The organism is Micromonospora parva (assembly GCF_040649675.1).
Taxonomy (GTDB): domain Bacteria; phylum Actinomycetota; class Actinomycetes; order Mycobacteriales; family Micromonosporaceae; genus Micromonospora; species Micromonospora parva.
Genome location: NZ_JBEZFX010000015.1, coordinates 57,352 through 103,751, shown reverse-complemented (window position 1 = coordinate 103,751; position 46,400 = coordinate 57,352). Strand labels below are relative to the sequence as shown.

The window sequence follows — 46,400 nt, the reverse complement described above, 5'->3', positions numbered from 1 at the left end:
CGGAACCGTGCCCTCCGGCACCACCGGCGACCTCACCAACACCGCCACCCTCACCCCACCCGCCGGCGCGATCGACCCGGACTGCACCCCGAACTGCTCATCGACAGTGGTCACCTCCATCGCCCCCGCGGTCGACCTGGCAGTGGTGAAAACCGCAACCCCGAGCCACTACGTGCCAGGTGAACCGGTGACCTTCACAGTGACAGTGACCAACCGGGGACCGTCCGACGCGGTCGGCGCGACACTGACCGACCCCCTGCCCGCACCACTGGCCGGATTCACCTGGACCTGCGAACCATCCACCGGAAGCACCTGCACAACGTCCGGCACCGGTGACATCAACGACACCATCACCGTCCTCGCTGGCGGCACAGTGACCTACACGATCAGCGGAACCGTGCCGAAGGGCACCGCCGGCGACCTCACCAACACGGCCACCCTCACCCCGCCCACTGGTGTGTCCGACCCGGACTGCACACCGAGCTGCTCCTCGACAGTGGTCCTCACCGGGCCGGTTCCGCCCATGCCCGTCACGGGTGGACGTCTGACAGCCATCGCCACACTTGGAGCTTCTGTGGCTGCCCTCGGTGTTCTCCTGGTCGGCGGCCTGGCCCTGATACGCCTACGCACCCGCCGCGAGCCCTGACCCCTGGCGGCCGGCAGTCACGAACGGTGGCCCCTTCTGAGCCTGGCTACCGCCGCTTCGCGTCGTGAGGCGGCGGTAGCTGTCGCAACCGGCCACGAGACACGCAGTACACGTCGCCGGAGTTCGCGTCGTGCGGCAACGCGGCGAGGTGGGTGGTCATGTCGGTCGCGGAGACCCAGCGTTGGAACGTCATCGACTTGTCGTCGCCCAACGCCACGTCGAAGCCGTCGAAGCCGAGCGCGGTCAGCCGGTCGAGACACCGGGAGGCGACCGGTCGCGCGATCGTGGTGAACTCGAACGAGAGCGCGGGCAGCGGGCGGGTCAGCCCGGCCAGCACCTCGTCCTCGAAACCCTCCACGTCGATCTTCGCGAACGTCGGCTCGCCGTACTCGGTGATGAGCGCGTCGACGGTGACCACCGGGACCTCGATGTCGGTGTCCCACACCTCGCCCTCCCACCCGCCCGCGCCTTCCGCCGCGCGCACGAAGTCGGGCGAGGCGGTGGACACTGTGGGATTGGCGGAGTTGACGTGGAAGCGGGTGCTGCCGGGGGCCGCGCCGCAGACCGCTTCGACGAGCGTCACCTGGTCGTCGTCGGCGTAGATGGTCCGCAGGGCGCGGAGGCACAGCGGCTGCGGCTCCACGGCGACCACCCGCGCCCCGAGGCGCCGGAAGCTGGCGATGTGGTCGCCCACGTGTGAGCCGACGTCGAAGACGAGATCGCCCTCGGTGACGAACCGGGAGTAGAAGGCGTCCATCCGTGCGTCGCGCTCGGCGTCGCCGTAGTAGACATCCAGCGATCGGTGCAGGAGGGACATCCCGGGGTCGGTTCTGAGCGCGGCGATCCTGGTGTCGGTGCCAGCCGTCATCTGTGTGTGTCCAGTCCGTGGGGTTGGCCGGGCCTACGGCCCGAAGGCGGTCAGGAAGCGGTCCCGGAAGGTGTCCATCCGCCAGACCGGCGCCTGCGGACCGGGCTTGAGCCCGTCCTGCCAGCCCCACCCGGAGATCCGGTCCAGTACGGCCCGGTCCCGGGTGATGATGGTGATCGGGACGTCGCGGCTGGCGTTCTCGCCGGTGACCACGGCGGCGGGCTGGTGGTCGCCGAGGAAGATGAACACCAGGTCATCGTCGCCGTAGGTCTGCACGTAGGAGATCAGTGCGCTCAACGTGTACTCGATGGAGTGCCGGTAGTCGGCGCGGATCTGGGTGGCGTTGCGGCGCCGGTCGTCGGACTCCTTGGCGGTCCCCTTGAAGATCGTCCCGTCGCCGATGGCGGCCCAGTCGACCAGGTCGGGGACGGGCGTCCAGGGCGCGTGGCTCGACACCAGCGCGAGTTCCGTCATCGTCGGCTTGCCGTCGCGCTTCGCCTGCTCCAGGCGCCGCCAACTGGCGAGGGTGTACTGGTCGGGCATCGTGCCGAAGCTGAACTTCGGGCCGCGGTACCCGAGGGCTCTGGCGTCGTAGAACCGCTGGTAGCCGAAGAAGGAGCCCTCCGGCCACGCCCTGCTGACGGCGGGCATCACGCCCACGGTCTGCCAGTCGGCCCGGCGGAAGGCGCCGTTGAGGGTCATCCGGTCACTCGCCAGCAGGGTACGGTGCCGCTGGTCGTTGTCGACCCACAGTCCGGAGAGCAGCGTGTCGTGCGCGAGCCAGCTGCCGCCGCCGAACGTCGGCGAGGTGAGGAAGCCGCTCTGCGCGGCGAACCCCGCCGCGTTCAGCCGATTGGTCCCGTCGTCGAGGACCGCACCGACCTGCGGGGCGAACTCCGGGTCCTCGACGGCGTCGCGGCCGTAGCTCTCCACGAAGGAGATGACCACGTTCTTGCCGCGCAGCGCGGTGAGGAGTTGGTCGCCGGGGGTCTGCGCGAACCGGTCGTCCTGCAGCAGCGCGGCGAACTTCTCCCGGTCGTCGAGTCGCATGCGCACCTGGAAGCCGTGGCCGTTGGTCAGCGTGGTCGCGGACGTGTCGGCGACTGTCACGCCTTCGACCACCCGCACGTTGAAAGCGGCGCAGACCACCCAGACGACCACCAGCGCCGCAACGGTCCGGGTGGTCCCGGCGCGGTGCCGGATCACCAGCCCGCGCAACCGCCGCATCGACAGCGTGGCCGCCGTGGGCAGGCCCACCGCCACCACCGCCAGGGCGACCGCCACGCCGATGGCGGCGGGACGGCCGTACGACTCGCTGAGGAACGCGAACCCCTCGTCGAGCAGCGCCCAGTCGAGCACCGGGTCGAAGGCCCGGCTGAGCGAGGCGGTGAACCCCAGGTCGAACAGCTTGAGCAGACCGAGCAGGCCGAGGGCCAGCCCGGCGAGGGTGGCGACCCACCGGCTTCCGCGCGGCGGCAGGGCGAGCAGGAGGGCGACGGCGAGCAGCGCCTCCAGGGGGATCCGCACGAACGCACCGGGGCTGAACCGGCCGAAGTCGTACGGCAGGGTGAGCACGAGCAGCACCAGCAGCACGGCCAGCAGGGTGACCAGTCGGCCCGCGATGGAGCGGCGCGGCCGACCCTCGGGTGCGGTGCCGTCGGTGGCGGTGGCACCCGTGGCGGCGGGGTCCGGCAGTTCGCCCCTCATCGCCCTCCGTCCCTGGCTCGGCAGCTGACGTACGCGCGTCAAGAGCGACAACCCGGGCATCCTTCCATGATCTTCGTTGGGCGCGGCATCCGGGCGGCTCAGACGCGGGCGATCCCGCGTCGGGCCACGGCGACCGGCCGGTGTTCCGGCCAGGGCAGCCCATCCGTCCTGCCGTGGCCCAGACCGGTCAGCCCCGCGCCCGCGCTCACGGCGCTGTGGCTCGGCTGGCTGCCCGCGTGCACCATCGCGTCCGACCCGTGTGCAACGCTCGTCTGTTGGTCGACCGCGTCGTTGGCGACGGCGCGGCGGAGGTGACGGGTCGTCCACAGCCACCTGACGTCCCGCCCGAACGACTCGACCAGCAGCGCCAGTGACGCCACCAGCACGACTGTCGTCAGCGGACCGGGCAGCGCATCGCCCATCGCCACCGTCAGCACCACGCCCTGGACCGCGGCGACGACCTTGCGCCAGTAGCGCGGGGGCAACGAGCCGCGCATCCAGCTCAGCACCCAGCTCGCGGCGACGAAGACGTACCGCATCGCGCCGATCGCGAGCACCCAGGCACCCGTCGAGGGGGCCACGTACAGGCAGAGCACCAGGACGAGGAAGGAGTCGATCTCCATGTCGAAGCGCGCGCCGAGTTCGCTGGACGTCCCGGTGCGGCGGGCCGTGTATCCATCCACCGCGTCGAGGGCCAGCGCCACACTGGTGAGGACGACCATCACCGCGACCGGTGCCGGTCGGGTGAACGAGTCCGCGGCCAGGGCCGTCACGCCGCCGGCGAGGATCGCCCGGCTCAGGGTCACCCGGTCGGCAGGGCTCAGATCAGGAGCGCCCGCGCGGGTCATCCCCCGACTCAGCAGGGCGCACAGGACCACCCCGTAGACCAGCCCGGCCGCCCACCCGGCCGGGCCGAGGCCGACCGTCTGCGCGAGCACCGCCAGCACACCGATCTGCGCGAGCAGCCCGATGACCGGACCCGTTCGAACCGTTGACATCGCGCCTCCGTGACTTTGGGGGGGGACCCTGACCGTCATCACGGAAAACATGACCGATCGGTTCATTCTGAACGAGCCTCACCATGTATACGGACGGACGTGCCCCGTCGGATGCGGATTAGTCGTCGCCGGTGAGTGCAGGCCGTCGCCGCCGACGACGCCCCGGACGCGACGACGTGTTCAGGTCAGGTCACGCCGGTCGCGGACGAGCCGAGGGCGTGGAGCGTGGCGGTGGTGACCGGGTCGGCCGGGAAGAACGCCTCGACGGCCAGCCCGGAGACGGTGACATCCAGCGGGGTGCCGAAGAGGGTGGTCGTGCTGACGAAGGACAAATCCCGGTCGCCGTGGCGGTAGCGAAGGGGGATGACGACACGCGACAGGGTGTCGTCCTCCGGTGCCGCGACATCGTCACCGCCGGGATAGCCACGAAGCTCCTGGAGCAGGGCGGACAGGGCCGCGTCGTCGGTTGCCAGGACCTGCTGGCGCAACCGTCCGAGAAGGTGGCCCCGCCACTGGGAGAGGTTGACGATGCGCGGGGCCAAACCGCCGGGGTGCAGGGTGAGCCGCAGGACGTTGACCGGTGGGACCAGGAGGCGGGGGTCGACGCCGGCGGTGAACAGCGCGACGGCGGGGTTGGCCTCGACGAGGTGCCACTGTCGGTCGACGAGCACCGCGGGGTACGGGCCGTGTCCGTCGAGGATCTGCCGTACGGCTGCCCGCAGCGGGGCCAGTTCCGGGTCGGCCAGCTGGTGGCTGGGGTAGGCGGGGGCGTATCCGGCGGCGAGCAGCATGGTGTTGCGCTCAGCCAGCGGAATGTCGAGCTGCTCCGCCAGCCGCAGGATCAGGTCGGGGCTCGGTCGGGATCGCCCGGTCTCCACGAAGCTCAGATGCCGGGCCGACACCCCCGCCTCGATCGACAGGTCGAGCTGACTCATTCCACGAGTTCGACGCCACTCGCGCAGGAGGTCCCCCAGCGGTCGCTCCGGTCGGGCCACTGTCGTCACACCCTGACCGTAGTGACCTCACCTGTGTGCGCCGCTTTACCTGCGACGTAATCGACAGCGCGTACCGGCGCGCGCGACCATCTCCTGGGATGCGGGGAACCACCCGACCGAAACGAACGGAGAGTCATGACCGCGTACGCGCTTGCTCATCTGCGTAAGGCACCCATGCATGCCGAGGTGCTGGAATACCTGGAGCGCATCCAGGCCACCCTCCTGCCCTTCGATGGCCGGTTCATCGTCCACGGTGGGCCCATCGAGGTGCTGGAGGGCGACTGGTCGGGCGATCTGGTCGTCGTCGAGTTTCCGGACCTGATCCGGGCACGCTCCTGGTACCAGTCCAGCGCGTACCAGGAGATCAAGCCCTTGCGGACGAGGCACCTCGCGGGCGAGCTGGTCCTCGTCGAGGGGGTGGAGGCCGACCACGACTCGTCGAAGATGGCCGCCGCGATCCGCCGGGCCGGTGGTCACTGACGTCGGGGTCAGGACCTCGGCAGGGTGAGCACCTCGACGCCGTCGTCGGTGATGGCGATGGTGTGCTCGCTGTGCGCGGTCCGGCAGCCGGTGGCGCTGCGCAGGGTCCAGCCGTCGGGGTCGGTGACGAGCGTGGCGGTGTCGGCCATGACCCATGGCTCCAGCGCCAGCAGCAGCCCCGGGCGCAGCCGGTATCCGCGCCCGGGGCGCCCGGTGTTGGAGATGTGGGGGTCCTGGTGCATCGTCGACCCGACGCCGTGGCCGCCGAACTCGGTGTTGATCGAGTAGCCCGCCGCGCCGAGGACAGAGCCGATGGCGTACGAGATGTCACCGATGCGTACGCCGGGGCCGGCGGCGGCGATCCCGGCTTGCAACGCGCGTTCGGTCGCGTCGATCAGCGCGACGCTCTCCGGGGGCCGGACGTCGCCGACGATGAAGCTGATGGCCGAATCCGTGACAACTCCCCCCAGTGAGACGGCGAGGTCGAGCGAGAGCAGGTCGCCGTCGGCGAGCGGGTAGTCGTGCGGCAGCCCGTGCAACACCGCGTCGTTGACCGACGTGCAGATGTAGTGGCCGAACGGGCCGCGCCCGAAGGACGGCTCGTAGTCGACGTAGCAGGACTGCGCCCCGGCTTCGGTGATCATGGCCTGGGCCCACCGGTCGATGTCCAGCAGGTTGGTGCCGACCACGCAGCGGCTCTTCAGTGTCTGAAGGATGCCGGCGACCAGCGCGCCGGTCTCCTTCGCGCGCAGCACGTCGGCGGGGCTCAGGATCTCGATCATGCAACGCCTTCCACGAACCAATAAGTATCCCGGCCATATTATCCCGGTACTAGAATCGGAGCATGGTCAGGTTGCCACTCACTCCCGCGGAGGTCGAACGCGGACAGCGCCTCGGCGCCCTGCTGCGTCGCGCCCGCGGAGAGCGTTCGATGCTCCTCACCGCGCTCGACGCGGGCGTCTCGCCGGAGACCCTTCGAAAGATCGAGTCCGGCCGGATAGCCACCCCCGCCTTCCCGACCATCGCGGCGATCGCCGACGTGCTCGGCCTCTCCCTCGACGCCGTCTGGTCGGAGATCAACACGTCGGACGCCGCCGCCGACCTCCCCCGACCGGCACACGTCGCAGGCGAGCGACTGGCCTCGTAGTCTCGGCCCCACCTCAACGGGACGGGTCGACCGGTGACCGACCACACGGCGCTGGTCCCGGTCGATGACCGACCGGGACCAGCGGGTGGTGCGCTCAGGAGGCGGCGATGCCCTCCATGCCGATGCCGTCGGCGAACTTCGGCAGGCCCTCCACTGTGGTGACGAGTGTCAGCGACCCGTCCTTGCCCACCTCGTAGCCCTGCACGTTGCCGGCGACGGCGTTCTGCACGTACAGGAAGCCGTCGCTGGTGGTCATGTCGATCGACCCGCCGCCGGTGTCGGCGGCGACGCCCTTGACGAGTTCGAGCTTGCCGTGGTCGTTGACCCGGTAGGAGCTGATGGTGGAGGTGCCGGCGTTGGCGGCGAAGAAGTAGTCGCCGACGCGCTGGATCCAGCACGTCGCCTGCTGACCGTTGGGCACCGACGGCCCGATCTGGTCGAGCGCCCCGTCGTCCTCCAGCTCGAACCGGCTCACCGCGTTCGCGCCGGACTCGGTGACCAGCAGCGTGTCGTCGGTGTCGAAGGTAAAGCCGAACGGGGTGTTGCCCGCGTCGCTGATGACCGGGGTGCGCGACAGGTTGCCGTGGCGTCCGATCTCGTAGCTGAACATGACGTTGGCGGCCTTGGTCGACACCAACACGAACTCGCTGTCCGGGTCGATCTTGACCTGGGCCGGGGCGGTGCCGAACGCGGGCGGGTTGCCGTTGTGCAACCCGAGTGACCGGTTGGCGTCCTCGATCCGGGACAGCCGACCCTTGTGCAGCTCGAAGCCCTGCACCGAGCCCTCGCCACCGGCGTTGAGGACGTAGACGAGGTCGCCACGGGCCGCGACGCTGGCCGGCAGCAGGCCACCGGACCAGATGACCTGGAGCTTGTGCAGCCTGGTGCCCTCGACGCGGAAGACAGTGACGGTGTTGCTGCCGGCGTTGACGGCGAACAGCAGCCCCTTGTGATAGGTCAGGGAACCCTGCGAGGCCAGCGCGTCGAGCGGCGCGCCGATGGTGAAGCCACCCAGCCCGCCCGTCTCGTACTCACCCGCCTTGGTGAGACGGCCGTCCTCGTCGCGGTCGTACACCTTGATGGTGTTGCCCTCGGCCTTGTTGGTCTGGACGAAGACCGCGCCCTCGTCGCCGTGGTGGTGATCACCCCCCTTGCGGTCGTCGTGGTACCCAGGGCCACCGCCATCGGCGAGGGCGGTCCCGGGGATCGATCCGATGCTGGTCAGACCTGCCAGGAGGGCTGCCGCGAGTGCGACACTGCGCTTCATCACTGACTCCTCATGCATCCGAAGGGAGGAATACGAGTTTTCCTCTCTTTCGAAAGTTATCGGACCAGCTATCGCAGATCGCCATACTTACCCTAAAGCGGTAATTTCGTGCCGTTCCATGGAATGACCAGACGCACCCACCGGGGGTCAGCTACCCCGCCGCGACCTACGCCCGCTGAGGCCGACGCTCAGCTGGCGTCAGGCCACCACGGTTCCAGGACGGCCGGGTCGGCGACGTACTCCCGCACCGGCGTCCGCTGCTCCGCAGGCAGGGGCAGCGCGCGGAGGCGCTCGCCCCACTCCGGCACCCGATCGTCCTTGTCCAACACGGTCGCCAGTTCGATCAGGGCGGCCAGCGCCATCGCCTGCTCGACCACCGGCGCGTCCTCCGCGCGGCGGCGCATCCCCGAGTCGAGCGCCCGGTAGGCCGCCTGATCGTCCAGCTTGAACTCGCGCAGGATCCGCGCGTTGTCGAGCACCCGGGCCAACCCCGCAAGCTCCTTCGAACCGCCGTACTCCACGTCCTTCGGCTCATCCCGCTGGATGAAGGTGATGGTGTTGCCCGACGGGTCGACGATGCTGAACCGCGACGCTCCGGCCCGGTAACGGGTCATCCGCGGCAGGCCCTTGACCAGCACCTTGCCGTAGCTGCGGCGCATCGCCTCGGTGAACACCTCGTGGTACGCGGCGACCGCGTCCACCAACACCAGGCAGCCGCCGGAGTGCTCTCTCGCCGGGTCGAGATCCTTCGGCGCCGGCCCGTAGTGCAGGTCGAAGCCGCTCCACCGAAACGCCAGGTACACGTACGGCCTGGTCTGCTCGTAGGTCACCTCGAACCCGAGCGCCCGCCAGAACGCCAGTGTCTGCTCCGGGTCGGCACAGTGCAGCAGCGGCACTGCGGTCTCGTTCGGTTGGACACGGTCCGCATTGGTGGTCATGGTCGCTCCCCGTCCGGTCGACAGGCCGGCCATTGTGCCAGCACCGTCGGACGGCTTCGACGGGTTTCGTCTCCTACCCGGGGAGGAGACGGGCTCCGACCACCGGCCGCGACCAGGGCTCGGGGTCGGACGCGACCGGCGGGCGCGGCCACGAACATCTACAGGCATGACAACCCTGCTGCGCCGGGCGACGCACTGGAATCGCCCAATGATGGTCTTCGTCTCCGCGATGGCGGTGCTCGCCGTCGTCGCGGCGGTCGGCATCCTTGTCGACCCGCGCGTCCTCACCGGAGCGCCGATCTGGCTCAAGCCGTTCAAGTTCGCGGTGTCCTTCGTGCTGTACGGCGCGACGCTCGCCTGGATGCTCTCCCTGCTGCCGCGTCGCAGCCGGGCCGCCGAGTGGGCCTTCACTGTCATCGTCGCGATGGCGGTGATCGAGATGCTGGTGATCGTCGGTCAGGTGGTACGCGGGCAGACCAGCCACTTCAACGACACCACTCCCCTGAACACCGCGCTGTTCGCGGCGATGGGCGCGGCGATCATGGTGCTCTTCCTCGCGCACCTCGTGGTCGGCATCGTGGTGCTGATCCGGCGGATCCCGGACCGGGCGGCTCTGACGGCCGTCGGGTGGGGGCTCGGCCTGTCCCTGCTGGGCATGCTCGCGGCGGTACCGATGGCGCTGCCCATGCAGGACCCGGGGATCGAGGGAATCGGCGGGGCGCACAGCGTCGGCGTGCTCGACGGCGGGCCGGGGTTGCCGATCGTCGGCTGGAGCACCACCGGCGGTGACCTGCGGATCGGGCACTTCGTGGGGCTGCACGCGCTGCAGGCGTTGCCGATCCTGGCGATCCTGCTGAGCCGGTTCGCCACCCGGTTGGACGAGCGCACCCGCGCCCGGCTGCTGGTCGTCGCGGGCGGCGCGTACGGCGTACTCACTGTGTTGTTGACCTGGCAGGCCCTGCGCGGACAGCCGCTGTTGCGCCCGGACGCCGCCACGCTCGTCGCGGTCGCGGCGCTGGTGCTCGCGACGGCGACCGCGGCCGGCCTGGTGCTGGCCCGCCGCCGCCCTGATGTGGCGCTGGCCGCATGACCGCGACGCTGTTCGCCCTGACCTTCGCGGTGGCCGCGCCGTTCTGGGCGCTGATGATCCTGCTGCCCCGCTGGTCGTGGACCGCCCGGATCATCGCCTCGCCGCTGATCGTGCTGCCGGTCGTGCTGATCTACGCGCTGCTGGTCCTTCCGGCGTTCGGTGACGTGCTGCCGGCCGTGGCGTCGCCGACCCTGACCGGGGTGCGCGACCTGCTCGGCACCTCCGACGGGGCGGCGGCGGGCTGGGCGCACATGATCGCGTTCGATCTGTTCGTCGGGCGGTGGGCGTGGTTGGACAGCAGGGAACGGGGGGTGCCGGCGCTGGTGATGGCTCCAGTGCTGCTGCTGACCATCCTGCTCGGACCGCTCGGCCTGGCCGCCTACCTCGCGGTCCGGACCCGGTGGCGGCGGCCGGCGACCGCCGCCACCGGCCCGCAGCGCCTAGGCTGACCGTCGTGAGCTGGCTGGTGCGACTGTTCGACCTGCGGGACACACTCGTGCGGATGGTGCTGCTCGACCTCACCGGGTTGTGCTACCTGCTCGTCGTCCCGCACTCCACCAGCACGCCCACGACGGCACAGTGGGTCCTCGCGGTGCCAGCGTTCGCGATGGCGCTGGCGGCGCACCGTCGACCGGTTGTCAACATGGTGGCGCAGGCCGCCCTGCTGGCGGTCGCCATCAGCCTGATCGACGACTTCACCATCAACCAGGTCGGCGCCAGTTGGGCGTTGCTCGAGATGACCATGCGGGCGCGCGGCCCCCGGGCCATCTGGCTGGCCACCGCGCTGCTGGTGGTGGTCGACCTGACCGACTCGATCGGCGACCCGCCACGCCGGTTCGCCTCCGGGGTCGTCGGGCTCGCCGTGGAGGTCGGCGTGCCGGTGCTGCTCGGCCTGGTCATCCGCGCCAACCGGGAGCTGGGCCGGCAGGCCGTGGAACGGGCCCTGGCCGAGCAACGCCAGCACGAGTCGGAGAGCCGCGCGGCCCGCGCCGACGAACGCAGCGCCATCGCCCGCGAGCTGCACGACGTCGTCGCGCATCACGTGGCGTCGATGGTCCTGCGGGTCGGCGTGGCCCGGCACGTGCTCACCGACCCGGACCCCCGGGTGGCCGAGGTGTTCGACGACGTGCACGGCACCGGCACCGCGGCCCTCGCGGAGCTGCGCCGGCTGGTCGCGGTGCTGCGCAACCCCGACGGGGTACGCGGCGACGCGGCGCTGACCGCCATCGAGCCCACCGCGCTGCCGGCGGCGCTCGGCGCGTCCATCGACCGGGCCCGCCAGGCCGGTATCACCGTGGAGGCCGACCTCGACCCGGCGATCGGTTCCCTCGACGCGGTGCGCGGCATGGCGGTGCTGCGACTGACCCAGGAGGCGCTGACCAACGTGGCCAAACACGCGGGAACGTCCGCGCTCGCGCACCTCGTGGTCGCCGTCCGGGACGGCGCGGTGCACTGGGAGGTCAGCGACAACGGCCGTGGTGGGGTGCCGGTGGGCGTGCCGGCCGGCGGCGGGCACGGCATCACCGGAATGCGCGAGCGGGTCGAGGTCCTCGGCGGCCGGCTGGATGCCGGCCCGACGGAAACGGGGTGGCGGGTGCGGACCGTGCTCCCGGCCAACGCCACCGAGCCGTCGACCCGGTCGCTGCCCCGGGACCGCGCGGCGTCCGCCGGCTCCCCCGCACCGGAGCCGGCGTGATCCGGGTGCTGCTGGTCGACGACCAGCACCTCATCCGGGCCGGGCTGCGCATGCTCTGCGACGCCCAACCCGACATCGAGGTCGTCGGGGAGGCCGACAACGGCCGCGAGGCGATTGCGCTGGCCGGGCGGCTCGTCCCCGACGTCGTCGTGATGGACCTGCGGATGCCCGGTGTCGACGGGATCACCGCGACCAGCCGGATCCTCGCCGACCGTCCCACCACCCGCATCCTGGTGCTGACCACGTTCGGCGACGACGACCATCTGTACCCCGCGTTGACCGCCGGGGCGTGCGGGTTCCTGCTCAAGGACGCGCCCCCCATCGAGCTGCTGGACGGCATCCGCCGGGCCGCCGTCGGTGACAGCCCGTTCAGCCCGGAGGTGCTGCGTCGCCTCGTCCAGCGCGCGGTGCACGCCCGCCCCGACGCCCCACCGGTCCTGCCGGGTCTGACCGCCCGGGAACGCGACGTGCTCGACCTGGTCGCCGAGGGTCTGTCCAACACCGAGATCGCCGACCGGCTCCACATCGGCGTCACCACGGTCAAGACCCACATCACCAGCCTGATGGCCAAGACCGACAGCCCCAACCGGGTCCGTCTGGCACTGTTCGCTCGCGGCGTCTGACGCGCGGAAGCCGTCCGCTCGCGCCTCTTGACGTGCCGCTGGGAGCGCTCCAAGATCAGCTGGAGCGGAGCCGCACGAACGGCGGGCCGCCCGAGGCGGGTGTGGTGGTCTGTTGCTGGGCGCATTCGGTCTGAGCGAGCTGGAGGAGAAGGTCTACCTGGAGTTGGTCCGTGGCAGTGCCGGGACCGCTGCGGAGCTGGCACCACGGGTCGCGGCCACGGTCGCCGAGCTGGAGCACGCGCTCGACGCCCTCACCCGGGCCGGGCTGGTCCGCGTGGTCGCCGGCCGCGCCGGTGCCGCCCCACCCGACCTGGCCATCGAGTCGCTGCTGAACCAGCGGATGCGCGAGCTTCAGGAGGCGCGGGTCGGCCTGTGGGACTGGCTGCGGCAGCAACGCCCGGCGGACCCGATGGACCAGGACGTCCAGTTGGTGGTCGGCGTTCCCGCGATCATGCAGGCGTTCGACCAGTTCCTGCGCGGGGCGCAGGAGGAGGTGCTCGGCTTCGACCGCCCGCCGTACGCGGCAGTGCTGCAGGACAACCCGACCGAAATCGAGATGCTCGGCCGGGGCGTCGCCTTCCGGGTGGTGTACGACCGGCGGGGGTTGGAACGGCCGGGTGCGGCCGCCCACATCGGCCGGTTCGTCGCCGCCGGTGAACAGGCACGGGTCGCCGCGAACGTGCCCGGCAAGCTCGCCGTCGCCGACCGCCGGGTCGCCCTGATCTCCTTCCCCGCCCGCGCCGACAGCACCGAACCGTGGGCACTGGTGGTGCGGGGCGCCACCTGGGTGGAGGTGCTCGTGGCGCTGTTCACCGAGGTCTGGGACCGGGCCACGCCGCTGCGGCTCGCCCCGGCCAGCGAGGTGGTCGACGACGTCGAGCGGCAGAGCACGCCCACCCTCGTCGACCGGCAGATCCTGTCCCTGCTGATGACCGGGCTGCCGGACAAGGCGGTCGCCTCCCAGTTGGGCATCTCGCTGCGGACGGTGCAGCGGCGGTTGCGGCAGTTGATGGACGCGACCGGGAGCGCCACCCGGATGCAGCTCGGCTGGTTCATCGCCCGCCACGACTGGCTCTGAACCCGGCGGTGGGGGGCCTGCCGACACGGGAGGTGACGGCAGGCCCCGGTGCTCACTTCGTGACCGTCACCGACACGGTGACCGGGGTGGACGCGCCCTTGGCACCGTTGTTGGTGACCAGCAGCGTGGCGACGTACGTGCCCGGTGCCAGGCCGGTGGTGTCCACAGTGACGGCCAGCGTGCCCTTCGCCCCAGCCGGCACCTCGCCGGAGGTGGCGGCGGACAGCCACGGCACGTCGCTGTACGCCGGCAGCGACCCGTCGACGTGATAGACCTTGGCGCCGTACGGCCGGCCGGTCGCGTTACCGAGCACCCACAGGTTGCCCTGCTCGTCCAGGTCCAGCCCGGCCCCGCTGAGCGGGTTCGGGTCCGGGTCGGGCACCGAGGCCAGCGGCTGGCAGGTGGCCGGGTCGAGCGCCCAGATCGACTCCTTGGAGTCCTGGTTGATGCCCCACAACACGTTGTGTTCCTCGTTGAGGGCCAGGCCGGTCATCCACGGGATGGGCGGGGTGCACTCCCCCAGCACCGAGCCGGGCTGCGGGTGCGACAGCCCGGCGAGGTGCCGGATGCGGTTGTCGCCGCTGAGGTAGAAGGTGTCGTCCGAGGCGCGGTAGGCCAGCCCGTAGTAGAGCTTGCCGGCCCACGGCCCGGTGATGGTCTCCTTCACCTCCAGGGTGTCCGGGTCGAAACACACGATCGGCAGGTCCCCGATGAACGACATCTTCGGCGCGCACATCAGGTCCCGGCTCGCCACGTACGCCATGTCCGAGGGCCAGCCGTCGATCGGCAGCACACCCTTGGCCAGTGACCGGCCGTCGGTGCTGAAGCGCTGCAACTGCCCGAACAGGTACGAGTTGGAGACGATCAACTCGCCGTTGCGGTAGCCGACGCCGTAGGCGTTGTAGAGCTCCTTGAGCGGGAACGAGCTGAGCTGCCGGCCGGGGATGCCGGTCGGCGGGGTGGGCGAGTTGATCTCCCGGGCCAGCCAGCTGGCCGGCAGGTCACCCCGGTTGGTCAGTGTCACCGTCGCGGTGCGGGTCGCTCCGGCCCGGGCGGTCACCGAGATCGCGTTCCTGTTGGCCAGCAGCAACGGCGTACGCAGCGCCAGGTCGTGCGTGACGACCGTCGACTCGACCACGTCGACGGTGCTCCCCGGCAGGTCGTAGCCCGGTTGCAGCGCGGTCACCGTGACCGGCCCGGCCGGCGCCTCCAGCTGGTAGAAGCCGTCCGCGTCGGTGGTAGCGGTGACCGGCTGAGGGGCGTCGGCCGACTCGACCCGTACCGTCGCGCCGGCCAGCGGCTGACGGTCGTTCGCGTCGCGCACCGTGCCCCGCAGCAGGCCCCGACCGGCCACCCGGAAGGTGACCGCGTCGCCCGCGTCGAGCGCCTGCTCGTCGCGCGAGTAAATCAGCGCGTCGCGGCCGGTGGCGTCCTCGATGCCGACGGTCGCCGAGCCGCCGGCCCCCGCTGCGGTGGTGGCGAGCTTGCGGTACTGGATGGTGACGGTGCCGTTCTCGCCGAGGCGTACCTGCACGTCGATCCGGTTCTTCGGCGCGCTCTTGAGCGCGGCCCGGTTCCAGCTGACCACGAACTGTCGGGTCGTGCCGGTGCCGGACACCCTGGTACGCACCGTCGAGGCGTGGTCCAGGATCAGGTCGTCCCAGAACGCGTAGACGGCCGGCGCCGAGACCGCCGGGGCGGGCAGCGGACCGTTGTCGCCGACCGAGGTGCTCGTGTCGACGCCGAGGGTCAGGTAACCGTCGGTGTGCACGGTGAGCCGACGGTAGGTGCTGCCGTAGAAGGTCATCGGGAACGGCAGGTCGACGGCCCGGCTCGCGGCGTCACCGGTGAGGGCGAGCACGCTGCCGCCGTCGACCCACTGCGCGGTGGCCGTCCCCGCCTGGTAGCCGTGCCGGTCGGCCTTCGCGGCGAGCGCCACGTCCACCGTCTGCGGCCCGTCGACGCTCAGCGCGACAGTCTTGGGTGCCAGCCACCGGCCGTACTCGACCAGCAGGTCGTAGTCGGCCTCGGGCAGCATCCCGGTGTAGTGACCGTCGGCGTCGGTGACGAATGCCGGGAACGTCTCCCCGGCGAGCGCCAACCGGGCGCCCACGACCGGTTTGCCCGCCGGGTCGGTGACCCGGCCCTGGATCGCCTGCCACGGCGCGGGCTCGGACAGGTCCACGGTCAGGTTGGTGGTGCCGCTGGTCGACACGGTGATGCTCTGCCGTACGGTCCGCCGCGCGAAGAACGACGCGGTCAGGGTGTACTCCCCGGCCGGGACCCGACCCAGTTGGACGGTGCCGCGCGCCTCGGTGCGGGCGGTGCGGGTGACCAGCGCGGAGGTCAGGGTGATCTTCGCACCGGAGAGCACGGTCCCGTTCAGCTTCGCGTGCACCACGACGCCGCCGAGCTGCGCCGTCGAGGCCTGGGTCACCAGGTCGTACGCGTCGAGCCGACCCTCGCCGTAGACGTTGTTGTCGGCCGGGGTGCCACCGCACTGAAGGTCGTTGACGTCGTGCGCGGTGCGGTCCAGCAGTTCCCGGGTGGTCGCCAGGTCGCGGCGCAGGTTCGGCACCGCCGACCACGCCAGGGCGACCGCGCCGGCGACGTGCGGCGCGGCCATGGAGGTGCCGTCGCTCATGCCCCAGTCGCTGCCCGGCACTGAGGAGAGGATGCCCACCCCGGGGGCGGTGATGTCCGGCCGTACCGCGTCCTCGCGGCCCGGCCCACGGCTGGAGAAGTCGGCGATCACACCGGTGGAGTCGGTCGCGCCGACGGCGTACGCCAGCGGGTTGGTGGCCGGGTGCCCCGCCGAGCCGCACGGCTCGGGCAGCTCCTTGGCCTCGTTGCCGACCGCGAAGACCGGGAAGATGCCGGCGGCGACCCAGGAGTCGATGATGGTGTCGTAGAAGGTGGGGTCACCGTCGTGGCCGCCCCAGGAGTTGTTGATGATGTCCGGGGCGAGGTCGGGGCGGGGGTTCTCGCCGTTGTGGTCGGTCGGTGCGAGCATCCACTGACCGGCGGCGAGCAACGCGCTGTTGCTGCAGTAGTTGGCCTCGCACCCCTTGGCCGCGATCCAGCTGGCGCCCGGGGCCACACCGGTGATCCGCCCGTCGCCGTCGTCGCCGACCATCGTGCCGACCGTGTGGGTGCCGTGCCCGAAGTTGTCGCAGGGCGTCGACGGCAGGCAGATCCCGGTCGGGTCGTACCAGTTGTAGTCGTGCGTGAAGGTGCCGTCACCGTCGTTGCCACGGTACTGGCGGACCAGGGCCGGGTGGTCGTACTGCACACCGGAGTCGACGCTGCCGACGACGATGCCCTCGCCGCGGGTGCCGTACTCGCGCCAGACCTTGTCGGCGGCGAGCGACGTGAGGTTCCACGGCAGCTGCGGGTCGTCGGCGGCGGCGCCGGCGGTGCGGACCGGCTCCGCGAGCGCGGTCCCACCGATCGCGGTGATCCGCGCGACGTCCGCCCGGCCGGCCAGCTCGGTCACCAGCTTCAGGTCGCCGGTGACCTCGATGATGTTCGCGATCCAGTACGGGGTGAAGTCGGCGTGCCGCTCGCGCAGCAGGGCACGCAGCCCACGCTGGGTCTTCTCGGCATGGGCCAGCTTGGTCTGGTAGACCCGGGTGGTGCGGGCGACCCGCCCGGCCCGGCCACCGGCGGCCCGCGCGACCCGGTCCAGGTCGCTCTGGTTCAGCGTGGCCTCGTCGGTCAGCTCGACGAAGAAGCTGGCGTTGGTGCCGGCGCGGGCCGAGCCGAGCACCAGCGGGTCCACCTTGCGCAGTGGGTCGGCAGCGCCGTTGCCCGGTGCGGGCGCGGCCACGGCGGCGCCGGTCGGCAGTGCGAGCACGATGGCCAGCGCCGCGCCGACGGCGCCCATGGCTCGACGTGTCAGCGGTCTGGGTCTGAGCATGACGTACGTCCCTCCCTCGGGCGGTCGCCCGGGAGGGCCGACACCGCCGTCGCCGATTCTCGGGCGACGGGCATCCGGTTGACCCGCAAGATCACTGGCGGAGCACGGACATGGCGGGTCTCCGCCATCCCGCGTTGGCCCCACCGACACCGGCGGGCCACCACCACGGTCAGCCCCGCATCCGCGCGGACACGACGATGACGAGCACCAGCGGCACCAGCGGCAGGGCCGGGGCGACGACCGGCAGGTGCAGGGCGACCAGGGCGCCGACCGCCGCGCCGACCATCAGGGCCAGCAGCACCTGCGCCTTGGGCCGCAGGCCGGCCCACGGGCTGCGGGCGGCGACCCCGGCGATCAGGCTGGTGAGCGTGCCGGTCAGGTACGTGGAGGACAGGCCGGAGACGCCGAAGCGTTGGATGGCGCTGCTCTGCACGCCCAACGCGACAGCGGACAGCATCAGCAGCGCCAGGTGCACGCGCGCGTCGGGGGCGTGCAGCGTGACCTCCCAGACGACGGCGAACACCACGAACACCGACAGCTCCAGGACCAGCGCCCAGGTGACCCGTCGAGGCCAGACCGGGTCGTCAGGCTGCGCCGAGCCGACGACGCGGGCGCCCGCGAGGACACCGACGATGAAGCTGACGATGGCGCAGCCCGACGTCAGGGCCAAATCGGCCTCGCCCCGGCCCGCCGAGAGCCCGAGCAGGACCATGTTGCCGGTCATCACGCTGGCGAACGCGCCGCCGAGGGCGAGGAACCCGAGAGCGTCGGCGGTTCCGGTCAGGAAGGTGAGGACGACGACGAGCGCGTGCCGTCGGCGCAGCAGTCGATCGTCTGGGTGTGCGGCGACGTGGGGGCGGGTGACGCGGGGCGCTGTGCTCGACACTGTCGGCCACCTTCCGGTGATTGTTCTTCGTATACACTTTGTCCGGACACGTTCACGGAGAGGCGACCAGGTGGCTGAAGACCTACGGGACAAGCTCGGCGCGCAACACCTGCCGCTCCGCGATCAGGTCCTCGCCGCGCTGCGGACCGCCATCATCGACGGCGACTACCTTCCCGGGGAACGGCTCACCGAGGACCGGCTCGCCGAGGACTTCGGCGTCTCCCGCAACCCCGTCCGGGAGGCGCTGCGGGTCGCCGAGGCGGAGGGGTTCGTGGTGATCCTCCCCCGCCGGGGAGCTGTCGTCGCCTCACCGAGCAGCGGGACCATCGCCGACATGTTCGCCGTACGCGAGCGGCTGGAGGCGTTGGCCGCCCGGCTGGCCGCCGAGCGGGCCACCGCCGCCGACGTGGCGTCCCTGCGCGCCCTGCTCGACCAGGGTCGCGAGGCGACGCAGCGGCAGGACCTGGCCCGCGTCGCCGAGCTCAACAGCACGCTGCACCTGCGCATCCTGCAGATCAGCGGAAACCCCTGGCTGTCGTCGATCGCCAAGTCGCTCTACCTCCATGTGCAGTGGATCTTCCGGCTCGGGGCGGCCGAACGGGCCCCCCACTCGTGGGCCGAGCACATCCAGCTCGTCGACGCCATCGAGTCGGGCGACGGCGACCGCGCCGAGCGGGCCGCGCTCAACCACCTCGACGCGGCCTCCGCCGCGGCCTACGAGAACGCCGAAGGCGGCTACGCCGCCCGCTGACGCTCAGGTGGCCGCGGCACCCGCTACCGGCCGCACGCGTAACCCTGCATCCCCCGGGGGTTCGCACCGGCGGCCAGCAGCCCGGTGGCCGGGTCGCGGGTCACCGCACAGAGCCGGCCCAGGCTCCACCCGTCGGTGACCCGCACCTCGTGCCCGTACGCCCGCAGCGCCGCCAGCACGCCCTCGTCGAGCCGGTCCTCCACCACCAGGACACCCGGCTGCATGTCGCGTGGATAGAACGACCCCGGCAGGCTGACCGTGTGCCACGCCGGCGCGTCGATGGCCTCCTGCAGACTCTGACCACCCACGAGGTGCCGCAGCAGGAACGGCAACTGCCACTGGTCCTGCTGGTCGCCACCGGGGGTGCCGCACGCCAGCACCGGCTCACCGTCGCGGTGCACCATCGTCGGGCTCAACGTCGTCCGCGGGCGACGGCCCGGTGCCAGCGACGAGGCCAGCCCCTCCTCCAGCCAGAACATCTGCAACCTGCTGCCCAACGGGAAACCGAGCTCCGGAATCGTCGGGGAGCTCTGCAACCAGCCGCCGCTGGGCGTCGCGGAGATCATGTTGCCCCAGCGGTCGACCACGTCCACGTGACACGTGTCGCCCCGGGTCACCCCGTCCGACTGCACCGTCGGCTCCCCCGTCGCGGCATCCGTCGACCCGGTACGCCGGACGGCACCGGGTCGGACGTGGGCCGGCAGGCGCGGCTGCGCACCGTCCGGACGCCCCGGCCGCAGCTCCGCCGACGCGCGGTCGCCGATCAGGGCGGCCCGCTCCCGCGCGTACTGCGGGGAGAGCAGCGCCTTGGCGGGCACGTCGACACCGTCGCCGTACCAGGCCTCCCGGTCGGCGAAGGCGAGCTTGAGCGCCTCGACCTGGGCGTGGACGCCGGCTGCGGCCCCCGGGTCGTACGCGCCCGGGTCGTCGAGCGCGTCCAGTGTGGCCAGTGACTCCAGCAGCACCGGGCCCTGACCCCAGAACCCGGTCTTCGCCACCGAGTAGCCGTGCCAGTCGAGGGTGGCGGGTGCCTCCCAGCTCGCCGAGTACGCCGCCAGGTCGTCGCCGGTGACCAGCCCGGCGTGCGGGCGTCCGCTGGAGTCCTGGAACGGTCGCCGGCTGAACGCGTCGATCGCCTCGGCGACGAAACCCGTGCTCCAGGCCCGGCGCGCCGCCTCGATCTGGGCCTCCCGGTCGACGCCGGCAGCCTGTCCCGCCTCGACGAGCCGACGCAGCGTGTCCGCGTACGCCGGGTTGGTGACCAACTCCCCCGCGGCCGGTGGCCGGCCGTCGCGCAGCCAGAGCGCGGCGGACGTGGGCCAGTGTTCCTCGAACAACGACCGGACGGCGGCCACCGTGTCACCGACCCGGCCCACCACCGGGTGCCCGGCGCCGGCGTAGCCGATGGCCGGTTCCAGCACCTCGGCGAGGGTGAGCGTGCCGTGCTCACGCAGCAGCAGGAGCCAGGCGTCCACGGCGCCGGGCACGGCCGCCGCGAGCGGGCCGGCGCCCGGGATGAGGTCCATCCCGAGGGACCGGAAGTGCGCGATGGTGGCGCCGGCCGGTGCCGGCCCCTGCCCGCACAGCACCTTCGGCCGGGGGTCCTGTGCGGTGGCCACGATGGCCGGCACCTCGCCGCCCGGCCCGTTCAGGTGCGGCTCAACGACGTGCAGGACGAACCCGGCGGTGACCGCGGCGTCGAACGCGTTGCCCCCGCGTTCGAGGATGCCCATCGCCGCCTGGCTGGCGAGCCAGTGGGTGGAGGACACCATGCCGAAGGTGCCCTGCAACGTGGGTCGGGTGGTGAACGTCATGACAACACCTCACTGGGATCTGCGGTGCGAACGTCGGGGCCGGTGCCGTCCGGCTGGACCAGGTGGCACGCGGCCATGCCGTCGCCGATCGCGGTCTGCGCCGGCACCTCGGTCGCGCACCTGTCGAAGGCGAGCGGGCACCGGGTCCGGAACCGGCAGCCCGACGGCGGGTCGAGCGCGGACGGCAGGTCGTCGCCGAGCAGCACCGGCTGACGGTGGCGCTGACGCACCGGATCAGCCACCGGCGCGGCGGACAGCAGCGCCTGCGTGTACGGGTGGGCGGGCCGGGCGAAGATCCGCTCGCGGCTGCCCCGCTCGACGAGTTGCCCCAGGTACATGACCGCGATCTCGTCGGCCAGGTACTCGACGGCGGAGAGGTCGTGGGTGATGAAGAGGCAGGCGAACCCGATGTCGCGTTGCAGGTCGGCGAGGAGGTTGAGCACCGACGCCTGCACCGACACGTCGAGCGCGCTGGTCGGTTCGTCGGCGATGAGCAGCATCGGTTCGGAGATCAGTGCCCGTGCGATGCTGACCCGCTGGCGTTGCCCGCCGGACAGTTCGTGGGGATAGCGACGGGCCACCTCGGCGCGCAGGCCCACCCGTTCCAGTTGGGGAGCGACGCGGGCCTCCCGCTCGCGCCGGGACATCCGTTTGCCGGAAAGCCGCAGCGGCTCGGCCACGATCTCACCCACCAGCATGCGCGGGTCCAGGGACGCGGCCGGGTCCTGGAAGACGATCGACACCGCGCCGCGATGGGGGCGCAGGTGCCGTCGGGACAGGTGGGTGACGTCAGTGCCGGCGATCCGCACCGTTCCCGCTGTCGGCTCGACGAGGCGCACCACGCAGCGGCCCACCGTCGACTTTCCGGAGCCGCTCTCCCCCACCAGGGCGGTGACCCGGCCGCGCGGGATGGTCAGCGACACCCCGTCCACGGCACGCACCGGGCCGAAGTGCATCACCAGGTCCGTGATCTCCAGGGCGTTCGGCTGCGGCGTCATCGGTTCGCCTCCTGAGGGGCCGTCTCGCACGGGTGCCAGCAGGCCGCGACGTGGTCGGTGCCACCGACCCCCGCCAGCGGCGGGGCGGCCGTGCGGCACCGCTCGTCGGCGGCCGGGCAGCGATCCGCGAAGGTGCAGGCGTCGGGTTGGCTGGCCAGGACGGGCACCAGCCCGGGGATCTCGGTCAACCGGTCCGTCCCGGCGTGCCGGCCCGGCTGCGGCGACGCCGACAGCAGACCGGCGGTGTACCGGTGTCGGGGGTGGGCGAACAGGTCGTCCACCGGTGCCCGTTCCGCCACCCGTCCCGCGTACATGACGACGACGCGGTCCGCGATGTCGGCGATCACGCCGAGGTCGTGGGTGATGATGAGGACACTCGTGCCGAGCTGGTCGCGCAGGTTCCGCAGCACCTGCAGGATGCCGGCCTGCACTGTGACGTCCAGTGCGGTGGTCGGCTCGTCGGCCACCAGCACCTTCGGGCCGCAGGCCACCGCCATCGCGATCATCACGCGCTGGCGCATGCCGCCGGAGAGCTGGTGCGGATAGGTGTCGACGCGTTGGGCCGCGGACGGGATCCCGACGAGCGTCAGCAACTCGACGGCGCGCGCCCGCGCCGCCCGCCGGGACATCCGCTCGTGGACCTGGAGCACCTCGCCGATCTGCCTCCCGACGGTGAGCACCGGGTTCAACGACGTCATCGGTTCCTGAAAGATGTAGGCGATCTCCCGGCCCCGGACCCGGCGAAGCGCCGCCTCGCGGGCCCCGATCAGCTGGGTGCCGTCCAGGCGCACCGAGCCGGTGACCCGGGCGCTGCCCGGTAGCAGCCCGGCGATGCTCATCGCGGTGACGCTCTTTCCGCACCCCGACTCGCCCACCATCCCAACGATCTCGCCGGGCGCGAGGTCAAGGCTGACACCGTCGACCGCCGAGACGGTGCCGGTCTCGGTGGGGAACGACACCGACAGGTCGCGGATCTCCAGCACGGGCGCTCCGGCCGTGGTCATCGTCGGTCTCCCTTCGGGTCGAGGGCGTCGCGCAGGGCGTCACCGAAGACGTTGAACGCCAGCGCCAGCCCCATGATGACGACGCCGGGCAGGACGGCGGCCCACGGTGCGCGGGCGGCGAACTGCTGGGCGGTGGCCAACATGGTGCCGAGGCTGGGAGCCGGGGGCTGGATGCCGAGGCCGAGGAACGACAGCACCGCCTCGCCGAGGATCGCGGCCGGGATGGCGACGGTGGCCTGCACCAGGATCACCGACGTCGCGTTTGGCAGGATGTGCCGGGCCAGCACCCACAGGTCGCTCGCGCCGTCGACGACGGCCGCCGCCACGAAGTCGAGTGACTTGAGGCGCAGGGTGTCCGAGCGGACCACCCGGATCACCCCGGGGATCTGGGCGATGCCGATGGCCACCGCGGCGTTGCCGAGGCTGGCGCCCCGGATGGCCGCCAGCCCCACCGCCATGATCAGGAACGGGAACGCCAGCAGCAGGTCGGTGAAGCGGGAGATCACCGCGTCCCAGGCCCGGAAGTAGCCGGCCGCGAGCCCGAGTGGCACCCCGATGACCAGGGACGTGGCCACCGCGAGGAGCCCCACCTGCAACGACGCCCGGGCACCGAGCATGATGCGGGAGAGGACGTCGCGGCCGAGGTCGTCGGTGCCCAGCAGGTGCCCGGCGGTGCCGGGCGGTGCGAACGTACGGGCGAAGTCGGTCTGGTCGACCGAGTAGGGCGCGAGCCAGGGCGACAGCACGGCGATGACGCCCGCCAGCGCGAGCACGACGAAACTCACGACGGCGAGCGGGTTTCGGCGCAGCCGCCGCAGCACGCGGGTACGCCGGGTGACGCTGGCGGTGCCGGTCTCCGCCATCGGTACGGTGAGGACGGTCATGCCGGATCTCCCGTCACCCGGATGCGGGGATCGATGACCGAGTAGAGCAGATCCACGAAGAGGTTGATCACGATGTAGGCCGCCGCGGTGAGCAGGACGACGGCCTGGATCACCGGGTAGTCCCGTTGGAACACCGCGTCGATGGTCATCTTGCCGAAGCCCGGCAGCCCGAAGATCTGTTCGGTGACGACCGCGCCGGAGATCAGCCCGCCGAGTTGCAGGCCCACGACGGTCACCACCACGATGAGGCTGTTGCGCAGGGCGTGCCGGGTGATGACGGCGCGCGGTCGCAGCCCCTTCGCCTTCGCCGTCCGCACGTAGTCGGAGGAGAGCGAGTCGAGCATCGCCGAGCGGGTCTGCCGCATGATGATGGCGGCGAGGCCGGTGCCGAGGATCACCGCGGGCAGGACGATGTGGTGCAGGTTGTCCACCGGGTCCTCCAGGATCGGCACGAAGCCGGAGGCGGGGAAGAGTCCGGTCGCCACGGACAGGTAGAGGATCGCCAGCAGCCCCAGCCAGAAGTGCGGCACCGACAGGCCGATCAGGGCCAGGCCGTTGGCGAGCCACTCCGCCGGCCGTCCACGACGGACCGCCGCGAGCACCCCGGCGCCGACGCCGAGGGCCGACGCGATGAGGATCGCCAGGACGGACAGCTCGACGGTCACCGGCAGCGCGGTCGTGAGCATCGACGAGACCGGCGTGCCCGTGCGGATCGACACGCCGAAGTCGCCCTGCGCCATCCGCTCCACGTACTGGGCGAACTGCACCGGCAGCGGCTGGTCCAGCCCGTAGTGCCGACGGATGGCCTCCAGGGCCTCCGGCGACCGGTCCTCGCCGGCCAGCGCGAGGGCCGGGTCGCCGGGGAGCGCCCGTACGCCGACGAAGACCACGATCGTCGACAACAGCAGGGTCACTGCCGACTGCCAGGCACGGGTGAGCAGATATCGGGCCACGACGACCTACTTGCCGAAGCCGGCGAAGGCCGCCCGGATGACGCCGTCCGGGTAGACCTGCAAACCCTGAACCTGCTTGCTGACGGCGGTCAGGTTGCGCTGCCGGTAGAGGTAGATCAGGGCGTCGTCCTGCTGCAGCAGGGTGACCGCCTGGCCATACAGCTTGCGGCGCTGCTCGACGTCACCGGCCTGGCGGGCCTGGGTCAGCAGCGTGTCGAGCTGCGGGTTGCGGTAGCCGGCGACGTTCTGGCTGCCGCCGGTGCCGACGAAGTTGGTGATGTTGGCGTCCGGGTCGATCCGTCCGCTCCACCCCAGTTGCAGCAGCTCGAAGTTGCCGCGGTCCTGCTCGTCGAGGAGCGAGGAATACTCCACCGGGTTGATCTTCAGGTCGAATCCGCCGTCCTTGACCATGGACTGCAACGCCTGGGCCAGGCGCAGCGTGTCAGGGGTGTTCGAGGCGAGCATCGTCACCTCGTACGGCGTCTGCACTCCGGCCTCGGCGAGCAACTGCTTGGCCTTGGCGGGGTCGTGCGCCGGGCAGGTCTGCGCCTCGGGGGACGAGAACGTGCTCGCTGGCGAGATCGGGGAGCAGGCGACGGCGTGTTCGCCGTTGAAGACCGCGTCGACCAGGGCCTTGCGGTCGATGGCGTGCTCGAAGGCCTGCCGCACCTTGGCGTTCTGGGCGAGCGGGCGGTTGATGGGCTTGGGGGTGGTGCCGACACCGTCGACGTTGCCGACGTTGATGGTCAGGCCCTGGTATCCGAGGGACTGCGACTGGAGGACGGAGACCGCGGCGTCCTGCCGGAGCGAGGCGACGTCCTGGGTGGAGACGGAGTCGGCCACCTGCGCGTCACCGGAGCGCAGGTTGGCAGCCCGGATGCTCGCGTCGGTGAGGATCCGCCACGAGATGCCATCCAGGTGCACCTTGCTGGCGTCGTAGTAGTTCGGGTCCCGCACGACCTCGATCGAGTTCTGGGGCACCCGCTTGGCGAACTTGAAGGGACCGACGCAGACCGGCGCCGAGGCGAAGTCGTCCCCCCGGGCCTGCAGTGCCTGCGCGCTCATGATCATGCCGGCCCGGTCGGCGAGGGCGCCGAGCAGCGGCGCGAACGGCTGCTTCAGCCGGAGGACGACGGTCTGCGCGTCCGGGGTGTCGACGCCGTCGATGGGGCCGAGTTCGCTCTTGCGCGCCGACCGGGCGTTGGTGAGGTGGCGTTGCAGGGTGGCCTTCACCGCGGCCGAGTCGAACGCCGTCCCGTCCGCGAAGCGCACGCCGGGCCGCAGCGGGATGGTCACCGTCCGGCCGTCGTCGCTCGTGGTGGGCAGGGCCGTCGCGAGCTGCGGTACGACCTGCGCCTGCTCGTTGACGTCGTAGAGCTTCTCGCACATCGCCTGGAAGACGTAGCGGGAGTAGAGGCTTCTCGACAGTGTCGGGTCCAGCGCGTCGGGTTCGGCGGAGAGGGCGATGACCAGGTTGCCGCCCTGCTTCACGGAGGCGGGGTCCGCGGGCGTGCCGAAGGCGTCCTGGCCGGCCGACTGGTCGCCGCCGGACGGGTTGCCGCCATCGCTGTTCGACACCGGTGAGCAGGCGACGGCCGTGCAGACGACGGCAACCGCCGCCACCGCGGCCCGGAGCACCCGACGGCGGGGCAGTGTCGTTTCGCGGACGGAGAGGTTCGTCATGGAGAGCTCCTCAAGTGGGCGATTCGGGGAGCGTATGTTGTATACGATGACCGCCGCAAGACCTCCGTGACGGGGCTTCTCAGGCCGGGGTGCGGCCGTACAGGGCCGCGCGCAGCGCCGGCCGGAAGACCCGCCGGACATCGGCCGGGGACAGCGCACCGACCGAGCGGATCGGGTTCAGGTACCGCGTGAAGATCAGCCCACCCAGCACAGCGACCGCTGCGGTGGCCCGTCGCGTCGCGTCCGGCCCGCCGATAAATTCAGCGATGCGGAGGCGCAGCTCACCGTCCAGGTAGTCCCTCAGGGCGCGCATGGTGGCGTCATCCTGCACCACCATCCGGCTCTGCGCGGGCCCGGCGGCGTCCCACAAGCCGGTGACCGAGTCCAGCAGACGGTCGGCCAACTGCTCCCGGTTGCCCCGCAACGCCTGGTCGAGAGCGGTGGGATCAACGCAGAGCAGGTTCAGTGACTGACTGAAGAGGCCCTGCTTGGAGCCGAAGTGGTAGCTGATCAGCGCCACGTCGACGCCAGCGGCGGCGGCGACGGCCCGCAGGGTGGTGCCCGGATAACCGTGCGTCAGGAACAGCTCGCGGGCGGCCCGCGCGATGCGGGCCTTGGTGTCGGGGTTGCCGCGGGGCCGGCCCCGAGTTTTATTCAACACGGTTGAATACTGCGCTTCCCCGCTGGCACGGTCAACGCCGTCAACCCCAGCGAGGAGCGAACACATGCGCACTGTCGTCTTCGGCGCCACCGGCCCCACCGGCCGTCAGATCACCGAACAGGCTCTGGCCGCCGGCCACGAGGTCGTCGCTGTCACCCGCCGCCCGCCCGCCGGGCCACCGCGCCCCGGCCTCACCGTGGTCAGCGCCGACGTCGCCGACCTCGACGCCGTCGACCGGGCGGTGGCCGGCGGCGACGCCGTCCTGTCCAGCCTGGGCGTCCCGCTCACCCCGAAGCCGATCACCGTCTACTCGACGGGCAACGCGAACATCCTGGCCGCCATGCACCGCCACGGGGTCAAGCGCCTGATCACCGTCAGCTCCAGCGTGCTCGACCCCACCTGGCGACCGACCGGCGAGTTCTTCTTCAACAACGTGCTGGACCCGCTGTTCAACCGCAGGGCGGGCCGCACCGCGCACGAGGACATGCGGCGGATGGAGTCCCTCGTCCGCGAGAGCGACCTGGACTGGACCATCGCCCGACCGTCCGGGCTGTTCGACCACCCGACCGTCACCCGCTACCAGGTGGCCGAGGACGTCGCCGACGGCCTCTTCACGGCACGCGCGGACCTGGCGGCGAGCATGCTGGCGCAGCTGACCGACGAGCGGTACGTCCGGCGGGCGATGGCGGTGGTCACCACCGAGGTCAGGCCGAGCATCGCGGGTCTGATCTGGCGCGAGGCCGTGCTGAAGAAGAAGTGACCCGACGGCCGGGCCCCGGTGGGAAGCGGCCCGCTCAGCGCCGCTTCCCACCGTCCTCCTAGGAGTTGTACGCCTGCGCGGTCACCGTGACCTGACGGGCCACGCCCGGCCGCGCCGGCCAGGAGACCCGTACCTCCCGGGTCTCCCCCGGCAGCAGCCAGAAGTAGTTGTCGTCGTAGCGGGCCGGCAGAACCCGGTTGCCGTCCTTGTCGCGCACGGCGAGCCGGACCAGCGCGGCGACCGTACGGCCCTGGTTGCGGACGGTCGTGGTGACGGTGTTGCGCCCGTCCACGACGCGTACGGTGCTCGACGACGTCGACAGTCGGGTGCGCGGCACGTCGTTGAGCGCCCGCATCTGCTCGGCCTTGTCGTAGCGCCAGTAGGTGTTCTCCGCGAGCAGCCGGTCCCGGCTGTCGCGCAGCTCCAGTCGCACCAGGTGCAGCCCGCCGCCGTCCGGCGCGGCGAGGGGGAAGACCGTCCTCGTGGCCGAGCGGGCCACGTCCACCCGCTGACGCTGCGCCGGACCCAACGACCGGCCGCTCAGGTCGTAGCGTCGGGCGCTCACGGTGACCCCGCTCAGCGGCGCGGCGGTGTGGTTGACCACCCGCACCTGCCAGGTGCCCGGGTCGGCCTGGACGTGCACCGGCTCGCATCCCTTGCGGGCTCCGTAGTAGGCGCCGTTCACGTCGAGGTCGTAGTCGTAGGTCTGCCAGACCGTGCTGTGCCACGCCGGGTGCGACATCCACAGCAGCAGACCGGTGGCGTCCTGCCACAGGTTGGCGTTCCACGCCTCGAACATGGCGCGGTGGCTCTCGTAGTTGACGAACTGCGCCCGGGTGGCGAACTCGTCGAGCGAGCCGGACTCACCGAGGCGCGCGTCGATCGCCGCCTGGTACGTGCCGACGCGCTGGTTACCGACCGTCGACCAGTCGTGGTAGTTCCACACCTCACCGATCGGCCACTCCGGAGCGTCCCCGACGAGGTTGCGCATGCTCTCGGTCACCGACACCACCGGCATGCCGATCTCGGTGTGGAAGCCGAACGAGTCCGCCTCGTAGATCGTCTTGTCGGTGTAGGTCGTCGGGTCGACCCAGCCGTACGGTCCACGCCCGCTCACGATGCCGCTGGCCGAGTTGGGGATGTAGAGGATCTCCGGGTGCTCGGTGGCGACGGCCTGCTTGAGCCCGGCGTCGACGATCGGCGGCGGGTCCCCCTCGTTGGCGCCGCACCAGACGACGATGCTCGGGTGGTGGCGGAAGCGCCGGATGGTGTCGGCGGCGATGTCGACGTAGCCGGGCGGGTTGGGCAGGAACGCGCCGGCCTGCCAGAAGTCGTTCCACACCAGGATGCCCTGCTCGTCGCAGGCCTGGTACAGCTCCTCGCGGTTGCTGCTGCCGAGCCAGTTGCGGATCATCGTGAAGTTCATGTCGCGGTGCATCTCGACCGTGTCGGCCAGCCGGTCGGGCAGCACCCGGCGCAGCAGCTCGTCCCAGCCCCAGTTGCCGCCACGGGCGAACACCGGCACGCCGTTCACCGTGATCTTCAGTTCGGTGATCTTGTTGCTGACCGTCTTGACGTCGGTCCAGCGCTGCCCGTCGGCGGAGACCTGGATGACGAAGTCGCGGGCGTACGCCTGCTCCCAGACGATGGTGACCTGGTCGAACGCGACGGGAGCGCCGAGGTCGACCTGGATCCACTGGTTGTCCTCGAACTTCGACGACCACCGGGTCCGCGGGTTGCCGTCGACGGCCCGCTCCGGGCCGTTGGAGTCGCCGTCGGACGACGACGCGGTGGCGGTGCGGCGCAGCGCCAGGTCGACGTCCGGCTCGGCCTGGCGCTGCACCGAGAGCGCCCACATGGACACACCCCACGACGTCGCCCGCGCACCGGTCTGGATGCGCAGGTGCTGGGCGGTCTGGCTGGGGAACGTCTCGACCTGGGTGGCGCGGCTGCCCAGCGGGGTGTCGTTGCTGACGGCCTTCACGTCGGTCCACGCGTTCCCGTCGGCGGAGACCTGGACGCGGTAGTCCAGCGCGTACGCCTGCTCCCACACGATGGTGACCCGGTCGAAGTCGACCGCCGCGCCGAGGTCGACCTGGATCCACTGGTCGTCCTCGGCCCGGGAGGCCCACCGGGTCGCCGGATCGCCGTCGACGGCCCTTCCGGGACCGTTGCCGTCGTTCTCCGAGGACGACGCGATGGCGTCGCGGCGCAGGGCGAGATCCGGGCCGGTGCCGTCGGCGACCGACAGCGAGAACATCGAGATGCCCCAACCGGTGGCGCGCTGGCCGGCCTGGATGCGTACGTGCTGGGCGTGCTGACGGTCGAACGTGACCGTCTGGGTCGCGGCGCCGTCGACGAACTCCAGCGCCGGCTTGCCGGGGGGCGAGATGACGACCGGCTGGTGCCAGTCGTAGGCGAACTCGCGGATGCCGAAGCGCAGCGCGCGCCGGTCGCTGACCGAGCGGTTGACGGTGGCGGTGAGGGTGAGGTCGTACAGGTGCGGGTCGCCGTAGCCGTTGGGCCACCAGAGCCGGGGCTTGCGCAGCCGCAACGCGGGGAAGCGCTGCGGGCTGAAGGTGACTGTGGTGTTCGCGCCGGCGGGGACGGTCACCGTGGACTCGACGCGTACCTTGTCGAACTCGGCGCGGACGGTGACAGTGGTGGCGCTGGCCGCCGCGTTGCGGACCGGCACCCGGATGGTGACCTCGGCGGTGTCGGTGCCGGGCAGGTCGGGCAGCGTGGTCTGCACGTGCGGGTCGCCGATGACCACGGCGCCGGTGCTGCGCAGGCGGACGTGGTCCCAGAGGCCGGTGACCCGGTCGCGGACGGCGGGCATCCAGTCCCACCCGGACACCGCCAGGTAGGTCGGCGCGTCCAGGTAGTGGCGGGCCGACTGGAGGAAGGTACGGCCGTCGGGGCCCTTGTCGCCGGGGGTGCCCGGGTGCGGCATCGGGGTCACCCGGACGGCGAGGACGTGCTCGCCACGGTGACCGGCCAACGCGTCGGTGATGTCGAAGGCCGCCCGCGCGAACGGGTGCGTGACGGTGCCGACCTGGACGCCGTTGACCCAGGCGGTCGCCTCGTGGTTGATCCCGTCGAACTCCAGCCAGATCCGTCGGCCTGCCGAGGTGTCCAGCTCGCGTGGCAGTCGCAGCGCGCGCCGGTACCACCAGGCGTGCCGTGACAGCGCCTCCGGGATGCGCATGTTGTTGAAGCCGGCCACGGGGTCGGGCAGGTGACCCTGCTCGACCAGGGTGCCCAGCACGGTGCCGGGCACCGTCGCCGGCAGCCAGGACCGGACGTCGACACCGGCGCGGGAGAGTTCGGCGCCGTCGGCGGTGCCGGCGAAGTCGTCCATCGTCAACGACCAGCCCGACTCCAGCGGGACCGTACCGTCGGCGGCGACTCTCAGCTCGGGGGCCGGGCCGGTGTTGCCGCCCTCCCAGCTGGTCCAACCAGCGGCCTTCGGCCGGCCGGCCAGCGGTACGCCGTAGACCTGGAAGCCGTTGAGGCCCACCGGGTTGCTGTTCGAGCGCTTCGTGACGGTCATCCGGATCCACCGGGCGGTGACGGGCTCCGGCAGCTTGATGGTCTGTACGCCGCCCTGCCCCTCGCTGGTCTCGTACACCGACCGCCAGGAACGGCCGTCGGTGGAGACCTCGATCCGGTACGCCGTCGCGGCGCTGGACAGGATCTCGTCGCCGTCGGTGTCGGTGTAGTTGCCGTCGAACGGCGCGTCGGTGAGCGTGGCCTCGAAGACCAGGCAGACGGCCTCGACCCGGCACGGCGCCTCGAGGTCCACCGAGATCCACTGTGGATCGCCGTTGGCGGCCCGCCATCCGCTCCCCCGCACGCCCACCAGCGGCAGACCGTCCACGGCGAAGGTGGCGGGGGTCGGGGCGTAGTCGGTCGAGGAGACCGCCACCGGGCGGTACCGGGCGAGGTCGGTGGTGGTCGGGGTGGTGCTCGGCGTCGGCCCGGCGGCGGACGCGAGGGCGTCCGGCAGGACCGCTGTCACCCCGACCGAGGCGAGCAGCGTCGCACCGGCGGAGAGGAAGGTACGCCGCGAAATCGGCGATGGCTCGGACATCGTGCCTCCAGAAGTGACAACGTTGTCAGACGGCGGGGATCCGTGACAACGTTGTCAGATGGTGGCCTGATGTTTCCCGGGAGTCAAGAGCCGGCGTCCATCGTGATTCCGCCACCACGTTCCGCAGCTGTTCCACTCCGGACATCGACCGTGGCCGTCTTTCCTGCTGGCTCGGCCGCCCGCACACGGCGAGGGCTGTAAGCCCATCGGATCGCGAGGGCGTGGGGCTCCGGGGTGTCACGGGTTCGGCGGCTCGGCGGCTCGGCGGCTCGGCGGCTCGGCGGCTCGGCGGCTCGGCGTGGCAGGCTTAGCGGATTGCCTTTGGAGCTGATGTCACAAACGAATCAGCCGTCCACTCCGCCGGGCCGACGATGCCACAAACGATCACACCGCCCACCGCCAGGCCGGCGATCCCGCAAACGATCAGACCACCCACACCGACAAGCGGGCGATGCCGCAAACGATTCAGCTCCAAAGGCAGCGACCGCCACCTACGGATCCGCCCCGAAGATGCCCACCCCCGCGGCAACACCCGCTCGGCCGCCGATCACACCCGGAGGCCCGGCGACCCAGCCGCCGACCCAGCCGCCGATCCGGTGGTGCCGCGAGTACCGGCGCTGGGCTAGGTGCTCGCCCACCCGTACCCGTCAATCACCTGGCTGGAGGCGACCAGCGCCCGCGCGGTCACCTCGCCGGCCCGCCCTCGCGGCGATCGGGATCCCGGGGGCGGTACTCGGGGCGCAGCTTCGCGCTCGCGAACGCCGCCTTCACCGCCGCCGAGAGTGCGGCGATGTCGTACGCGCCGTGGTGTCGACGGCCGTTGATGAAGAAGGTCGGGGTGCCGGTGACGCCGCTGAGGTCGGCGGAGTCGACGTCCTCGGCGATCCGGTCCACGCCCATCCGCTTCACCATGTGCTCCCGGAACCCGTCCAGATCCAGGCCGAGCTGCTCGGCGTAGCCGAGCACGTCGGTGGGGCTGAGCGCGTCCTGGTGGGCGAGCAGCAGGTCGTGCATCTCCCAGAACGCGCCCTGTTCCCCCGCCGCCTCGGCGGCCTCGGCGGCGAGTTGGGCATGCGGGTGGACGTCGGTGAGCGGCAGGTGCCGCCAGACGTACCGGACGTTGGCGAAGTCCGCCAACAGCTCTCGGACCACCGGCTCGGCCTGCCCGCAGTAGGGGCACTCGAAGTCGCCGTACTCCACCACCGTCACCGGCGCTTCGAGCGACCCGCGCATGTGGTCGCGGTCCGGGTCGACCGGCAACATCAGGTCGACGATCCCCTCGGTGACGCCCAGCAGCGCGCGTGACCGCCGCGCCGGCGAGAGCCGGCCGACGGAGCGGAACACCAGCCAGGTGACGAGGGACGCGCCGAACGTGGCCACGAGGATGCCGAACTTCGCCTCGTCCAGGGCCGGGCCGTCCAGGGCATGGGTGGCGATCAGCAGCGCGACGGTGAACCCGATGCCGGAGACCGTGCCGACCCCGAGGACGGCGATCCACCCGACGGGCGGCCGGAACCGGTTACCGCTCAGCCGGGCCACCAGCCACGCGGTGAGCACGATCCCGGCCGGCTTGCCGACGACGTACGCCACCACGACGCCGAGCGTGACCGGGGAGGTCACGGCCCTGGCCAGCAGGTCGCCGTCGATCACGATCCCGACGTTGGCCAGCGCGAACAGTGGCACCACCAGGTAACTGGCCCACGGGTGGTAGAGCGTCTGCAGCCGCTCGTTCGGCGACAGCGCGGCGGTGAGCCCGGCTCGCGCCATGCGGGCCAGTTGCGGGGTGGGCTGTTCCCGGAAGAGGCGGAACTGGTCGCTGGCGTGTTGCAGGTCGCTGCGGCCGGGGGCGTACGCGTAGGTCAGCAACCCCATCACCAGGCCCACCGCCACCGGATCGACACCGGACATCGAGACCGCCAGCCAGGCCGCCACCCCCAACAGGCCGTAGATCGGCCCGAACTGCACACCCCACGCCCGGATGAGCAGGACGACGCCGAAGATCACCGTCGCGACGACCAGCGCCGTCACCGAGGGATGGTGCGGGTACGCGATGGCCAGCACCGCGATCGCCACCACGTCGTCGACGACGGCGACGGTCAGCAGGAAACCCCGCAACCGTTCCGAGAACCGCGGCCCGAAGACGGCCAGCGCCCCGAGCGCGAGCGCCGTGTCCGTGGCCATCACCGCGCCCCACCCCGCGGCGGTGGTCCGCCCGGCGTTGATCGCGAGATAGATCGCGACCGGCACGAGCATGCCACCGATCCCGACCAGCATGGGCAACGCCAGGCGACGCCGCTCCCGCAACTCGCCGATGTCGAACTCGCGGCGCAACTCCAGCCCCGCGACCAGGAAGAAGAACGTCATCAGGCCGCTGTTGATCCAGGTACGCAGGTCGTGCGACACGGTCCATCCGCCGAGCTGGATCGACAGGGAGGTACCCCAGACCGACTCGTACGACGACACATGCAGGTTCGCCCAGCCGAGAGCGGCCACCGCGGCGATGAGCACCACCCGCGCGCCGCCGGTCTCGGTGCGCAGGAACCGGCGCAGCGGAGCGTTGATCCGCCCCTGCCAGGCCGTTCGGCTGGTCCAGCCCCGGCGCATGTTGTCGCTCGTCACGGGGACAATCTTCGCCGACCCGACCGTCACACGGCCCCGATTGCCACTCCTCCCCGCCGAAGACGACCGCGCGCGCTCATCCCTCCCCCACTGCGCCGATCTTGCGCTTTCGGTGGTCGGGTTGCGGGCTTCCGTGTCATTTGTCGCGACAGAAAGTGCAAGATCGCGCGGGGAGGGCGGCGACCTTGGCGGGCATGCACGCAGCGGCACCGGTTGGTAACGTGTCGTGGGGTCGCCGGTTGCCGTCGGCGGCGCTCCCCTGGGGAGGGTCGACATGTGGGCGGACGACGCCGCGCTCGACGCGGCGGCGCGCCGGCTCGACGAGTGGGAATCATCGCTCGCCGAACGGGCGGAACGCGCCAGGGCGCTGTCGACGACGATGCGGGACCTGACCGGCACCGCCCGCAACGCCGACCGGACGGTCGAGGTCACCGTCGACTCGACCGGCATCCTGATCGACCTCAGGCTCGACGAGCGCATCCGGCAACAATCAGCTACCCACACCGCCCGGCAGATCCTGGAAACCACCGCCGCCGCCCGCGCCGACCTGCTCCGACAGGTCACCACCGCAGCAGGGGAAACGCTCGGCGACGACGCGAGCACCCAGGCCATCATCGACTCGTACCGCAGCCGGCTTCTCCCCGACCAGAGGTCGAACGATGCCCGCCGGTGACGGCATCCAGGTCGACCCGGACGACCTGACCGCCCACGCCGCGCGCCTCGACCGCTGCGCCGGCAGTCTCGATACCGCCCACCAGGCAGGCCAGCACGTCCGGTTGGGCGCTGACGCCTACGGGCAGCTCTGCGCGATGATGCCGGTGCTGCTCGGCGGCCTCCAGCAGGCAGTGGTCGACGGCATCGGCGCCGCCGCCACGTCGGTCCGCGACACCGCCGGCAGGCTGCGGGTCGGCGCGGACCGCTACCGCAGCTCCGACGCCCATGCCCAACACCTGTTCGACAGCGTGCGGCAGCACCGGCCCGATGAGGTGCGGCAGCACCCGCTCGACGGGGTGCGGCAGCACCGGTGACGTCGAACCCGCTCGTCGCCACCGCTGCGGACACCCCGCCCAGCGCCTGGGCGGGCGTGTGGATCTGCGAGGACATCGACCTCATCGCGCAGGGCATCCGCAACGGCAGCTGGATCGACGGCAGCCTCGGCGTCGTGAGCGCCGGGCTGGACGCCCTCGCCCTCGTCTCCGACCCGGTCGGTGCGCTGCTCCAGTACGGGATCGCCTGGCTCATCGAACACGTCAAGCCGCTCAGCGAGGCGCTGGACTGGCTCGCCGGCGACCCCGCGCAGATCACCGCACACGCCCAGACCTGGCGTACCGTCGCCGGGTCACTGCGCGACGACGCCGCCGAACTGGCCCGCGCGGTGCGCAACGACGTCGCCGGCTGGGGCGGCAGCGCCGGCCCCGCCTACCGGGCCTGGGCCGCCGAACAACACCAGGCCATCACCGGCCTCGCCCAGGGCGCCGACACCCTGGCCGCGATCACCGAAGGCGCCGCCGGCCTGGTCGCCGCCGTCCGGCTCCTCGTCCGCGACGCCATCGCCACCTGCGTGTCCCGCATCATCGTGTACGCGGGCGAACTCCTCATCACCGGCGGACTGGCCGCGCCCCTGGTCGTGGAGCAGGTGACGACCTTGGTCGCGTCGTGGGGTGCGCGGATCGCGCGGCTGCTGCGCGGGTTGCTGGCCAGCCTGCGGCGGCTGATCCCGGAGGTACGCCGACTCGCCGACCTCATCGAGAAGCTCAAGCAGGTGTTGGGGCGGCTACGGAGAGGTGAATCGCCATCGGGCCGGAACACGCCGGAACCTGAGCCACCTCGCGAGACAACATCCCATTCCCTGACGGAGCAGCAACGAGTCCACGACCTTGGCATGGATCCGGCCACAGGAAGGTTCCGTCCGGGTGAGGCGGAGACGGCGCTTCGTCTGGAGCAGGAACTGGGCGTGCGGCTGCATCGCGCTCCTGCGGATTCCTCAGCCGACTGGGTTGACGATGCCGGCCGGACCTACGATGCGGTGGGCAACTTTCCGGGGCAGTACTTTGACCGTCAGTGGCCGCAATTGCAGTATCAGATCGAGCGACACTTAGATAAAGCAGACCTGGTGCCGGTAGACGTCTCGCGGTTCGCTCCGGAACAGGTCGCCCGGATCGAGCAGTTCATTGGGGACCGACGCCTCGGTCCACGAGTATTCGTTGTGGGGAAGTAATGGCTGGCCTCATCGTCCTGAAACCAGGCGTCGACTGGACCGCAACCGGAGGGTTGTTCGACTGGACGCTGGAGTTCCTGATTTCCCGCCTCTCGGACAGGCAGACCGCCAACCACCTGCAGGAGATCGTCGACAACAACCTTGGGTCGGTGTGGATCGACGACTTGCCCGCCGCAGCGCAGGAGGAGATCGTCAGTCACTGGCGCGACGGCCTGGTGGCGGCTGGCGAGCGACAACTTCCGGAAACTGAACACAAGGTCGATGTCATCCGCCACCTTCAGGAACTGGTCGACGCCACCTATTCGGCTGGGTTCCCCGGATCAAGCAACCCTGGTGGTCGCTGACGCCGTGCGGTCCCATCGTCGCAGGAGTTGGACTGCGAACCGGTACTATGCGCCCATGAGCTCAGAGGCGGTTGGCAGGTACATGCCCCCGGTCGTGACGCTCGATGACCTGACGGCGATGATGGCCGCAGACGAGAACCACCGGTACGAAATCAGCCCCGAGGGAGTCGTCTCGATCATGCCGCCGCCGGGCTACACCCACGCGATCATCGCGACCCGGCTCATGGTGTGGCTCGCCCAGGGCGGTGTTCCAGCGGAACACATCGCTCAAGCAGTCGGCTTACGCATCCCGGGCCGTGACGGTGGTGTCGGTGGGCGCATTCCGGACCTGGTTGTATGGAGCAAGGCTCAGGTAGATGGCGTGTGGCTGCCGGTGGCCGACGTGCTCCTCGTGGTCGAGATCGTTTCGCCCGGCTCCGAGGGCGTCGACACGGTGACCAAGCGCAGCGAATACGCTGCCGCCGGCATCCCCCAGTACTGGGTAGTGGATCAGGATTCGGCGCAGACCGTGACCATGCACCGCCTGGACGGCGACCAGTACGTCACCCAGGCGACCATGCCGCTCGCGTGGGTTCTCAACACCGGCCTGGATGAGCACGGCCTAGGCTGACGCGGCCAGTGCCGGGCCCATCCGCCATCCCGGCCTGGGCAGCTCAGTTGAAGGCGAGCGCCTGAGTCAAGATCGGTAGGTCGAACGGAACCACCAGGCGCAACGGCTTGTCGGTCCGCCTCCCGTTCTGAGTGATGATGAGCGCCATACTCTGTTGCCCGGCAAGACAACTCTGGCTGAGCAGGTCGATCGCCTCCACCACGGTGATCGCCCTGGGGACCAGAACCGCACCCTCCCCTGGTTCGGCGAAACGAAGCACCTGCCGAACCGGTTCCTCCTCGGCCATCCCCGTGTTCCTGGTCATCTGATCGGCGAGCCAGCGCGCGATGGCGTTGGTGGTCAGCACGCCGACGTAGCCGTCGTCGTAAACCGGCAACTGTGAGTACCCGAATGCGCGGACGTGCTCCAGCGCGATGCTGATGGGGTCGTCCGGGCGCACCGCGCAGACCTTGCCGGATTTGAGGACCGTCAGCGCCAACGGCGGTTCGATGATCTGCTGTCGAAGATGCTCGATTTCCTGCACGACGGTTTCAACCGGGTCGGCGATCGGCCGGCCGCCGTAGTAGGTGCCGTGGCTGATCGCGTTGCGCAGCGAGGCGAACGCGACCAGGGCGTTCCGCTGCTGCTGCGACAGCGTCCGCCGTTGCCCATAGTCCCGGATCAGTTGGGCGAAGCCGACCGCCACATCGGCCCGCAGGGTGGAGCGGAAGTGGTTTTCGATGTCATTGAAGGCGGCGAGAAATCGCGCGCCTGCCGTCGTGATCGTCACCGGCGGAGCCTGACACACCCCGAATCATCACCGTGATGCCGAGCGAACGCTGTTCACCAGCTCACACGACGACGGCAGTCATTGTGACCGAGCCGGACATTTTGGAAGCTGACCGGCGCATACCGTGTCATGGCCCTGCTCATTCAGCCGTGTCATGGCGGTCCGTCGCCGGCAGCGCTCCGTCAGCGGCGTAGGCGGCGGGAGCAGTCGCCGTCGTGGCCGTCGCGCAGGAGGCAACGCCTACCGCCGGGCAGTCGCAGGTCGCAGAAGACCCGGTGACGGAGGAACTGCTGGTCCTCCGCGGAAACGGTGGTCTCCCCCGGCTCTGCCATGGGCAGCACCAGCATCCATCGGCCGATGACCCGGGCCAGGCGTTGCGCGGCAGGCAGATCGTTGGCAACGACGGGCAGATGGATGACGTACCGCTGGCTCATCTGGTCTGGTCCCGCTCGTTGCGGGCGCGGGCCTGATCGGTCTGCCAGCGACGCAGACCGGCCTTGATCCGGGCGGTCTCGCGGCGACTCTCGGCGAGCGCGGCGTAGACGGCGGCCATGTCGCCGGCGACCCGGTCGAGGAAGGCGTACACGTCGTCGGGGTTCAGGCCGCGACGTCCGAGCCCGACCGGCGGGAAGCGGCGCTCACGCACCTGCCACGGCAGCAGACCGGTGTACGCGGCCGAGCGGTAGGTCGCGCCGCCGCGCGGCGGCTCTGGTCGCTGATTGCTGGCGTTCATGTCTGCCTGCCTTCCCGCCGCGCAGGGATCTTCGGAGATGCACGGCGGCCGTTCGGGGGGACCGGCCGGCCGCCGTGCTGTGATCAGCCTGCGACAGTCCGCAGTGGAAACGCAACGTTCTAAACCGCAATTTCGCTGCTGTGCATTGACTTTCTTTGCTGAAACCCGTAGGAGTTGCAGGAGCAGGTCACGCAGTGTTGCGAGACGGAACCAGGGAGTGTGCGGATGCCCGAAGACATCGGATCGACAGTGCCGCGCCGGCAACTCGGCCGGCTGCTGCGACAGTTCCGCAACGAGGCCGGGGTGACCCTCGACGCCGCCGCCGAGGCCCTCGAATACAGCCGGCAGAAGATCTGGCGCCTCGAATGCGGCCAGGGTTCCGTCCGGGTGCTCGACGTCAAGGCGATGTGCGAGCTGTACGGGGTGTCGCCGGAGATGACCGAGGCGATGCGCGGGCTGGCCGTGGAGACGAAGTCGAAGGGCTGGTGGCACGCGTACGGCGATGCGGTGCCGAACTGGTTCGAGCTGTACGTCGGCCTGGAATCCGCCGCTTCGCGGCTCAGAGGCTTCGACGAGTCTCTGATCCCCGGCATCCTGCAGACCAAGGGCTACGCCGACGCGCTGATCCGGCGCGGCAGGATCCTCAGCGACGAGGAGAGGGAGCGCGCCGTCCAAGTAAGGCTTCAGCGGCAGGCGCTACTCGTCCGGCGGCTTCCTCCGGCGCCACGGCTGGAGTCGGTGTTGTCAGAGGCAGTGCTTCGACGCACGGTCGGCGGTCCCAACGTCATGACCGCGCAATTCGACCGCCTACTCAGGGTGTCAGAGCTACCGAATGTGTCCGTCCGAGTGCTACCACTGGCTGCGGGGCCACACCCCGGCGCGGTCGCCGGTACCGTCATGATCCTCGACTTCCCACCCACCAAGGGCGGCAGAGCAGCCCCGGAACCATCGGTCGTCTACAGCGAGTCGCTGACCGGGGCGCTCTACCTCGACAAACCCGACGAGCTAGCCGCGTACGAACGCGTCTGGGGAGGGCTGGATGCGATGGCCCTCGGCGAGGCAGAATCGAAAGACATGATCAAGAGGATCTCCGGGGAGTTGCGGCATGACTGACCTGACCGGCGCCGTCTGGCGCAAGAGCACCCGTAGCGGCGACAACGGCGGCGCGTGCGTCGAGGTCGCCATCAACCTCCCCAACGCTGTCGCCGTGCGCGACTCGAAGGATTCCGCGGGACCGCTACTCACCTTCACCGCCCAGGCCTGGACGGACTTCATCGCGGCGGCCAAACATGAGGGCCGCGCCAGCTGAAGGTCGGGCGTCGCCGACGGTGTGCGGGCGCCGCCTTAACCAGTCGGTCACCAGTCACCTGCCCACTTCGACGGCGGTGTGACGGCGAGGTGCGGCTCCGCACTGATCGGTTCGAGGGCGTGCACCACCCGCAGGTGCCCGTCGGCCGCCGCGTCCTCGTCGATGATGACGCGGCCACTGCTGCCGTCGGTGCTGACCAGCAGCCACCGGCTGGGGTAGATGCTGCCGTCGTCGACCAGCGCCCGCACCCCGAAGGCGCGGGCCAAGGTAATCGCCGACTCTCGTTCACCCTGACCGGTGGCATCGGCTGGGTCGGTGTCACCGGTCAGGATCCAGCCGAACTCCTCGTCGTGCGGTGGAGGGCTGAGCATGGCGACCGGCCGAGGGTCATCGACTGCTCGATCCTCGACGCGTCCCACGTAGACGGCGTCCGGCGAGATGCCGTAGCTCTCGTCCAGAAATCGGCAGAGCGCCCCTGCGGGCAACTCCTGCTCGACGTGGATCTGATAACGCACCCTCACCCCCCGGGTAGCTCCCCCAACGCCGGCTGCCATCGCACGTCTGTTGCACGTGTGGGAATTGCGCATCCGTGATGGACAGCAATCACGTGTCACTCCGTCGAAGCCGCCAGCATTTTGTCCGACCACCGACAGAGTTAAATGCGAGCCGGATAGCTGACAGGGCACTTCTTCGACCACCACGCTAATCTGCCTTCGGCGGTTTCGCTGAAACAGGCGACCATTCCTAAAGGAGAATGTCATGTTCATCGTGGCGACGCAGGATCCGAAGACACGCGGTCAGTCTGAGGCTCCCGAATCGGGCGCGGACGCGTGGGGTGCCCTCCTACCCATCGACGCCGGGCTCACGCAGGCCGAGGCGGACCGGCAACTGGCCACCTACCTGGCCGGGGTGCAGGCGGGCGAGCCGCTGTGCATCCGCGCGCACGGCAACGACGAGGAAATCGGCGACGCCGAAGCCGGTGCCAAGGACTGGGGCTGGACGTACAAGAAGCTGGCCCGAATGCTGGCCACCCACCTGACCGCCACCCCGAGCGTCGTCCTGATCCGGTCGTGCGCCGAGGAGGTGACCAACTTCCCCACCCAGATGGCGGTCCGCCTGGAGTCGAACTGGCCGGGCGCGAACCACCTCGACGGGGTCGTCATCTACGGCTACAACACGTCCGTCAGCATCAGCACGCCAATCCCCTCGCCGCAGCAGCTGAAAAAGAACGTCCAGATCCAGCCGGTCATCATTTCGTTGTGACCCCCGACGGCACCTAGCAATTGGTTCCGTACATAATTCCTTCAGCAACTCGGGCTCTCGCATCGACCTGTCACATTCGCACGGAATAGACAGTCCGAGATTCTTGAGGAATCCGACGGCGGGCCCGCCGCTGACCATCTCACCTCTGAATTGGTCACCGGAGTTGCCGACGACCGCGTCCACTCGCAGTCGGTCCGCCGGCATCGCCAGTAGCGGAGGGACAGCAATGGGGCTGCCGCCGCTGGCTCGCAGGCCTGCCATGCTCAGGCCATGGACGACCTGACGAGCCGCGTACGGCAATTCGCGGAAGAACGGGACTGGCAACAGTTCCACACGCCCAAGAACTTGGCCATGGCACTCGCTGGTGAAGTTGGTGAGCTGATTGCCGAGTTCCAGTGGCTCACGCCCGAGCAGTCTGCGGCGGTCATGTCTGACCCGGACGCCGGCAAACGGGTGAGAGCCGAGATCGGCGACGTCATGATCTACCTGACCCGGCTCGCCGATGTACTCGACGTCGATCTAGTGGAGGCGGCTCTGACCAAGCTTCAGGATTCGGCTCGTCGCTACCCCGTTGACCTGGCTCGCGGTTCAGCCTCGAAGCGGTAGCCGCAGGCAGCGTCGGCATGGCGCCGAGTTGATCTATTCGTTACAGTCCACCACGTAGGAGCGCGTCACGACGGGCTTCCGGCGAGTGTCGGATACGCCCCCCATGCGCACGATCACTTCGTGCTGCCCGGGGGCAAGAGTTGTCAGCGTTTCGTACGTCCGCCGATGGTCTGCTGCGCCTGGTCGCTAACGGAACTCTCGCGGACCGGATCGCGGAGCAGATCGGCCGAAACGTGAGTCCGGCGGAACGCCGTGCCTGGTCGCGCAGCCTTGAGGTGCTAGGCCAGGATCTCGCCGATGCCGGCCTGAGCCAGGTCGAGATACTCGTCGAGTACCAGTTGCCGCTGACCAGCAAGCGGGTCGACGTGGTTCTCGCCGGTGTGGACCCGAGGACCGCCGACGACTCCTACGTTGTCGTGGAGTTGAAGCAGTGGTCCTACGCCGAGTCCTACGAGGGCTCCGGCGACCTCGTGGCGGTGGAACACGCACGTGGCCCACGGCTCCACCCTGGCGTCCAAGTCGAGCTGTACTGCCAGTACCTGACGGACTTTCTCGGCGTCCTCACCACGGAGCGGAACCGGATCCGTGGGGTGGCATACCTGCACAACGCGGTCGACCGAGACATCAGTGACCTGTTCGATCGCGGATCAACCGAGCAGAGCCGCATCTTCACCAAGCAGCGGCGCGGCCAGTTCATCGACTACCTGCGCACCCATCTCGCCCCGACATCAGGTACCGGGGCCGCAGACCGGTTCCTCACCAGTTCCGTTCGCCCCAGTCGTCATCTGCTCAGGTACGCCGCACAGGAACTGCAGAGCCGGTCGCACTTCACGCTGCTGGATCAGCAGCGTGTGGCTTACGAGTTGGTGCTGCACGCCGTGGAGCGCGCCCGATCGGCGGATCGGAAATCGGTCGTTGTCGTATCGGGCGGACCGGGGAGCGGCAAGAGCGTGATCGCGTTGTCGGTGCTCGGTGAGTTGGCACGCCAGAACCGGTCCGTCATGCACGCGACCGGCTCGCGGTCGTTCACCCAGACGTTGCGCCGGTACGCAGGCAAAGGCTCGACCCGGATCAAGAACCTGTTCAGCTACTTCAACAGCTTCATGTCCGCCGAGCGCAACGGTCTGGACGTCTTGATCTGCGACGAGGCGCACCGCATCCGGGAAACCTCCGTCAACCGGTTCACGCCGAAAGTCAAGCGGGAGAAGGCTCGGTCGCAGATCGACGAGCTTATCGCCGCTGCTCGGGTGCCGGTCTTCCTGCTCGATGAGCACCAGGTAGTCAAGCCGGGTGAGTTGGGCAACGTGGAGGTCATCTCGTCGTACGCGAAGCAGCTCAACCTTGACGTCGAGGTGGTGTCTCTACACACTCAGTTCCGCTGCGGCGGCAGCGAGGCGTACGAGCAGTGGGTCGTTGATCTGCTCGGGCTCGACGGCGGCGAGCCGTCGGTCTGGACCGGCGACGGGAGGGTCGACCTGCGCCTCGCCGAGTCGCCGCAGGAGTTGGAGACCTTCCTCGCCGGGAGGCAGGCAGCCGGTCTCACGGCGCGCATGTCCGCCGGCTACTGCTGGCCGTGGAGCGACCCGCGAGCGGACGACAGCCTGGTGCCGGACGTACAGATCGGCGACTGGTCGAGGCCCTGGAACGTCAAGAGCGACCGCAGCGTCGGCGAGGCGCCAGGTAGCGCGTTCTGGGCCACTGACCCGGACGGCTTTGGCCAGGTGGGCTGCGTCTACACCGCGCAGGGTTTCGAGTACACCTGGTCGGGCGTCATCATCGGACCGGATCTGGTGGCGCGGGATGGCCGGCTGGTGACTCGACGCGAGGAGTCGAAGGACCCGGCGTTTCGCAGTCGCAAATTGGTCAGCGACACCGAAGCCGACTTGCTGATTCGCAACACCTACAAGGTTCTGCTGACCCGCGGGATGCGGGGCACGATCGTCTACTCCACGGACCCGGAGACGCGGGAATACCTCGCGTCGATGGTCAAGGTGATCCGACCGGTCGAGACTGTCTACGAAACGGCCATCGGAGACGACCTCGGGTGACGACCGGTGGGCTCGGCGGCACGACAGGTGCGAAGGGGCACTCGCCACACGGGGTCAACTGGTCAAGGGATGTCTGGGCGAGGAGGTCAGCCCGACCGGTCCAGTGACCTATGGTGAGAAATCGGGCGCCGGGTGGGCGGCCCAGGGCCGTGGGGTTTCACGTTGTTCAGCCGGAGGGTGGACCGATGACCGACAACGCCCGCGGCGTCGACAACCGCTGAGATGGACTGGGCCGGATGGGCGTTGTTCGGGTTGGTCGCCACCGCGGCGCTCACCGCGGCGATGATCACTGCTCAACTGGCCGGTCTCACCCGGCTCGACCTTCCCCTGGTGCTCGGGGCCTTCGTCACCGGGGACCCGGACCGGGCGCGGGTCGTCGGGTTCTTCCTGCATCTCTGCATTGGTCAGGGTTTCGCGCTCGGTTACGCGGCCGCGTTCGCGCTGTTGCACCGTTCCACGTGGTGGCTCGGGGCGGTGTTGGGGGTCGTGCACGTCGGGATCGCGCTGACGGTGATTCTGCCGCTGCTTCCTGGTGTCCACCCGCGGATGGCGTCGCAACGGGCGGGGCCGGCCAGCACTGCGGTGTTGGAGCCGCCCGGGTTGTTCGCCGTCAACTACGGCATCCAGACCCCGCTGGTCACGGTTGTCGTCCACGTCGTCTACGGGGCCTTCCTCGGGTTGCTCCTGCAGGCCAGGTGACCCGCGTGACCCACCGCTCGTCCAGGCGGCCCGGCACGGAGCGATCTGCATGACCGACGGGCCACCGATCAGCGACTACGGGCTGATCGGCGACACGCGCACCGCCGCCCTGGTGGCCAGTGACGGCGCGATGGACTGGCTGTGTGTACCACGTTTCGACGGCGATCCGCTGTTCGGTCGGCTGGTCGGGGGCCCGGAAGCTGGCACGTTCCGGGTCGGCCCGGCCGGGCCGACCACCGTCGTCGAGCGACGGTACCGGCAGCACACCGCCACAGTGGAGACCACCTGGGCAGTGGGCGGCGGTCGGCTGCGCCTCACCGAGGCGATGGTGGCCGAGGTCAGCGGTCGGCTGCTGCCGACGACACTGATCGTGCGACGGTTGTCGGCCGAGCAGGCGGCGGTCGACGCGGTGGTGGAGTTCGATCCCCGCCTCGGCGTACGGCACCGCCGGCCGCGTATCCACCACCGGCGCCAGGGCCTCGTGTGTGAGTGGGGGGCGCTCGCGGTCGCGCTGGACAGCACGCCCCCGTTCAGAATTGAACCGGGTCGGCCCGCCTCGGTCACGGTCCGGCCGGGCCGTCCGGTCACCCTCGTCCTGGCCGTGGCCCACCGCGAACCGCTGATCCACGTCGAGCCGGAGGCCGCCTGGGACCTGCTCGTCGAGGACGAGGCCCGGTGGCGGGCCTGGACCGCGGAGATCGACGAGCGGCTGCCGTTCCGGGAACACGTCGCCCGAAGCCTGCTCACCATGCGGCTGCTGACCTATTCGCCGTCGGGAGCGCCGGTGGCCGCACCGACCACGTCGTTGCCCGAGGATCCCGGCGGCGGACGCAACTGGGACTACCGCTATGTCTGGCCCCGGGACGCCAGCATCGGCGTCAGCGCCTTCCTCAGTGTGGGTAAGGCCGACGAGGCCCGCGGTTTCCTCGCGTGGCTGCTGCACGCCAGCCGGTTGCAACGGCCACGCCTGCCGGCGCTGCTCACCGTGCACGGCCGGCATGTGCCAGCGGAACGAGAACTGCCTGGTTGGCCCGGCTATCTAAACAGCCGTCCGGTGCGGATGGGCAACGGTGCGGCCGGTCAACACCAGCTCGACGGCTACGGCTGGGTGATCGACGCCGCCTGGGCGTTCGCTGCGGCCGGGCATCGCCTGGACGCAGAGACGTGGCGGGCGGTGCGCGGCTTCGCCGACGTGGTCGCCGCCTGTTGGCAGGAACCCGATGCCGGCATCTGGGAGGTACGG

Annotated in this window: 43 protein-coding genes and 1 pseudogene (1 of these 44 running past the window's edge); 22 read left to right on the top strand and 22 right to left on the bottom strand. The window is 70.5% G+C overall.

Annotated elements, in window-relative coordinates:
* Nucleotides 1-646: DUF11 domain-containing protein (locus AB0C03_RS29350; RefSeq protein WP_357640323.1), on the top strand; the 646-nt coding region annotated here is incomplete at its 5' end.
* Nucleotides 647-692: 46 nt separating this feature from the next.
* On the opposite strand, the gene AB0C03_RS29345 is transcribed toward AB0C03_RS29350, so the two are convergent.
* The 4 genes and pseudogenes from AB0C03_RS29345 to AB0C03_RS29330 all read right to left on the bottom strand — a co-directional run bounded on the left by AB0C03_RS29345 (nt 693) and on the right by AB0C03_RS29330 (nt 5,223).
* Nucleotides 693-1,514 carry an FkbM family methyltransferase gene (locus AB0C03_RS29345; RefSeq protein WP_051708822.1) on the bottom strand — a complete coding sequence of 274 codons (822 nt, stop codon included), beginning with the start codon at nt 1,512-1,514 and terminating at the stop codon, nt 693-695.
* 33 nt (nt 1,515-1,547) lie between these two features.
* Nucleotides 1,548-3,221, bottom strand: coding sequence for a sulfatase-like hydrolase/transferase (locus AB0C03_RS29340; protein WP_167337349.1), 1,674 nt, complete (start codon nt 3,219-3,221; stop codon nt 1,548-1,550).
* 305 nt (nt 3,222-3,526) lie between these two features.
* A pseudogene (locus tag AB0C03_RS29335) lies at nt 3,527-4,219 on the bottom strand (CDP-alcohol phosphatidyltransferase family protein); the annotation flags it as partial.
* Nucleotides 4,220-4,404: 185 nt separating this feature from the next.
* The gene (locus tag AB0C03_RS29330; RefSeq protein ID WP_030337064.1) at nt 4,405-5,223 is read right to left on the bottom strand and encodes a helix-turn-helix domain-containing protein; all 819 of its coding nucleotides are present in this window, start codon (nt 5,221-5,223) and stop codon (nt 4,405-4,407) included.
* Between the two features lie 126 nt (nt 5,224-5,349).
* On the opposite strand from AB0C03_RS29330, the gene AB0C03_RS29325 reads away from it, so the two are divergent.
* Nucleotides 5,350-5,694 (top strand): DUF1330 domain-containing protein, encoded by a 345-nt coding sequence (locus AB0C03_RS29325; protein WP_030337066.1) that lies wholly within the window; start codon nt 5,350-5,352, stop codon nt 5,692-5,694.
* 8 nt (nt 5,695-5,702) lie between these two features.
* On the opposite strand, the gene map is transcribed toward AB0C03_RS29325, so the two are convergent.
* Nucleotides 5,703-6,476, bottom strand: a complete 774-nt coding sequence (gene map / locus AB0C03_RS29320; RefSeq protein ID WP_030337068.1) for a type I methionyl aminopeptidase — start codon at nt 6,474-6,476, stop codon at nt 5,703-5,705.
* A gap of 62 nt (nt 6,477-6,538) precedes the next feature.
* Here map and AB0C03_RS29315 point away from each other — a divergent pair, with 62 nt between their 5' ends.
* The gene (locus tag AB0C03_RS29315) at nt 6,539-6,841 is read left to right on the top strand and encodes a helix-turn-helix domain-containing protein (protein WP_210864379.1); all 303 of its coding nucleotides are present in this window, start codon (nt 6,539-6,541) and stop codon (nt 6,839-6,841) included.
* A 94-nt stretch (nt 6,842-6,935) separates the two neighbouring features.
* On the opposite strand, the gene AB0C03_RS29310 is transcribed toward AB0C03_RS29315, so the two are convergent.
* Both AB0C03_RS29310 and AB0C03_RS29305 read right to left on the bottom strand, forming a co-directional pair.
* Nucleotides 6,936-8,108, bottom strand: a complete 1,173-nt coding sequence (locus AB0C03_RS29310) for a lactonase family protein (RefSeq protein ID WP_357640316.1) — start codon at nt 8,106-8,108, stop codon at nt 6,936-6,938.
* Between the two features lie 188 nt (nt 8,109-8,296).
* Nucleotides 8,297-9,046, bottom strand: a complete 750-nt coding sequence (locus tag AB0C03_RS29305; RefSeq protein WP_030337071.1) for a DUF8817 family protein — start codon at nt 9,044-9,046, stop codon at nt 8,297-8,299.
* A 166-nt stretch (nt 9,047-9,212) separates the two neighbouring features.
* Between AB0C03_RS29305 and AB0C03_RS29300 the strand changes: the two genes are divergently transcribed.
* The 5 genes from AB0C03_RS29300 to AB0C03_RS29280 all read left to right on the top strand — a co-directional run bounded on the left by AB0C03_RS29300 (nt 9,213) and on the right by AB0C03_RS29280 (nt 13,533).
* Complete coding sequence (locus tag AB0C03_RS29300; protein WP_357640312.1) at nt 9,213-10,136, top strand: hypothetical protein; 924 nt, start codon at nt 9,213-9,215, stop codon at nt 10,134-10,136.
* Nucleotides 10,133-10,585: an ABA4-like family protein gene (locus AB0C03_RS29295; RefSeq protein WP_030337073.1), complete on the top strand. Its 453-nt coding sequence runs from the start codon at nt 10,133-10,135 to the stop codon at nt 10,583-10,585. Before AB0C03_RS29300 ends, AB0C03_RS29295 begins: the two co-directional genes overlap by 4 nt.
* Before the next feature lie 5 nt (nt 10,586-10,590).
* A complete protein-coding gene (locus AB0C03_RS29290; RefSeq protein WP_307857717.1) occupies nt 10,591-11,832 on the top strand; it encodes a sensor histidine kinase in 1,242 nt (413 codons plus the stop codon).
* A complete protein-coding gene (locus tag AB0C03_RS29285) occupies nt 11,829-12,455 on the top strand; it encodes a response regulator transcription factor (RefSeq protein WP_030337076.1) in 627 nt (208 codons plus the stop codon). The genes AB0C03_RS29290 and AB0C03_RS29285 overlap by 4 nt, the downstream gene beginning before the upstream one ends.
* A gap of 112 nt (nt 12,456-12,567) precedes the next feature.
* Complete coding sequence (locus AB0C03_RS29280) at nt 12,568-13,533, top strand: helix-turn-helix domain-containing protein (protein ID WP_051708824.1); 966 nt, start codon at nt 12,568-12,570, stop codon at nt 13,531-13,533.
* Between the two features lie 52 nt (nt 13,534-13,585).
* On the opposite strand, the gene AB0C03_RS29275 is transcribed toward AB0C03_RS29280, so the two are convergent.
* Nucleotides 13,586-17,452, bottom strand: coding sequence for a S8 family serine peptidase (locus AB0C03_RS29275; RefSeq protein WP_357640307.1), 3,867 nt, complete (start codon nt 17,450-17,452; stop codon nt 13,586-13,588).
* 169 nt (nt 17,453-17,621) lie between these two features.
* Entirely contained in the window at nt 17,622-18,338 is a 717-nt protein-coding gene (locus tag AB0C03_RS29270; protein ID WP_051708826.1) for a YoaK family protein, read from the bottom strand.
* A gap of 70 nt (nt 18,339-18,408) precedes the next feature.
* On the opposite strand from AB0C03_RS29270, the gene AB0C03_RS29265 reads away from it, so the two are divergent.
* Nucleotides 18,409-19,089: a GntR family transcriptional regulator gene (locus AB0C03_RS29265; RefSeq protein WP_036412443.1), complete on the top strand. Its 681-nt coding sequence runs from the start codon at nt 18,409-18,411 to the stop codon at nt 19,087-19,089.
* 23 nt (nt 19,090-19,112) lie between these two features.
* Here the strand turns inward: AB0C03_RS29265 and AB0C03_RS29260 are convergent, their stop codons facing one another.
* The 7 genes from AB0C03_RS29260 to AB0C03_RS29230 all read right to left on the bottom strand — a co-directional run bounded on the left by AB0C03_RS29260 (nt 19,113) and on the right by AB0C03_RS29230 (nt 27,086).
* The gene (locus AB0C03_RS29260; RefSeq protein ID WP_357640302.1) at nt 19,113-20,903 is read right to left on the bottom strand and encodes a gamma-glutamyltransferase family protein; all 1,791 of its coding nucleotides are present in this window, start codon (nt 20,901-20,903) and stop codon (nt 19,113-19,115) included.
* Complete coding sequence (locus AB0C03_RS29255; RefSeq protein WP_210860120.1) at nt 20,900-21,901, bottom strand: ABC transporter ATP-binding protein; 1,002 nt, start codon at nt 21,899-21,901, stop codon at nt 20,900-20,902. Before AB0C03_RS29255 ends, AB0C03_RS29260 begins: the two co-directional genes overlap by 4 nt.
* Nucleotides 21,898-22,905 (bottom strand): ABC transporter ATP-binding protein, encoded by a 1,008-nt coding sequence (locus AB0C03_RS29250; RefSeq protein WP_210860121.1) that lies wholly within the window; start codon nt 22,903-22,905, stop codon nt 21,898-21,900. The genes AB0C03_RS29255 and AB0C03_RS29250 overlap by 4 nt, the downstream gene beginning before the upstream one ends.
* Nucleotides 22,902-23,789: an ABC transporter permease gene (locus tag AB0C03_RS29245; RefSeq protein WP_030337087.1), complete on the bottom strand. Its 888-nt coding sequence runs from the start codon at nt 23,787-23,789 to the stop codon at nt 22,902-22,904. Before AB0C03_RS29245 ends, AB0C03_RS29250 begins: the two co-directional genes overlap by 4 nt.
* Nucleotides 23,786-24,742: an ABC transporter permease gene (locus tag AB0C03_RS29240; RefSeq protein ID WP_030337089.1), complete on the bottom strand. Its 957-nt coding sequence runs from the start codon at nt 24,740-24,742 to the stop codon at nt 23,786-23,788. The genes AB0C03_RS29245 and AB0C03_RS29240 overlap by 4 nt, the downstream gene beginning before the upstream one ends.
* 6 nt (nt 24,743-24,748) lie before the next feature.
* Nucleotides 24,749-26,425 carry an ABC transporter substrate-binding protein gene (locus AB0C03_RS29235; RefSeq protein WP_081884111.1) on the bottom strand — a complete coding sequence of 559 codons (1,677 nt, stop codon included), beginning with the start codon at nt 26,423-26,425 and terminating at the stop codon, nt 24,749-24,751.
* Nucleotides 26,426-26,504: 79 nt separating this feature from the next.
* Nucleotides 26,505-27,086, bottom strand: coding sequence for a TetR family transcriptional regulator (locus AB0C03_RS29230; RefSeq protein WP_030337093.1), 582 nt, complete (start codon nt 27,084-27,086; stop codon nt 26,505-26,507).
* Between the two features lie 64 nt (nt 27,087-27,150).
* Here AB0C03_RS29230 and AB0C03_RS29225 point away from each other — a divergent pair, with 64 nt between their 5' ends.
* The gene (locus tag AB0C03_RS29225; protein WP_030337095.1) at nt 27,151-27,846 is read left to right on the top strand and encodes an NAD(P)-dependent oxidoreductase; all 696 of its coding nucleotides are present in this window, start codon (nt 27,151-27,153) and stop codon (nt 27,844-27,846) included.
* A gap of 58 nt (nt 27,847-27,904) precedes the next feature.
* Here the strand turns inward: AB0C03_RS29225 and AB0C03_RS29220 are convergent, their stop codons facing one another.
* Nucleotides 27,905-31,939: a discoidin domain-containing protein gene (locus AB0C03_RS29220; protein ID WP_030337096.1), complete on the bottom strand. Its 4,035-nt coding sequence runs from the start codon at nt 31,937-31,939 to the stop codon at nt 27,905-27,907.
* A gap of 684 nt (nt 31,940-32,623) precedes the next feature.
* Nucleotides 32,624-34,543, bottom strand: coding sequence for a Na+/H+ antiporter NhaA (locus tag AB0C03_RS29215; protein WP_435823386.1), 1,920 nt, complete (start codon nt 34,541-34,543; stop codon nt 32,624-32,626).
* A 289-nt stretch (nt 34,544-34,832) separates the two neighbouring features.
* Here AB0C03_RS29215 and AB0C03_RS29210 point away from each other — a divergent pair, with 289 nt between their 5' ends.
* Genes AB0C03_RS29210 through AB0C03_RS29190 form a run of 5 tightly spaced genes read left to right on the top strand, consistent with a single transcriptional unit; the run spans nt 34,833 to nt 37,730 of the window.
* Nucleotides 34,833-35,231 carry a YbaB/EbfC family DNA-binding protein gene (locus tag AB0C03_RS29210; RefSeq protein WP_357640291.1) on the top strand — a complete coding sequence of 133 codons (399 nt, stop codon included), beginning with the start codon at nt 34,833-34,835 and terminating at the stop codon, nt 35,229-35,231.
* Nucleotides 35,218-35,586 carry a type VII secretion target gene (locus tag AB0C03_RS29205; protein WP_357640288.1) on the top strand — a complete coding sequence of 123 codons (369 nt, stop codon included), beginning with the start codon at nt 35,218-35,220 and terminating at the stop codon, nt 35,584-35,586. The genes AB0C03_RS29210 and AB0C03_RS29205 overlap by 14 nt, the downstream gene beginning before the upstream one ends.
* Nucleotides 35,583-36,776, top strand: a complete 1,194-nt coding sequence (locus tag AB0C03_RS29200; protein WP_357640286.1) for a WXG100-like domain-containing protein — start codon at nt 35,583-35,585, stop codon at nt 36,774-36,776. The genes AB0C03_RS29205 and AB0C03_RS29200 overlap by 4 nt, the downstream gene beginning before the upstream one ends.
* Complete coding sequence (locus AB0C03_RS29195) at nt 36,776-37,120, top strand: hypothetical protein (protein WP_210864394.1); 345 nt, start codon at nt 36,776-36,778, stop codon at nt 37,118-37,120. Before AB0C03_RS29200 ends, AB0C03_RS29195 begins: the two co-directional genes overlap by 1 nt.
* Before the next feature lie 55 nt (nt 37,121-37,175).
* Nucleotides 37,176-37,730 carry a Uma2 family endonuclease gene (locus AB0C03_RS29190; RefSeq protein WP_247680065.1) on the top strand — a complete coding sequence of 185 codons (555 nt, stop codon included), beginning with the start codon at nt 37,176-37,178 and terminating at the stop codon, nt 37,728-37,730.
* Nucleotides 37,731-37,773: 43 nt separating this feature from the next.
* On the opposite strand, the gene AB0C03_RS29185 is transcribed toward AB0C03_RS29190, so the two are convergent.
* From AB0C03_RS29185 to AB0C03_RS29175, 3 genes are all read right to left on the bottom strand, one after another.
* A complete protein-coding gene (locus AB0C03_RS29185) occupies nt 37,774-38,499 on the bottom strand; it encodes a CBS domain-containing protein (protein ID WP_357640281.1) in 726 nt (241 codons plus the stop codon).
* A 182-nt stretch (nt 38,500-38,681) separates the two neighbouring features.
* The gene (locus tag AB0C03_RS29180; protein ID WP_357640279.1) at nt 38,682-38,933 is read right to left on the bottom strand and encodes a hypothetical protein; all 252 of its coding nucleotides are present in this window, start codon (nt 38,931-38,933) and stop codon (nt 38,682-38,684) included.
* Nucleotides 38,930-39,232, bottom strand: coding sequence for a DivIVA domain-containing protein (locus AB0C03_RS29175; RefSeq protein WP_357640276.1), 303 nt, complete (start codon nt 39,230-39,232; stop codon nt 38,930-38,932). The genes AB0C03_RS29180 and AB0C03_RS29175 overlap by 4 nt, the downstream gene beginning before the upstream one ends.
* Nucleotides 39,233-39,457: 225 nt before the next feature.
* Here AB0C03_RS29175 and AB0C03_RS29170 point away from each other — a divergent pair, with 225 nt between their 5' ends.
* Nucleotides 39,458-40,345, top strand: a complete 888-nt coding sequence (locus AB0C03_RS29170; RefSeq protein ID WP_357640273.1) for a helix-turn-helix domain-containing protein — start codon at nt 39,458-39,460, stop codon at nt 40,343-40,345.
* Complete coding sequence (locus tag AB0C03_RS29165) at nt 40,338-40,541, top strand: DUF397 domain-containing protein (protein ID WP_357640270.1); 204 nt, start codon at nt 40,338-40,340, stop codon at nt 40,539-40,541. Before AB0C03_RS29170 ends, AB0C03_RS29165 begins: the two co-directional genes overlap by 8 nt.
* A 47-nt stretch (nt 40,542-40,588) precedes the next feature.
* On the opposite strand, the gene AB0C03_RS29160 is transcribed toward AB0C03_RS29165, so the two are convergent.
* A complete protein-coding gene (locus tag AB0C03_RS29160; protein WP_030337123.1) occupies nt 40,589-41,056 on the bottom strand; it encodes a hypothetical protein in 468 nt (155 codons plus the stop codon).
* A gap of 244 nt (nt 41,057-41,300) precedes the next feature.
* On the opposite strand from AB0C03_RS29160, the gene AB0C03_RS29155 reads away from it, so the two are divergent.
* The 5 genes from AB0C03_RS29155 to AB0C03_RS29135 all read left to right on the top strand — a co-directional run.
* On the top strand, nt 41,301-41,804 hold the full coding sequence (locus tag AB0C03_RS29155) for a hypothetical protein (RefSeq protein ID WP_030337125.1): 504 nt from the start codon (nt 41,301-41,303) through the stop codon (nt 41,802-41,804).
* A gap of 270 nt (nt 41,805-42,074) precedes the next feature.
* Nucleotides 42,075-42,410, top strand: a complete 336-nt coding sequence (locus AB0C03_RS29150) for a nucleotide pyrophosphohydrolase (protein WP_030337126.1) — start codon at nt 42,075-42,077, stop codon at nt 42,408-42,410.
* A 275-nt stretch (nt 42,411-42,685) separates the two neighbouring features.
* Nucleotides 42,686-44,458: a DNA/RNA helicase domain-containing protein gene (locus AB0C03_RS29145; protein ID WP_357640265.1), complete on the top strand. Its 1,773-nt coding sequence runs from the start codon at nt 42,686-42,688 to the stop codon at nt 44,456-44,458.
* Between the two features lie 222 nt (nt 44,459-44,680).
* A complete protein-coding gene (locus AB0C03_RS29140) occupies nt 44,681-45,157 on the top strand; it encodes a hypothetical protein (RefSeq protein ID WP_030337128.1) in 477 nt (158 codons plus the stop codon).
* A 49-nt stretch (nt 45,158-45,206) separates the two neighbouring features.
* Nucleotides 45,207-46,400, top strand: the 5' portion of a protein-coding gene (locus tag AB0C03_RS29135; RefSeq protein WP_357640261.1) for a glycoside hydrolase family 15 protein. 606 nt of this gene lie beyond the right edge of the window; only the first 1,194 of its 1,800 coding nucleotides appear in the window; the start codon lies at nt 45,207-45,209; its stop codon lies beyond the right edge, outside the window.

Excerpts from the sequence above, each read along its gene's own strand:
- AB0C03_RS29345 (WP_051708822.1), bottom strand. The coding sequence starts at position 1,514 with ATGACGGCTGGCACCGACACCAGGATCGCCGCGCTCAGAACCGACCCC.
- AB0C03_RS29340 (WP_167337349.1), bottom strand. The coding sequence starts at position 3,221 with ATGAGGGGCGAACTGCCGGACCCCGCCGCCACGGGTGCCACCGCCACC.
- AB0C03_RS29325 (WP_030337066.1), top strand. The coding sequence starts at position 5,350 with ATGACCGCGTACGCGCTTGCTCATCTGCGTAAGGCACCCATGCATGCC.
- map (WP_030337068.1), bottom strand. The coding sequence starts at position 6,476 with ATGATCGAGATCCTGAGCCCCGCCGACGTGCTGCGCGCGAAGGAGACC.
- AB0C03_RS29315 (WP_210864379.1), top strand. The coding sequence starts at position 6,539 with ATGGTCAGGTTGCCACTCACTCCCGCGGAGGTCGAACGCGGACAGCGC.
- AB0C03_RS29310 (WP_357640316.1), bottom strand. The coding sequence starts at position 8,108 with ATGAAGCGCAGTGTCGCACTCGCGGCAGCCCTCCTGGCAGGTCTGACC.
- AB0C03_RS29305 (WP_030337071.1), bottom strand. The coding sequence starts at position 9,046 with ATGACCACCAATGCGGACCGTGTCCAACCGAACGAGACCGCAGTGCCG.
- AB0C03_RS29300 (WP_357640312.1), top strand. The coding sequence starts at position 9,213 with ATGACAACCCTGCTGCGCCGGGCGACGCACTGGAATCGCCCAATGATG.
- AB0C03_RS29295 (WP_030337073.1), top strand. The coding sequence starts at position 10,133 with ATGACCGCGACGCTGTTCGCCCTGACCTTCGCGGTGGCCGCGCCGTTC.
- AB0C03_RS29275 (WP_357640307.1), bottom strand. The coding sequence starts at position 17,452 with ATGCTCAGACCCAGACCGCTGACACGTCGAGCCATGGGCGCCGTCGGC.
- AB0C03_RS29260 (WP_357640302.1), bottom strand. The coding sequence starts at position 20,903 with ATGACGTTCACCACCCGACCCACGTTGCAGGGCACCTTCGGCATGGTG.
- AB0C03_RS29255 (WP_210860120.1), bottom strand. The coding sequence starts at position 21,901 with ATGACGCCGCAGCCGAACGCCCTGGAGATCACGGACCTGGTGATGCAC.
- AB0C03_RS29250 (WP_210860121.1), bottom strand. The coding sequence starts at position 22,905 with ATGACCACGGCCGGAGCGCCCGTGCTGGAGATCCGCGACCTGTCGGTG.
- AB0C03_RS29245 (WP_030337087.1), bottom strand. The coding sequence starts at position 23,789 with ATGACCGTCCTCACCGTACCGATGGCGGAGACCGGCACCGCCAGCGTC.
- AB0C03_RS29235 (WP_081884111.1), bottom strand. The coding sequence starts at position 26,425 with ATGACGAACCTCTCCGTCCGCGAAACGACACTGCCCCGCCGTCGGGTG.
- AB0C03_RS29225 (WP_030337095.1), top strand. The coding sequence starts at position 27,151 with ATGCGCACTGTCGTCTTCGGCGCCACCGGCCCCACCGGCCGTCAGATC.
- AB0C03_RS29220 (WP_030337096.1), bottom strand. The coding sequence starts at position 31,939 with ATGTCCGAGCCATCGCCGATTTCGCGGCGTACCTTCCTCTCCGCCGGT.
- AB0C03_RS29215 (WP_435823386.1), bottom strand. The coding sequence starts at position 34,543 with ATGCGCCGGGGCTGGACCAGCCGAACGGCCTGGCAGGGGCGGATCAAC.
- AB0C03_RS29210 (WP_357640291.1), top strand. The coding sequence starts at position 34,833 with ATGTGGGCGGACGACGCCGCGCTCGACGCGGCGGCGCGCCGGCTCGAC.
- AB0C03_RS29205 (WP_357640288.1), top strand. The coding sequence starts at position 35,218 with ATGCCCGCCGGTGACGGCATCCAGGTCGACCCGGACGACCTGACCGCC.
- AB0C03_RS29195 (WP_210864394.1), top strand. The coding sequence starts at position 36,776 with ATGGCTGGCCTCATCGTCCTGAAACCAGGCGTCGACTGGACCGCAACC.
- AB0C03_RS29190 (WP_247680065.1), top strand. The coding sequence starts at position 37,176 with ATGAGCTCAGAGGCGGTTGGCAGGTACATGCCCCCGGTCGTGACGCTC.
- AB0C03_RS29180 (WP_357640279.1), bottom strand. The coding sequence starts at position 38,933 with ATGAGCCAGCGGTACGTCATCCATCTGCCCGTCGTTGCCAACGATCTG.
- AB0C03_RS29175 (WP_357640276.1), bottom strand. The coding sequence starts at position 39,232 with ATGAACGCCAGCAATCAGCGACCAGAGCCGCCGCGCGGCGGCGCGACC.
- AB0C03_RS29170 (WP_357640273.1), top strand. The coding sequence starts at position 39,458 with ATGCCCGAAGACATCGGATCGACAGTGCCGCGCCGGCAACTCGGCCGG.
- AB0C03_RS29165 (WP_357640270.1), top strand. The coding sequence starts at position 40,338 with ATGACTGACCTGACCGGCGCCGTCTGGCGCAAGAGCACCCGTAGCGGC.
- AB0C03_RS29155 (WP_030337125.1), top strand. The coding sequence starts at position 41,301 with ATGTTCATCGTGGCGACGCAGGATCCGAAGACACGCGGTCAGTCTGAG.
- AB0C03_RS29150 (WP_030337126.1), top strand. The coding sequence starts at position 42,075 with ATGGACGACCTGACGAGCCGCGTACGGCAATTCGCGGAAGAACGGGAC.
- AB0C03_RS29140 (WP_030337128.1), top strand. The coding sequence starts at position 44,681 with ATGGACTGGGCCGGATGGGCGTTGTTCGGGTTGGTCGCCACCGCGGCG.